At 50.7% G+C, this 57,671-nt stretch carries 45 protein-coding genes (1 of these 45 running past the window's edge); 22 read left to right on the forward strand and 23 right to left on the reverse strand.

Features of this window, described 5'->3' with window-relative positions:
- From JIN82_RS03670 to JIN82_RS03695, 6 genes are all read left to right on the forward strand, one after another.
- On the forward strand, window positions 1–589 hold a 589-nt coding region (locus JIN82_RS03670; RefSeq protein WP_234041753.1), incomplete at its 5' end, for a hypothetical protein.
- Window positions 590–665: 76 nt separating this feature from the next.
- Complete coding sequence (locus tag JIN82_RS03675; RefSeq protein ID WP_200310290.1) at window positions 666–1,202, forward strand: hypothetical protein; 537 nt, start codon at window positions 666–668, stop codon at window positions 1,200–1,202.
- 90 nt (window positions 1,203–1,292) lie between these two features.
- Window positions 1,293–2,138, forward strand: a complete 846-nt coding sequence (locus JIN82_RS03680; RefSeq protein WP_200310291.1) for a DUF695 domain-containing protein — start codon at window positions 1,293–1,295, stop codon at window positions 2,136–2,138.
- 583 nt (window positions 2,139–2,721) lie between these two features.
- Window positions 2,722–3,132: a hypothetical protein gene (locus JIN82_RS03685; protein WP_200310292.1), complete on the forward strand. Its 411-nt coding sequence runs from the start codon at window positions 2,722–2,724 to the stop codon at window positions 3,130–3,132.
- Between the two features lie 30 nt (window positions 3,133–3,162).
- Window positions 3,163–3,780, forward strand: coding sequence for a hypothetical protein (locus JIN82_RS03690; protein WP_200310293.1), 618 nt, complete (start codon window positions 3,163–3,165; stop codon window positions 3,778–3,780).
- Between the two features lie 794 nt (window positions 3,781–4,574).
- The gene (locus tag JIN82_RS03695; RefSeq protein WP_234041754.1) at window positions 4,575–5,108 is read left to right on the forward strand and encodes an SMI1/KNR4 family protein; all 534 of its coding nucleotides are present in this window, start codon (window positions 4,575–4,577) and stop codon (window positions 5,106–5,108) included.
- 1,061 nt (window positions 5,109–6,169) lie between these two features.
- On the opposite strand, the gene JIN82_RS03700 is transcribed toward JIN82_RS03695, so the two are convergent.
- On the reverse strand, window positions 6,170–6,334 hold the full coding sequence (locus tag JIN82_RS03700) for a hypothetical protein (protein ID WP_200310295.1): 165 nt from the start codon (window positions 6,332–6,334) through the stop codon (window positions 6,170–6,172).
- Here JIN82_RS03700 and JIN82_RS03705 point away from each other — a divergent pair.
- The 4 genes from JIN82_RS03705 to JIN82_RS03720 all read left to right on the forward strand — a co-directional run bounded on the left by JIN82_RS03705 (window position 6,333) and on the right by JIN82_RS03720 (window position 9,636).
- Window positions 6,333–6,674, forward strand: a complete 342-nt coding sequence (locus tag JIN82_RS03705) for a hypothetical protein (protein WP_200310296.1) — start codon at window positions 6,333–6,335, stop codon at window positions 6,672–6,674. The two genes, JIN82_RS03700 and JIN82_RS03705, sit on opposite strands and share 2 nt — an antisense overlap.
- A 276-nt stretch (window positions 6,675–6,950) precedes the next feature.
- On the forward strand, window positions 6,951–7,583 hold the full coding sequence (locus tag JIN82_RS03710) for a class I SAM-dependent methyltransferase (protein WP_200310297.1): 633 nt from the start codon (window positions 6,951–6,953) through the stop codon (window positions 7,581–7,583).
- Window positions 7,580–8,611 carry an NAD(P)/FAD-dependent oxidoreductase gene (locus tag JIN82_RS03715; RefSeq protein ID WP_200310298.1) on the forward strand — a complete coding sequence of 344 codons (1,032 nt, stop codon included), beginning with the start codon at window positions 7,580–7,582 and terminating at the stop codon, window positions 8,609–8,611. The genes JIN82_RS03710 and JIN82_RS03715 overlap by 4 nt, the downstream gene beginning before the upstream one ends.
- Window positions 8,608–9,636 carry a type III polyketide synthase gene (locus JIN82_RS03720; RefSeq protein ID WP_200310299.1) on the forward strand — a complete coding sequence of 343 codons (1,029 nt, stop codon included), beginning with the start codon at window positions 8,608–8,610 and terminating at the stop codon, window positions 9,634–9,636. The genes JIN82_RS03715 and JIN82_RS03720 overlap by 4 nt, the downstream gene beginning before the upstream one ends.
- A 145-nt stretch (window positions 9,637–9,781) precedes the next feature.
- Here the strand turns inward: JIN82_RS03720 and JIN82_RS03725 are convergent, their stop codons facing one another.
- From JIN82_RS03725 to pabB, 9 genes are all read right to left on the reverse strand, one after another.
- Complete coding sequence (locus tag JIN82_RS03725; protein ID WP_200310300.1) at window positions 9,782–10,480, reverse strand: cytochrome c biogenesis CcdA family protein; 699 nt, start codon at window positions 10,478–10,480, stop codon at window positions 9,782–9,784.
- A gap of 28 nt (window positions 10,481–10,508) precedes the next feature.
- Window positions 10,509–10,997, reverse strand: a complete 489-nt coding sequence (locus tag JIN82_RS03730) for a thioredoxin family protein (protein ID WP_200310301.1) — start codon at window positions 10,995–10,997, stop codon at window positions 10,509–10,511.
- A 104-nt stretch (window positions 10,998–11,101) separates the two neighbouring features.
- Window positions 11,102–11,332, reverse strand: coding sequence for a thioredoxin family protein (locus JIN82_RS03735; RefSeq protein ID WP_200310302.1), 231 nt, complete (start codon window positions 11,330–11,332; stop codon window positions 11,102–11,104).
- 24 nt (window positions 11,333–11,356) lie between these two features.
- A complete protein-coding gene (locus tag JIN82_RS03740; protein ID WP_200310303.1) occupies window positions 11,357–12,655 on the reverse strand; it encodes a permease in 1,299 nt (432 codons plus the stop codon).
- A gap of 56 nt (window positions 12,656–12,711) precedes the next feature.
- Window positions 12,712–13,032 (reverse strand): metalloregulator ArsR/SmtB family transcription factor, encoded by a 321-nt coding sequence (locus JIN82_RS03745; protein ID WP_200310304.1) that lies wholly within the window; start codon window positions 13,030–13,032, stop codon window positions 12,712–12,714.
- A gap of 121 nt (window positions 13,033–13,153) precedes the next feature.
- Window positions 13,154–13,822 carry a 16S rRNA pseudouridine(516) synthase gene (locus JIN82_RS03750; RefSeq protein ID WP_234041756.1) on the reverse strand — a complete coding sequence of 223 codons (669 nt, stop codon included), beginning with the start codon at window positions 13,820–13,822 and terminating at the stop codon, window positions 13,154–13,156.
- 56 nt (window positions 13,823–13,878) lie between these two features.
- Window positions 13,879–14,928 (reverse strand): c-type cytochrome domain-containing protein, encoded by a 1,050-nt coding sequence (locus tag JIN82_RS03755; RefSeq protein ID WP_200310306.1) that lies wholly within the window; start codon window positions 14,926–14,928, stop codon window positions 13,879–13,881.
- Between the two features lie 135 nt (window positions 14,929–15,063).
- Window positions 15,064–16,230 (reverse strand): pyridoxal phosphate-dependent aminotransferase, encoded by a 1,167-nt coding sequence (locus JIN82_RS03760; protein ID WP_200310307.1) that lies wholly within the window; start codon window positions 16,228–16,230, stop codon window positions 15,064–15,066.
- A gap of 162 nt (window positions 16,231–16,392) precedes the next feature.
- A complete protein-coding gene (gene pabB, locus JIN82_RS03765; RefSeq protein ID WP_200310308.1) occupies window positions 16,393–17,688 on the reverse strand; it encodes an aminodeoxychorismate synthase component I in 1,296 nt (431 codons plus the stop codon).
- Window positions 17,689–17,954: 266 nt separating this feature from the next.
- Here pabB and JIN82_RS03770 point away from each other — a divergent pair, with 266 nt between their 5' ends.
- Genes JIN82_RS03770 through JIN82_RS03795 form a run of 6 tightly spaced genes read left to right on the forward strand, consistent with a single transcriptional unit; the run spans window position 17,955 to window position 24,276 of the window.
- On the forward strand, window positions 17,955–19,190 hold the full coding sequence (locus JIN82_RS03770) for a hypothetical protein (RefSeq protein WP_200310309.1): 1,236 nt from the start codon (window positions 17,955–17,957) through the stop codon (window positions 19,188–19,190).
- Window positions 19,191–19,235: 45 nt separating this feature from the next.
- The gene (locus JIN82_RS03775; protein WP_200310310.1) at window positions 19,236–20,729 is read left to right on the forward strand and encodes an SUMF1/EgtB/PvdO family nonheme iron enzyme; all 1,494 of its coding nucleotides are present in this window, start codon (window positions 19,236–19,238) and stop codon (window positions 20,727–20,729) included.
- A gap of 10 nt (window positions 20,730–20,739) precedes the next feature.
- Entirely contained in the window at window positions 20,740–21,636 is an 897-nt protein-coding gene (locus tag JIN82_RS03780) for a hypothetical protein (protein ID WP_200310311.1), read from the forward strand.
- 38 nt (window positions 21,637–21,674) lie between these two features.
- Entirely contained in the window at window positions 21,675–22,286 is a 612-nt protein-coding gene (locus JIN82_RS03785) for an N-acetylmuramoyl-L-alanine amidase family protein (RefSeq protein WP_200310312.1), read from the forward strand.
- Window positions 22,287–22,331: 45 nt separating this feature from the next.
- The gene (locus JIN82_RS03790; protein WP_200310313.1) at window positions 22,332–22,847 is read left to right on the forward strand and encodes a ferritin; all 516 of its coding nucleotides are present in this window, start codon (window positions 22,332–22,334) and stop codon (window positions 22,845–22,847) included.
- Window positions 22,848–22,899: 52 nt separating this feature from the next.
- Window positions 22,900–24,276, forward strand: a complete 1,377-nt coding sequence (locus JIN82_RS03795) for an alpha/beta hydrolase (protein WP_200310314.1) — start codon at window positions 22,900–22,902, stop codon at window positions 24,274–24,276.
- Here the strand turns inward: JIN82_RS03795 and JIN82_RS03800 are convergent, their stop codons facing one another.
- The gene (locus tag JIN82_RS03800; protein WP_200310315.1) at window positions 24,277–24,606 is read right to left on the reverse strand and encodes a DUF3392 family protein; all 330 of its coding nucleotides are present in this window, start codon (window positions 24,604–24,606) and stop codon (window positions 24,277–24,279) included.
- 247 nt (window positions 24,607–24,853) lie between these two features.
- Between JIN82_RS03800 and secA the strand changes: the two genes are divergently transcribed.
- Both secA and JIN82_RS03810 read left to right on the forward strand, forming a co-directional pair.
- Complete coding sequence (gene secA, locus JIN82_RS03805; RefSeq protein WP_200310316.1) at window positions 24,854–28,009, forward strand: preprotein translocase subunit SecA; 3,156 nt, start codon at window positions 24,854–24,856, stop codon at window positions 28,007–28,009.
- 220 nt (window positions 28,010–28,229) lie between these two features.
- Window positions 28,230–31,472, forward strand: coding sequence for a glycoside hydrolase family 2 TIM barrel-domain containing protein (locus JIN82_RS03810; protein WP_200310317.1), 3,243 nt, complete (start codon window positions 28,230–28,232; stop codon window positions 31,470–31,472).
- A 144-nt stretch (window positions 31,473–31,616) separates the two neighbouring features.
- On the opposite strand, the gene JIN82_RS03815 is transcribed toward JIN82_RS03810, so the two are convergent.
- On the reverse strand, window positions 31,617–31,883 hold the full coding sequence (locus tag JIN82_RS03815; RefSeq protein ID WP_200310318.1) for a hypothetical protein: 267 nt from the start codon (window positions 31,881–31,883) through the stop codon (window positions 31,617–31,619).
- A gap of 174 nt (window positions 31,884–32,057) precedes the next feature.
- Here JIN82_RS03815 and JIN82_RS03820 point away from each other — a divergent pair, with 174 nt between their 5' ends.
- Together JIN82_RS03820 and JIN82_RS03825 are read left to right on the forward strand one after the other, a co-directional pair.
- Window positions 32,058–33,578: a sulfatase gene (locus JIN82_RS03820; RefSeq protein WP_200310319.1), complete on the forward strand. Its 1,521-nt coding sequence runs from the start codon at window positions 32,058–32,060 to the stop codon at window positions 33,576–33,578.
- A gap of 86 nt (window positions 33,579–33,664) precedes the next feature.
- Window positions 33,665–35,194 (forward strand): sulfatase-like hydrolase/transferase, encoded by a 1,530-nt coding sequence (locus tag JIN82_RS03825; protein WP_200310320.1) that lies wholly within the window; start codon window positions 33,665–33,667, stop codon window positions 35,192–35,194.
- Between the two features lie 8 nt (window positions 35,195–35,202).
- On the opposite strand, the gene JIN82_RS03830 is transcribed toward JIN82_RS03825, so the two are convergent.
- The 6 genes from JIN82_RS03830 to JIN82_RS03855 form a co-directional block, all read right to left on the reverse strand.
- The gene (locus JIN82_RS03830; RefSeq protein ID WP_200310321.1) at window positions 35,203–35,562 is read right to left on the reverse strand and encodes a cupin domain-containing protein; all 360 of its coding nucleotides are present in this window, start codon (window positions 35,560–35,562) and stop codon (window positions 35,203–35,205) included.
- A gap of 1,394 nt (window positions 35,563–36,956) precedes the next feature.
- Window positions 36,957–38,792 carry a phosphoenolpyruvate carboxykinase (GTP) gene (locus JIN82_RS03835; protein WP_200310322.1) on the reverse strand — a complete coding sequence of 612 codons (1,836 nt, stop codon included), beginning with the start codon at window positions 38,790–38,792 and terminating at the stop codon, window positions 36,957–36,959.
- A 228-nt stretch (window positions 38,793–39,020) separates the two neighbouring features.
- A complete protein-coding gene (gene uvrA / locus JIN82_RS17545; RefSeq protein ID WP_325099465.1) occupies window positions 39,021–44,588 on the reverse strand; it encodes an excinuclease ABC subunit UvrA in 5,568 nt (1,855 codons plus the stop codon).
- Window positions 44,589–44,638: 50 nt separating this feature from the next.
- Window positions 44,639–46,492 carry a serine/threonine protein kinase gene (locus tag JIN82_RS03845; protein ID WP_200310323.1) on the reverse strand — a complete coding sequence of 618 codons (1,854 nt, stop codon included), beginning with the start codon at window positions 46,490–46,492 and terminating at the stop codon, window positions 44,639–44,641.
- Between the two features lie 155 nt (window positions 46,493–46,647).
- A complete protein-coding gene (locus JIN82_RS03850) occupies window positions 46,648–47,418 on the reverse strand; it encodes a M23 family metallopeptidase (RefSeq protein WP_200310324.1) in 771 nt (256 codons plus the stop codon).
- Between the two features lie 37 nt (window positions 47,419–47,455).
- Entirely contained in the window at window positions 47,456–48,634 is a 1,179-nt protein-coding gene (locus tag JIN82_RS03855) for an OmpA family protein (protein ID WP_200310325.1), read from the reverse strand.
- Window positions 48,635–49,035: 401 nt separating this feature from the next.
- Here JIN82_RS03855 and JIN82_RS03860 point away from each other — a divergent pair, with 401 nt between their 5' ends.
- Entirely contained in the window at window positions 49,036–49,929 is an 894-nt protein-coding gene (locus JIN82_RS03860) for a hypothetical protein (protein ID WP_200310326.1), read from the forward strand.
- Window positions 49,930–50,095: 166 nt separating this feature from the next.
- Here JIN82_RS03860 and JIN82_RS03865 read toward each other — a convergent pair whose 3' ends face one another.
- Complete coding sequence (locus JIN82_RS03865; protein ID WP_200310327.1) at window positions 50,096–51,064, reverse strand: histone deacetylase family protein; 969 nt, start codon at window positions 51,062–51,064, stop codon at window positions 50,096–50,098.
- Window positions 51,065–51,073: 9 nt separating this feature from the next.
- Complete coding sequence (locus JIN82_RS03870; RefSeq protein WP_200310328.1) at window positions 51,074–52,930, reverse strand: GNAT family N-acetyltransferase; 1,857 nt, start codon at window positions 52,928–52,930, stop codon at window positions 51,074–51,076.
- Between the two features lie 104 nt (window positions 52,931–53,034).
- On the opposite strand from JIN82_RS03870, the gene JIN82_RS03875 reads away from it, so the two are divergent.
- Window positions 53,035–53,439 carry a hypothetical protein gene (locus tag JIN82_RS03875; RefSeq protein WP_200310329.1) on the forward strand — a complete coding sequence of 135 codons (405 nt, stop codon included), beginning with the start codon at window positions 53,035–53,037 and terminating at the stop codon, window positions 53,437–53,439.
- Between the two features lie 10 nt (window positions 53,440–53,449).
- Here the strand turns inward: JIN82_RS03875 and JIN82_RS03880 are convergent, their stop codons facing one another.
- The 3 genes from JIN82_RS03880 to JIN82_RS03890 all read right to left on the reverse strand — a co-directional run.
- Window positions 53,450–56,749 carry a VIT domain-containing protein gene (locus JIN82_RS03880; protein ID WP_200310330.1) on the reverse strand — a complete coding sequence of 1,100 codons (3,300 nt, stop codon included), beginning with the start codon at window positions 56,747–56,749 and terminating at the stop codon, window positions 53,450–53,452.
- Between the two features lie 8 nt (window positions 56,750–56,757).
- Window positions 56,758–57,516: a hypothetical protein gene (locus tag JIN82_RS03885; RefSeq protein WP_234041757.1), complete on the reverse strand. Its 759-nt coding sequence runs from the start codon at window positions 57,514–57,516 to the stop codon at window positions 56,758–56,760.
- Between the two features lie 126 nt (window positions 57,517–57,642).
- Window positions 57,643–57,671 carry the final stretch of a porin family protein gene (locus JIN82_RS03890; RefSeq protein WP_200310332.1) on the reverse strand. Its footprint extends 1,222 nt past the window's final position, so only the last 29 of its 1,251 coding nucleotides appear in the window; the start codon falls outside the window, past its right edge; its stop codon occupies window positions 57,643–57,645.

Raw genomic sequence — 57,671 nt, forward strand, 5'->3', positions numbered from 1 at the left:
TTCGCTATGTCTTCTACGTGGTTGTGTCATGGTCTCTATGATTCCTTGGTATCAATTAGGAGACCTGCTGGCTAGTATTTTGGGGAAGTTCACACTCAACCATAACCGCGCACTAACATCGTTAGATATGACACGCCTATTCTCACTCATTGCAATTCATCTATTTCTAGGCTCAGCACCTTTACATGCCGAGGACATCGACATGTCAGAGGTCTTTGCCGACAGGGAGCAGGCAACAGCAATTATTTCCTCTTTTATTGAATCAGCCAGAACTCAAGACTTCGGAATAGCGTCATCTGGGAGAAACAGCCGAACATTAATCAAATACGCAGATCATCTTGATTTCAGTAAGCTCGGCATTCCTCAGCTAAAGTACCTGACCCTGAAAAGTTTGCCCGATACTAGTGCCTATCCACATAAAGACCTAGTACTCACCATTCATAACATTTCTCGAGATAAGAACACATGGAGCATCAAAGCTACCTATTTCACCTTCCAGCAGAACTCCATAAGCTCCCCCAACGCCAACTTCACAATAAGGAAAGAAGATGGTAAGTTCTCTAGCAAACTCGATTTTGCTTTCGATTGATTTTTACAAACAAGCCAACGACTAACAAATCAACTTGCTAAATGTCCATCCTGCCTAATCAAGCATCCTCCACACAATGATTGAACCGTGGTACATAGCTGTTAAATCATTCTCTCCAGTTAGAGAAGAAGAATGGAAAAAGTATATTCAATGGTCAGGGCTAACTCAGCTAGAGGAAGTCATCGGGCTAGACAATGAACTCTGCCCACGTGTGGTTGATACACTTGAGCCTGATGACTGGAAACACAATGTTCAGCAGGATTACTGCACCGATTTCTTTCGAAACCTAAATTACCTGAAGTCGAGAATTGCGGAAGTTGAAAATTGCAACCTCCTTGCTGTCACTCACAACCCTCAATCCGAGTGTCGAGAAGTACCATTCCATCCTGATTTCCAGTTCAAAGGATACGAGCTGATAGATACTAAAACGGGCATCAGCGCACTAACTAATTGCAGAGGTTTCCCCCTCGCATTCATGAATGAAGAACTCTCGAAGGCGGGACTCATTTCTGAGTTAGCCAGAGCGCGAGAGATTCAGGCAGCTTTACGAGAACACTATGCCGAAGAGCCCCACTCACACTGTGATATCCGGGCAGTGTGGAAGATGGCATAAAGGCTGGAGCAAAGCTTGATCGTGACAGAGGAAATTAAGCGATAACTGATATTTGCCAGACCTGCTAGCGCTAGAATAACAAAGCAACAAATGCGAGCGATTATCATCATTCTATCAGCAATGCTTCTCGCTTGCTCAGAAGAAACAGAGGTGCTAAAAAATCCTAACATGGCAGCAACAACCTATCCTAACGAACAATGGAATTTCTTCCCCTGTGCTATGGGAGATGATCAAGCATATATCTACCTGAACACAGGTATTTCAGAATCTATCCATACACAGCCCTCCATGCTTGCGCGGCTGAGACTGAGTTACAAGGCTCCCAGAGAAGACGGCCTACCAACTAACGAAGAGTTTGAACCAGTAAGCGCCATCGAGGACCAAATCGAAGCCTTTGCAAAAGAGGCTCATGATTGTTATGTCGGCAGGGGCACAGTAGGCGGACACAGAATATTTTACGTCTACACCAATAGAGACGAGGAAAGCTGGTTGCAGTTCATTAGAATGCTGAAATCGGAATCTGGCTACCAAATACAGCTCGCCTATGAAAGGGATCCCGCCCACAAAGGCTATCATGAAGAACTCTATCCGACGGAAGATGATTGGCAGGTCATAAGAGACCTGCGTGTACTTGAGAACCTTGCCAGCCACGGCGATGATGGATCAGTTCCCCGCCAAGTAGACCATTGGATCTATTTTGAAAATCAATCGGCTTCATTAGATTTCCTTAGCTGGGCGAAGAATGCGCAGTATACAGAAGAACCTGGAAATTCTCACCAGGCAGAGGACGGAAGGTATTGCGTCAGGGTCTCTCACCACGGCAGTTTGATGATTGGAGATATCAGCAGCCACAGCATTTCGCTGAGCCACAAATCTAAAGAATATGGCGGTGAGTACGATGGCTGGGAAACTCAAGTCATCACACCTAACGAATAGAATTTATTTTAGCCAGCTATTCCTAAGCACCTAACTCAGTATTCCTATCGCCTAGATATTCCATTGACTGATTAGAGATTTCTATCACCCTTTAGTGGATTTACTAAACACTGAAAAATTTCTACTGCTAACTAAGGGCGTAGCCCGCCATCCTTTCCGATCATGAAAATTATCAAACTAGCTAAACATCCCGCCCGCCAGCTCAACAAAAATAATGGTCGTAGCCTCGGCTAATCGGATTTCTACAATGTTAAATCACTCAACCATTACTACGAACCAATACTGTTCGCTGAGAAAAATGAAACTCGCTACTATCATCTTTATCGCCATGACTTCATCGGTCTTGGCGAAGGAGTGGGCAGTGATTGACGGTGGATCACCATCGGAGAAGCATGAACTCGTTACAATACCGATCTTCGACACTGACCCACCCAACGGGACACCGTTCAGAGTTGCGCTCAGGGACACGGCTTCGAAGAAGATACTTGATTCGTTTCTATGGGAGGGCGATATGGGCGATCCTCAGGCTCACAAACAGAATCAAGCTTTCTGGGCACCCAATGGAAGATATGTCGCTGTCTACATGCGTGCTGGTAGGCTGTCGGCTACAACCGCTTACTTCATTGTAGAACGCGGGAAACTCACCCGACTTACTCCTCCCGATGCTTGGCAGAATGTACTCGGACGCTTCAAGACTACAAAAGCTGGCCCGAATGGTGGGATTTCCCCCGTCGCTTGGACAGACAAGAACCATTTGAAAGTCGCAGTCATCGGTTCGGCGGAAACAACGAGTGGAAGAATTCCGTTTCATTACCACGCCATATTCCGTTTCGAAGGCGGCGATGGAGTAGTCCCATGGATTCGCCTCGAGGGTGCCGTGCCAGCAAAAGACAACAGCGAACAAGACGGCGCTGAGCAACCCGCTCCCGCTCCGGAGTCGAAGTCGGAGGGCGGGAAGAAACCTAAACCAGAATCGAAGGGGCGCTCCCAGTAGCGGGCGCCAGGCCTTGAACGTTATCCTAAAATGAACAACACAACCTTAGTAGTAGGCTATGGCCCTGGAATCGGTGCGCACCTGTTCCGTGATCTTGACGAGTGCGACTCGAGGATTGGTGTATCTAGAAGTCACTCGGATGATCGACTCTGCACTCAATACATTTGTTGTGGAGTAGGTGATTTCGGCAAGCATGTGGGTTCCATCGGAGGGAAGGTTTCTCTGGTGGTGTATGTGCCGAGTGAATTCGGCGAGTCAAAGAAACTTACCATGGAGGAGTATGATTCATTCATGGATACAGGACCTAGAGGTATGCTGAGCGTTTTTCATAGTCTCATTGATGCAGGTTGCCTCTCGGAGAATGCTCTGTTTGTTAGCGTCGGTTCTACGGCCAGTGAATCTTCGCATAAACCATCGAACAACAACCCCGTTTATGCTGTAGCGAAGTCGACTCAGAAGTCTCTGGTCGCTCAATTGGCAGGTGCTCACAAGTCGTATCGGTTTGCTACGATTACGTTGGGTGCTATACAAGATGGTAATAAGGGCGTTGGTTACGACAATATCACCAGAACAATCAAGTTTCTAAAAGAGATGAATACAGGGGTTCGATACACAGAAATCGAGCTGAATTCGGAGCTAGACATTTAAAAGGGATAACAAGGCAGCGCACACCATCCACTACCCGCTCTGAGTCGAAGTCTGAATGATAAACCTGAAATCGAAGCTCTCTCTCTGGTAGTGGATGGGTGGCTTTTGACGTTCCCCCCATACCATCCACCAGCTCCCGCAGCACCGAGCGTGTGATACCTTTGTTACTGTCGCACCAGCAGATGTGGTTAAGCATTGCTGGCGTGGCATGTTTGAAGCGGAAGCTGCAGTCTTCTAGAATCGCGTATTCCTCCACCTCGGGGTGATTTTCTAGCAAATCTCCAGCTAGCTGCGATGACGCTGCATAGCCCTAATAGGATTTGAGCATGATCTAGCAGATTACGCAGATTACATTCTATGGAGTAGCTGGAAGGCGAGTGTAGCATTTTGAGTGCGCGTGCTTTAGCACCGCTCTGAGTTTCCAGCCAGCGTGTTTTAGCCAGCTAGTTCTTTAGCTACGAAGTGGACAGCTAGCGGAGTTCTTTGCCTCATCCAGAGCCATGGCCAAGCTGCGAAGTGAGCGCAATCTGTGGTTAACTATTTTGCTACTAACTATTACATTGACTGGTTAGATGTTTCTATCAATCTGTAGTAGATTCACTGACAACTAAAACTTTCCTACTGCTAACTATGGGCGCAGCCCGCTATCCTTTTCGATCATGAAATCTATCAACCTAGCAAAAAATCCCGCCCGCCAGCTCAACAAAGATAATGATCGTAGCCTCGGCTAATCGGATTTCTACAATGTTAAATCACTCAACCATTACTACGAACCAATACTGTTCGGTCCAAAAATGACAATCTTGGAAAAGTACGACGATCTGGACGAGGAAGCGCAAGAGGTTTATCCGTACAGGGACTTCCCATCATTAGACGAGGCTCAGCTCCAGGCCTTTGAGCAATCCAACGGTATTCTTCTCCCTCCTGAGTTGCGTGAGATTCTGCTCGAAGGCAACGGCGGCTACATCAAAGAGGAGTTCCTACGCTGCGACGATGAAGACCCTGACCTGCTCACAGGGATTCAAGAGGTCTTTGGTATTTCGAACGATCCCGACCACTGGATGTGCTCCATCGTTCCCCTACCTAAGTGGGTGACCTTCAAGCACGAGATTTACACTTCGTTTCCGACGGTATCCGAATTGGAATCTATCAATGGCCCGATCTCGAGATATTTCGTCATCTCTGGAGATGGGGTTGTATTCCATTTGTTGGACTACACTGCCTCTGAGAGCAGCAAGGCAGTCTGCTACCTTGATTTAGTCGGAGGTGATCAGAAGATCATAAGGCTCGGTGACGGGATCGCCAGCGTCATCCAAATCGAACGCTAAATATCATCACCGAACAAGTCGTGGGAGGTAAGCGCCTCTCGGGGCTGCTCCCTTTTCGACTGGCAGCTCCGAGGGGGTGGGGAGCATCTGGATTCTGAGGTTGCAGCAGGGCGCAACCTCCACTATGATGTTCTCCAATAATGAAACGCTCCATTCGTCTTGTATCTATTTTCGCAATTGTGTGCACCATAGCAATTTGCCTCGGAGTCAGCGCTAAAGATCGTGCAAGTGATTTTAGTCGTTCAAGACTAAACGATGGCATTTATGTCGGGGCGCCTGATGGCTTCAGATGGTGTCGGGACGGAATACATCTCGATCATTTCAAGCTGCTTGCAGGTCCTCCACTGGAGGTAGGTCCTCGGATCGAGTTTGAGAATTCATTGCAGACAGTAAAGTATAGGTCAGGCATAGATGGTGTCTCTCATGATTTTTATTTTGATCTAGATGGCTTTCTTGTTTCGCGGAGATGGTTTGAAGGTTTAGATGGGGGACAAGATCTCGCTGCACCAACTCCAACAACTCCAGCGGGGCTGAGAGCTCAGTATCCACGGATAGTTCCAATGACATGGAAGGGAGATGCTCCCAATGGCTTTCACATCGAAGTTCAGATACAATACCCCAATGGTGACTGGAATCATTCGTTTGACTACTATACCACCGCCCTCCGAGCTGTGCACCTTCACACAGGTGCGAACAATGGTAGATGGAGAGTCAGGGGGCTGAATAGTAAGGGGGCAGGTAAGTGGTCTAAGTTCACCACTTTCACATGCAGATAGTAGTGGCAGAACAAGACGCTGACTGAAGAAGGATGAATACTGGATTCAAAAGTTTACTCTCAATTGCCCTCCTTGTCGTTGCTGGCTGTTCAACGTTTGAAGTCGATTGGAGCCAGTACGATGGAATGGCGATCATCGAGGACTCCTTTGGGGGGACCAAGGGTTGTAGAGATTGATGGAGCTCCACCCAATAGGATGTCTCATCAGATTGTGACGGTTGTTCCATTGGCGTACGTTGAGCCGGGGCGTCACATTTTCAAAATACAAGTTGGTAACAATGGAGTTCTACTCGGTGAAGACTTTTACTTTGTTGAAGTTCATGCCGTTTTGGAGGAAGGAAGCTATCTTCTCGTAGAGAAAAATGGGACCTACACCTTCGAAAAGAAGGAAGAAAAGCGAGATGCCAACCAAGCGCAGCTCATAACTCCGGCGGGTCCCTCGACTCCACATGAGTGCTAGACGTTCACCCCATCACATCTACCAGCTGCCGCAGAACAGAGCGTGTGATGCCTTTGTTAGTGTCGCACCAGCAGATGTGGTTCTGCATCGCTGGCGTGGCATGTTTGAAGCGGAAGCTGCAGTCTTCCTGAATCACGTATTTCTCAACCTCAGTCCAGCGCAGCCATTCTTCCGGGTGAAAACTCACCGCTGTCTGGATGTCTATCCGTTCCGCGGCAGAGGCGAATCACCCCGTCGAAATCTAAAAAGATCACTTTCATCATGTTTACCTCTGATGAAATGCCTGCATCTCAGCTGGCAGGGCGATGTTGGTGTTCAGTCCTCGCTCTAGCTGGCAACCTAGCAGCCCACCGAACTGGCTGGAGTTGTTGGGCTAACTTTGTTGTGAAAGCCGATGGCCTTGAAGCGTGATAGATTCAAAACAAACCCTGCTACCTGCTACCTGCTACCTGCTACCTGCTACCTGCTACCTGCTACCTGCTACCTGCTACCTGCTACCTGCTACCTGCTACCTGCTACCTGCAGATCTCGTGGGCAAAACATAAAACGTGAGTTTTTGAGAATGGTGGCTTGCCAAATCTATCATCGTGGCTGATGGATAGATAGAATGCAATCTAGGGAGTTAGTCACAGAATGGCTGGATGTTTTGCCAGCAGATCATGTTGATGCGATACGCAGTCGGCGCGATTTGGAGATGATCAATTTCTTCATGGGCAACGAGAGGTGGATTCTTCGCCAGCTAGAGCTTTGGCCAGAGATTGATTGTGTGGTGGAGTTAGGCGCTGGCACTGGCCAGCTTATCTCGCGGCTGAGCGAGAAATTTCCAGAGAAATCATGCATTGCCATTGATCTGATAGAGCGTCCAGCTGGCGTAGCTGCGGGAGTCGAGTGGCGTCGCCAAGACGCGCTAGATTTCCAGCTAGCTAGCGGGCGCACCATGGTCATCGCTAACCTATTTTTGCACCATTTACCAACGGCCCAGCTGGCGAAGCTATTCACTAACATCAGTGCCGCTGATGCCCTGATCTGCGTGGAACCACTGCGAACGCGGCTCTCACTAACAATGGCATCGCTGATCTATCCGTGGGTCAATGCGGTGACACAACACGATATGATCGCCAGCATCCGCGCCGGGTTTATCGCTGGTGAGCTGGCTGAGTGCGCGCCAGCCAGCTGGCAGTGGGATGAATCACCACATCCATTTGGCGGACTGCGCAGCGTGGCAAAAATGCTTCCATGATGGCCCAGCAAATTCACATCATTGGCGGCGGGCTCGCGGGACTGAGTCTGGCGAACGGACTCGCAGCGCGCGGCATCGCCGTGCAAGTGTATGAAAAACGCCGCTACCCGCAGCATCGTGTTTGCGGCGAGTTTATCTGCGGGGTGAGTGAAGGAGTGCTGAACAAACTACACATCCAACCAGCGCTGGCCGACAGCATCATTCACCGCCAGCTGAGCTGGCACGTGGGTGATAGGCAGGTTCTATCAAGTGCTCTGCCGACGCCGGCGTATTCCATTTCCCGCTTCCAGCTAGATCACCGGCTGGCGGACCAATTGATCGCAGCTGGCGGGTCTATCAGCTACGGCAAAGTAGCTAGCCGAAGCGATGCAGGCTGGGTGAATGCGCAGGGGAAAAACTATCGACCAACAAATACTCACAAGAACGATGGCTGGATTGGCTTGAAAATCCACCTCTATCACCAGACTGATGGGCTGGAGATGCATTTGGCTAACAATGGCTACATCGGGCTGTGCTCGATTGACAGCAAACGGTCTAACGTCTGCGGGCTATTTCGCCTCAACCGCCAGCTGAAAGGAAAAGGGCTAGAGCTAATCATCAACTACCTGCGTGACGGCGGGCTGAACCAACTCGCCGATCAGCTGGCCAAGTGCGACTACGACAAACAAAGTTTTTCAGCCATTGCGGGATTTGAGTTTGGTGACCAGCCAGCTGAATCTGATCGCTTTTGCATTGGTGATGCCGCCAGCCTGATAGAACCATTTACCGGCAATGGCATGTCGATGGCGCTGGAATCTGCCGCGCTGGCGGTAGATCCTTTAGTCGAGTATGCTAATGGAAATGCCAGCTGGTTAGACACCTGCGCGAGCTACCGAAATGCTCACCACGACAAATTTCACAAAAGACAGCGGATGGCGAACTCACTGCACCCCTTGATGTTAAACAAACATGGCCAATGGCTGCTCAGCCAACTTTGCCGCACCCGCCTATTGCCTTTCAAATCTATCTTCCACCACCTGAGAACATGATACTCACTAGCCTAGCTACAGCCACCCCACCCTATCAATATAAGCAGCCAGAATGTCTAACTGCGATGCGCGAGGCCGATTTCTGGCCACAGCTCGCGCCGCGCTCTCAGACGATTCTCGAAAAGGTGCTCAGCAGCCGCCAGTCAGGCATAGATAGTCGGTCATTTTGTCTGCCCGACCTGCAGCAAGCGTGGAGCAAAAATGCTCAAGGGCTCAACGAATATTTCGAACAAGAAGCGCCAAAGCTGGCAGTGGCAGCAGCTAACAAAGCCATCGCAGACGCCCAGCTAGATATCGGAGAAATCGACGCGCTGATGGTGACCACCTGTACCGGCTACCTGTGCCCGGGGCTCAGCTCGCACATTGCCGAGCAGCTGGGTCTGAAACCCAATGCCTATCACCAAGATCTAACTGGCTACGGTTGTGGCGCGGCGATTCCGATGTTGCAAATGGCCGACGGCTACCTGCACGCGCAGCCAGCTGGAGCACGCGTGCTCACCATTTGTGTGGAAATCTGCTCAGCGGCCTTTTATGTGGAAGACGACTTTGGCGTGCTTATCAGCACCTGTTTGTTTGGTGATGGGGCGGCGGCGGCTATCTGGACAAAACAACAAGCGGGTGGGTTGAATTTTTCTAACTTCCAATCTATCCACCATCCAGCTGGACGCGAGCTGATCCGCTTCACCAATGCCAATGGCCAACTGCGCAACCAGTTGGACCGCAAAGTTCCAGGCTTGGTTGGCGAGACTGCCGCGCAGATCTACCAACAGCGCAGTTTTGATCCTGACCACCACATCACACACGGTGGCGGGCGCGATGTGATCGAGGCGCTGGAAGCCGTATTACCTGTCGACCAGCTAGAGCCAGCGCGTGAGGTGATGCGCCATCACGGCAATCTATCTAGCCCGTCAGTTTTATTTGCGCTGAAGTACCAGCTGGATAGAAACCCGCAGAGCGACCGCCTGTGGCTGTGTACTTTTGGCGCAGGATTTTCCATGCACAGCTGCGAGGCTGTGCGTTGTTAGCGCGAACGACGAAAAATCTATCAACCCAGCTGGTTTAGCAGGCTGGCCGATGATCATGTTTTTGTCCGCGCTCTGGCTGGCTAGCAGCTCATCGAACTGGCTGGAGGTATTAGGATGATCTTTGTGGCTGGGCAGAACCGCTAGACTACGGGGCGGTATAAATGAGATAAAGACCGCCTAGCAGAACAAGCACACCGCATATTTTCTTCAAGATGAGCGCACCTTTTGAGCGTTCATTCCAGTTCATGTAGCGTTGCACCAGACCGGTAGAGGTGCCGGCTATGACGATCACGCCACAGTGCCCCACTCCGTAAATCAATATCAATGCTCCGGCATAAATGGGCTGTTCTGGGCCGAGCTTAAATGTGACGCCAAGCATGGGAGCCATGAAAGCAAATGAGCAAGGGCCGAGCGCAATGCCAAAGATCAACCCGAGTATGAAGGCGGCTAACAGACCCTTGCGTTTCATGCCCACACTTCCCGGACCATTTCCCGGCATAGGGATCACGCCTAGCAGATGCAGACCCACCACAAAAAAGATGACAGCCACAAAATAGTTAGCGTAGCTGCCGAGGTCGCCCATCATTCGTCCAGCGGCGGCAGTGATCACTCCAATCGCTGCGATGGTAATTAGAATACCGATAGAAAATAACAACGAGATACAGAATGCCCGCCGTGGACTGGTACACCCTTGTTCATCGATAAATCCAACAATCAGCGGGATACTAGCTAGATGGCACGGACTAAGTACAATGCTCAAGATTCCCCACACCAGTGCCGCCGACAGAGCAATCATCGGCGTGCCTTCCACAGCCTTAGTCAATACGGTGAAAAGTTCTTCCATAATAAGATCCTCCTGAGCTTAAGCCGTTCTATTTTCTAGCAGTCTCTGGGAATTCAAAACCCAGCTCTTGCCACTTTGTTAGCATGTCTTCACGAGCAAAAAAACCCTCATGGCGGAAGAGCTCATTCCCGTCGGCATCGAAAAAGATTTGTGTTGGAATAATGCGGATGTTGTACGGCTTGGCAGCGTCTGGGTTTTCCCACACATCGATAAATTCAACATTCAGGCTGCCGGCGAAAGTCTGCTTCATCTCATCAAGAATCGGAGCCATCATTTTACAGGGAATGCATTTCCCAGCTCCCAGATCCAGCAATCTCGGCAATGCATTGGCGGCTGCAGGAATTGCTTGAGCCGCGCCTTCTGGCGACATCTTTCCCTCAGGGTTCGCCAACGAGCACATACCGCTCTGGCATCCCGCAGCAGCATCTTCAGCCTGACGTCGTTTGCTGTTCTTGACTGCCACCACGGCGACGACCGCCATCAGCAATAGGACTACTGTAATGATCTTATTTTTCATCTGAGTTCCTGATTAAATATGCTCAAAACATCTTACGCTGTTAGCTATGATTGACCATCGCCATTGCAAAGCTAACAACTTACCGCGGTAATAATTTTTACCTGCTATTGCAGAATGCTTTTCACGGCTTCTACTGAGGGCACCTTGCCCACCACTTTGACTTCACCATCCACTGCTAGAGCGGGCGTCATCATCACACCAAAAGCCATGATCTGATTGATATCTTTGATTTTCTCTAGTTCATAGTCTAGTCCGAGCTCGGTTGCGGCGGCTTCGGCTACTTCAGCTAATGTGTTACACTTATGGCATCCTGTGCCTAGAATTTGAATTTTCATCGTTCTAATCTCTTCTGTTATTTATCAAAAAAATGTACCAAAAATCATACCGCTGCATGTAGCCATCACAATGACGAGAGCAATAAAGACGGCGGTTTTTTTTGTTCCAAGCACACTGCGGATCACTAGCATGTTAGGCAGACTCAAAGCAGGTCCAGCTAGGAGCAATGCCAGCGCCGGCCCTTTACCCATGCCATTACCTATCAGCCCTTGCAAAATTGGCACCTCGGTAAGTGTGGCGAAATACATGAATGCGCCAGCAAACGAAGCGACAAAGTTAGCTGATAAAGAATTCCCTCCAACAGCCTTAGAAACCCACTCAGCTGGAATGAGCCCTTCATGGCCAACCCGCCCCAACAGCGCGCCTGCGATGAGAACGCCCAACAACAGCAATGGCATGATCTGTTTGGCAAAACCCCATGAGGAGCTAAACCACTCCGCGTTTTCCCCTTTATCCGTACTCGTAAACCATGAAAGGCCAATCACTGCAGCGGCGAAGGCGAGCATAGGCTGCTCGGGAAAAGCCAGAGCTAGACCTGCCGTTAGGGTCGCAGTTAATCCAACTTTCCACCACTTGATATCAAACCACAAAACAAGCATCACAGCTAACGCTAACGAAAATCCTGAGGTCAGCAGCCATTTTGAGTTGTAGATGGAAGCCCATAAACCAGCTGATTGTTCAGCTTTTCCCCAATTAGCAAAAACCAAGATGCCCACCATGGAGGCAAAGTAGAGAGCGTTTTTCCACAGCGGTCGCGTCACTTCCTCGTCGGGCAGAAGCATCTGTGCGGCAGCCTTGTTCTTTTCCTCTTGCAGAAATATCACATGCATCAATACGCCGATCACGATGCTAAAAATAATAGCGCCAACAGCGCGAGCGATGCCTAACTCTAAACCCAACACCCTAGCGGTTAAAGCGACAGCTAACACATTAATAGCTGGGCCAGCATAAAGAAATGCCGTGGCAGGTCCAAGCCCAGCTCCCATGCGGTAAATGCCAGCAAACAAAGGTAATACCGTGCATGAGCAAACGGCTAGGATCGTTCCTGAAACTGAAGCCACCCCGTAGGCCAGAATCTTATTGGCTCTAGCACCAAGGTATTTCATCACTGACGCTTGGCTCACAAAAACAGCAATTGCACCGGCGATGAAAAACGCCGGAATCAAACATAAAAGCACATGCTCTTGCGCGTACCATTTAGCTAGATGAAGCGCTTCTAATACCGCTCCATCAAAGCGCTCATTCCCAACAGGCAGGTAGAAAAATACTAGAAATAGCCCAGCGATTAAGGCCAATTTTTTCCATTCAGATTTCCAGTTCATCTCTAGCAATGGTGGGTTAAATTAATACTTCAGAATAAAAATATCCTCACGGAAGCCTACTTCAGCAATGTAGACTGAGCTTTTATCTGCGTCTCAATGACAGCTTCCACACAGCTCATAAACTTGAGCACACAGGGGACTTTTAGGTGGTAATAAACCTGTTTGCCGCGCTTTTCATCAGCCACAATGCCCGCTTGTTTGAGAACGGATAGGTGCTTTGATATGGTAGAAAAATCAGCATCAACCTGATCGACAAACTCACAAACGCAGCGTTCACCGTCAGCTAACTGCTCAGCCATCCATAAGCGAGTCGGATGCGCCAAGGCTTTTAGCACCTTGGCTTTGGCCTCATATAATAACTTTTCTCTTTCTTTCATCACCTTATACATTTGAACATATGGCAATATGACCAAATGTAAAACAATTTCTAAACGACTCATCTTATGGCCTGCCTAATCTACATTTGGCTAGCTATCACAAGTGCTGATTCAACTGAACTCAAACCCAGTCGATCTCGCGGGCTGATAGATGGCGCCACTGGCCGGCTTGTAGCTGTGGGTCTAGCTGGATTTCGCCCATCGACAGCCGGTGCAGGCTGGTGATTCTATTTTCCACGGCGTGGAACATGCGCTTAATCTGGTGGTATTTCCCCTCGTGAATGGTGACGCGCGCGCTGTGGTCTGATAGAATTTCTAACTCAGCTGGCGCAATCATTACATCTTCGTAGGCGAAGTACATGCCCTGCTGGAAAACTTCGATAAGGTCATCAGTGAGCGGATGCTCAACAGTGACTTGATAGACTTTATCTATCTGGTGGTCTGGCTCAGTGAGCCGGCGCGACCACTGACCGTCGTTAGTGAGAATTAACAGACCGGTGCTGGCGCGGTCTAGCCGACCAGCTAGATGCAGAGGATCCGCTGGATCATCATCAACTAGCTGCATGACCGTAGGGTGCTCGGGGTCGGTAGTGGCACTGAGGTAGCCAGCTGGTTTGTTAAGCATGAGGTAGCGAGCGGTGCGGTCCATGAGAATGGCGCCGTCTAACTCCACTTTACCAAAGCGGCCAACTTCATGAAGTCTATCTGTGATGACGAGGTCATCGCAGCGCACCAGCCCACGCTCGATGAGCGCGCGCACTTCCCGCCGTCCGTGACGGGTTTGCTTCATTAGATATTTATCAAGTCTCATGCCAGCTGGATCAGATTAACAGCTTAGCCGACAAGCTATTCATTTGGCGAGCTCGCCTCTTCTGCGCTTTCCACTTCTAGCTCGTCTTCAGCCAACTTTTCTTCAGCCAGCTGGGCCTTGGTGATTTGCTGAACGTGCTGGATGATTTCTGCGCTCGCTTGCATGTCGCCGAGTTTGGTATTTTGCGGTGCGCCTTCAGCCACCCACCATTCCATGACGGCTTGTTCGCTTTCCGTTAGCTGAGGTTTATTGCTAGGCGCCATGCGGTAGTCGTCATCTAATGGCAGACGAGTGAGGACAATCATGAGGCTTTCGTCTAGATTACCCGGCACCAGGCATGGCCCTTCTTCGCCGCCTTCTAGCATGAAGTCATAGGTATCCATGCGCAGGCTACCTCGTTGTTTTTTATCATTGTGGCAGGAGTAACACTTGGCTTCAAAATAAGGAATGATCACCTGCTCGTAGACTAGCAGATCGGCTACTCCAGCTGGCTGATCATCAGCAGCGCGGCCAAATGAGCGCTTTTCTTTTTCTACCCATGGCGCTGAATCTAATGGATCGCCGTGGGTGATGATGCCGCCGTAGTGGCCAGACGCGCTCATGAGAAAAGTGGAAATGGCTAACATCACGAAGTAGCCCAGCTGGGAACCATTTTTCAGATCACTGCGGATTTTGATGTAGATCGTCCAGACGAGGAAGACGGTGAAAACCACGCTGCTCCAGAAATGGGCGTCGAGGCTTTCGGTATCAAATTCTCCAGCTAGAAAGAGCAAGTAACCAAATACCAGAGCGGCGACGGTGGAGACAAAAGTAGCTAGAAGTGGCACCACAGAGGTGCGTGTTTTGTGCGCTTTGGCATTGAGCTCCAGCACGATGACCATGAGCAACATGCCGATAGGCAAATGCAGCACGACCGGGTGAAATTTCCCCAGAAAGATGAGCCAGGCAGAGGCCTCAGCGACGGGCTGCTTGAAAAAGACAGGCAAGGCGATCAACGCCAGCGTGATGATGGCGCAGATAACAGCGACGTAGGGTTTGGCGACCCAGGCGGATTTGCTAGTTGTCGATTGATTGGCGGATTCCATGTCTAAAATCTGTTTTAACGTTACCTCACTATCTGGGATGATCTTTCCTCAGCTGGATGATTTTCAGTATAAAAAAATTCCCCAGCCACGGTGAGCAGCTGGGGAATGACAATTTTTATGAGCTATAACAAGCTATTAATGAGCGCGGCAGAACTCTTCGAAGCGAGTGATGGCTTCGTTGAGAACGTCGAGCGTGGTGCAGTAGCTGATGCGGATGCTGTGGTCGTTACCAAAGGCGATGCCTGGAACCACGGCTACACGGTAGCGAGTGAGCAGCTTGTCGCAGAGGTTTTCTGACTTCAGTCCGAGGCCAGTAGTATCCACGAGGAAGTAGAATGCACCTTTTGGCTCAGTCACCTTGACGTTCGGGATGGCCTTGAGACGAGCGTATAGGAATTGACGACGCACGTCGTATTCGCCCACGAGATCGTCGACGAAGTTTTTCCCTTGCTCGAGAGCGGCCAGCGCACCGTACTGGGCAAATGTAGTCGCATTAGAAGATGTGTGACCTTGGATCTTAGACATCACAGAGGCGAGTGCCTTAGGAGCCGCTGCGTATCCGAGTCTCCAGCCAGTCATGGCGTAGGCTTTAGAGAAGCCGTTTACCGTGATGGTGAGGTTGTAGATTTCTTTAGAAACAGAAGCGACGCTGACGTGCTCGTTTTCACCGTAGACCAGCTTGGCGTAGATCTCGTCAGCAAGGATGATGATGTCTTCGTAGCTGGCTACTTCGCCGATGGCTGCGATTTCCTCTTTGCTGTAAAGTGAGCCAGTTGGGTTACCCGGAGTATTGATGATGATCATCTTAGTACGCGGGCTCATGGCGTCTTCAAACTGCTCAGCAGTGATTTTCCAGTCGTTTTCGGCTGTAGTTTCTACCATCACTGGCACACCACCGGCGAGACGTACCATTTCTGGATAGCTCACCCAGTATGGCGCTGGGATGATGACTTCGTCACCTTCTTCGACAACCGCAAGGATGGCATTAAAACATGCCTGCTTAGCACCGCTCGTGACAACTACCTGAGTGGCGTCGTACTGAACTTTGAAATCAGCAGCCAGATGGTCAGCAATCGCCTGACGCAGTTCTGGGATACCTGCAGCTGGTGTGTACTTGGTTTTGCCTTCGTTAAGAGCCTCAATTGCTGCTTCTTTTACAAAAACAGGAGAATCTTGATCTGGCTCGCCGCCGGCCAGTCCATAGACTTCTTCACCCCTTGATTTCATTGCCTTTGCCTGGTTGGTAATGGATAGAGTCAATGAGGGAGAAACTTTGTTTACGCGAGTTGAAATGCAGTCCATAAGAAGAAAATTGTAGTGTTTCGCGCCCAAGAGGCGACGTTTCTGCTTACTCAAAACGCTCCCCTCAAGAGCTGAGACTTATTTAGCCCATAAATGAAATGGTGCAAGATTAATAGAATTCTAGCAGCAGGCAAATTTGCCCATTGGACCAGCTATTGGCCATCACTGCGATGGCTTATTTTGCCACGACTCCACCGCCATGCGCATGCCGCGCGCCTTGTGCAGAGTTTCTTCGAATTCGTTCACCGAGATCGAGTCAGCCACAATGCCAGCGCCCACGTGGTAATGAATTTCCCCATGTTCGCGCACCAAGGAACGAATCACGATATTAAACTGGCTGACACCATTAGCGCCGAGAAATCCCACCGTGCCCGTATACAATCCACGCGCCACCGGCTCCAGCTCGTCGATGATCTCCATCGCACGTTTTTTTGGCGCCCCAGTAATACTGCCGCCAGGGTAACACGCGCGCAGCGCCTCCAGGTGAGAAATGCCCTCGCGCAGCTCGCCGCTCACGCTAGAAACCAGATGGTACACTTGCTCGAGCCGCTCGACATAAAGCATGCGATCAACTTGCACGCTGCCAAATTCACAAACTTGCCCCAGATCGTTGCGCTCTAGGTCCGTGATCATCACCAGCTCCGCGCGCTCTTTTTCGCATTCAGCCAGCTCGCGTGCCATCGCCGCATCCTGCTCGGCATCGTCGCAGCGTGGGCGTGTTCCTTTGATCGGACGCGTCTCAATGCGCCGACCGTGCATTTTCAAAAATAACTCCGGCGATGAAGATAAAACCTCGCGGCCAGCTAGCTGCATCCACAGCGCATAAGGAGCTGGCGAGCTCTCACGCAGTGATTGGTACAGAGGCAGCAGCGAGCCACCACTAACATGAGCGGAAAATTTCTGCGCGAGATTCACCTGATAGATATCTCCCGCTGCGATGTATTCTTTAATTCTATCCACCTTGGCGATGTAGTCAGCCCGCTGCATCTGTGGTTGAAATTCACCCATTTCAAAACCATTCGAGTCGCTAGCTGGAGTGAGCATTTCACTCGCCAGCTGGCCAATCTGCCACCATTGATCAGCTAGGTGATCGTAGGCCAAAACCTGATTGTACAAACCAAAACAATACTCGCCAGAGTAGTCGACACTGCCAAATAAGCCACCTAGCGGAAATGGAAAAGTCGCCGGCCCAAGCTGCAGATTGGCAAATGCCAGCTCAGTGAGCTCCATCACCTCCTGCAGCTGAGAAAAATCATCCGCATCATACAAACAACCAGACAAAATAGACACTGGCTGAGCAGCAATGATAGAATACCGCCCATCATTGTCAGCGGGAAAGTTGCCAGCTGAATCGTAAAAAACCACCCCGTCAAGATGCTGCAATCCAGCCACCACCTCAGCGGGTGAGAATTCTAGCTGAACCAGTTCTGGCGCGACCAATGGAAAGGTGGATATCATGCACGCGCATCAAGCAAAATTTCGCCGCCATGTGCAAGCGAGGATCACGATAATTTCGCAATTATCCCAGCCGCGGGAAATTGCTACACCTCAGCAGCTGCCGCGGAGCACACACAGGGGAAAAAAATCCACCCTCTGCCAACCATTACCCCGCATGAAAATGCCCGTCATCAGAGGCAAATTTCGCCCCAGATAAACACGGGTATGAAAGAACCGTCTTGCCGTGTTGACACACGCTTACGAACTTCCTAAGTTCCACACCTGATATGACTGATGCTCAAAGAATCCCAGAAGTAAAGGCGCTGCGGCCTACCTTCGCAATCGCCTGTTGGGTTCTGGCCTTGCTTGCATTTTGCCAGCTGATTGCGCTTGGCACCGCCATCGCCTTGAACTCAATCCCTCTCAAACCAACTGATTCCCAACCAGTCACCATTCCTCCTGCAACCCAGCTGGCGGCCACATCAAATCCTGCACACACTCGCAGTATCGAGGAAATCCTCGCCGCCATGGACGACGACATGCAAGTGCCACCACTGCGCGACTTTAACCCAGCTGGCGGCAGCCCAGACCTAACACTTAACCCTAGCAGCCAAACTAGCAAATCATCATCGTCCAAGGGCACCGGCATCGCCAGCGTGCCAAAACACGAAATCACTAGAAAAAATCTTAAACCTCACAACATCGCCAACCCTGAAGTCGCCCAGCTCGTAGAGCAGGCACAAAACCTCCACCTCGACGGCGACCTCATCAATGCTCTCGTCAAACTCGAAGAAGCAAAGGGCATCGACCCTGCTGAAGCCGCCGTACTCTATCAGCTTGGCCTGATTCACGAGGACATGGGCATGGAAGGCGTAGCTGCAGACTACTACAGCCTAGTACAACAAATGGGCATCGCCGCTGGCGAATACTTCCCGCTGGCCGCTAACAAACTCACCAAAGGCATCGACATGCCACAAGTAGCCTCATCGTTCGACTTATCTATCGGCCCCGTGGCCTCACGCAAATCCAACAACGATAGAACCATCACAGTCACCATCCCTCTGCTAGCTAGACCAAATCACGACATCAACCTTGAGTTAATCGAAGTCCGCGTTCATTTCTTTGATAGAGTGAGTGGCCGCGACATCCAACGCTCCATCGTGCCAAACAGCGAGATTGAAAAAATCTGGCTGCGCGAACCAGTCAACTGGCAGGATTCCAGCCGCGAAGAATTGCTAGAAGTCATCTACCATGTGCCTGAGACAAACTCCATCGACGCTCACCTGCTAGGTGGTCGCCGCGAGTACTACGGCCAAGTCATCGAGCTCGTTTACGACGGCACCGTCATTGACCAACAAGCATTTCCGCGCCGCCTTAACAGCTTCCAAGGCAGCGATACCCAAAATAACGACATGCCGCTGTGGCTGCCTGATTTCCCACAACAAGGGCTACTTCCAAGCAAAGACGATACCAACGCCTACGACAATCTTCCCCTATTGCCACCACTACCTGATTACGAATAATTGGAGCCTGCCCATACACTCCAGCTAGCCAAGACGATATACCAAATGCAAGCACCCAATAACGGACAATCTATAGGGGATTACCGATTCGACGCCGCCCTTGCCGAGTCTAACCTGTGCCAAACATGGAAAGCCTTCCAGCTCTCCGTGCAACGGTATGTTGGCGTAGACTACCTCAAGCCAGAGCTGCTAGCGGACGCTAACGCCCGACCGTATTTTATCGCCATCGTGCGAGCTCAAGCCAAGGTCGACCACCCACTCGTATCGTCTATCATCGAAGTCGTAGAGCACGATGACCATCACTTCTACGCCTACGAATGGCTCACTGATGAGACACTGCAAGATTTCATAGACCGCTCAGAGCCGCTCACTCCCAAACAAGTTATTCACATCGTTAGGCAGATTGCTAGCGTCGCCATGTATCTGAAAAAACATCAGATTGCCAGCGAGCCACTACAGCCGTGGCACATCCACTTGGACAGCCGCTGCCACTGCCGCCTGCGCAACCTCGCCACCGTAGGTGAAGTTGAGCCAGAGCAAACCACCGCCGATAAACAATCTCTCGCGAAAGCACTGATTTCTCTGCTAGGTGAAAACCAGCCAGGATCTACGCGCACAGCATCACTGCTGGGATTCATGATAGATCGCGTCGACAATCCACTCAGCTGGCAAAAAATCGACGACCTCGCCAGAGAAGTTGAATCCTACCTGAGCAAAAGCCAAAGCCATGAGATGCGCCACCACCAGACAAACGCGCTGGCTAAATGGGCACCCATCGCCGGTCTAGCAGCAATCCTAGCTGGCGGCACCATCTGGGCTATCAGCAACCGCCCAGATGAGCAAAAACCATCCAAGGCCCGTGAGTTTACCACCATGATTCACGTCCCAACTGGTGCCTATCCGCTGCGCGATGGCGGCAAAATGCGCCTGCAAGAATTTTGGGTATCAGCTCACGAAGTCACCATTTCTGAATACGCCAAGTTTCTAGCAACCATTGATATGCTAGAAGAAGGTATGAATAACCCATACGCTCACGACGACCAGCCAGCTGAAAAAACCAGCCATCTACCAGACCACTGGGACGAGATGTATGCAGCCGCTAAGTCAGGTGGCGAATGGGACGGCAGAATAATGAGCCTCAACTCACCAGTGACCTACGTCGATTGGTGGGACGCCTACGCCTACGCGGACTGGGCTCGCCAACGTCTTCCATCACAAGAAGAATGGATGACAGCAGCCTCGCTCAAAGCCTTTGATCCCAATACTTTAGCCGCCTCTGACTGGGGCGAAGTTGACCACTCATCTACTGATAAAACTCCAGCTGGACTATACGGCCTAGCTGGAAATGTCAGAGAGTGGACAAGAAAAAGCGCCATCAACCCTAGCAACCCACTCGCCAGCAAACAATTCCTCAGCTGCGGTGGATCATTCCTCAAACCACAACGCGGTGCTCTAACGCGCACCTGGCACACTGATAGAAATACTCGCCAAGCCGATCTCGGATTCCGTACGGTAGCTGATACACCACCAACAAAATAAACCATTTCCCATGACTAAATCCAAATCCATCCTCGCGCTAATCACCCTGCTGGTGAGCATGCTAAGCCTACACGCTCAGGTCGAAGTTAGACTTATCATGAATAAACCTCAGTACGTCATTCATGAGCCTATCACTGCCACCTTGCAGCTCAGTAACCGCACCGGCAGAGACATTACCCTGCAGAGCACACCAGACCAAAGCTGGCTCACATTTAATGTCACAAGCCATTCGCGCCGCGATCTCATTGCCGGCCGCAAAGTCATGTTCCAAGCGGTAAACATCCCAGCGGGAAAAACCGTCAAGCGTAACGTAAATATCAGCCAGAGCTACCTGATCCAACAATACGGCAACTATCATGCCACCGCTATGGTAAGAGCTCAGGGCATTGGCGTTGAATCATACATCTCCAACAGAGTGCCGTTCACCGTCACCAATGCTCCGCAAATTTTCTCACAAGTAGTGGGCATCCCAGGCCAGAGGAACTCATCTATCGAGTACCAAGTTTTGCGCTTTAATACTGGTCGCCAAGCTAACAAAGATAGCCACGAGGAATTATACATCAGCATTAAAGACGTCAAGACAGGTCAAAACCGCGTCACCTATTCACTCGGCGGCGCTCAGCTATTCCGCAACCCAGACATCAAGCTGGATGGTGACAACAACCTTCACCTGCTCTATCTAATCAGCCCATCTACCTACAAACACCTAACAATCAACACCAACGGACAGATCATCGATCAATCATTCACCAAACGCGGTGCCGTTGGCGACCCATACCTCGAGACCTTAGAAGGTGGGGCAGTTCTCACCCGAGGTGGTGTAGCCTATGATCCAAAGGCTGAGGCAGAAAAACGCAATGCCATTAAAAAAGCTTCTGATCGCCCAGACATTATTTACAATAACTAAGTCGACTGCTAACAACCACCCGCTCACCTGACTTTACCATGATTCCTCAACCTCTGCGCCGGCTAGCTGCCATTGCCATTGCAGCACTCACCCTAAGCCTAACTCACAGCGCCTCGGCGTTTAGTACGGTAGTTATCGACCCAGGCCACGGCGGCCACGATTTGGGCGGCCACTCAGGTAAAGTCTACGAAAAGCACCTCGCGTTAGACACCGCACTACGCCTCGAACATTACCTGAAATCACGCGGAATTCGCACGGTAATGACTCGCCGCAGCGATACCTTTATCTCTCTACCAGGTCGAGTTTCTAAAGCGAACCGCTACAGCAACTCCATCTTTGTTAGCATCCACTACAACTACACCTGGAAGCGCGACCCACACGGCATCGAGACTCATTATTATTCTAGCCGCAGCAAACGACTGGCGACCTACGTTCAGGCTGGCATGATGAACAAGATCAATACCATCAACCGCGGCGTCAAACATTCACGCTTCTACGTCATCCGCAATACCCGCAGCCCAGCAGTACTGGTTGAGTGCGGCTTTGTCACCCACAGCCGTGAGCGCAAGCGCATGAAAAAAGGCTGGTTCAGACATTCTGTTGCTGAAGGCATTGGCGAAGGAATCATCCGCTACAAAAAATCCCTCTAGCTGGCTCCCGCTGGCAAACAAACCCACAAACAAGACCCTAATACAATGATAGACGACAAATTAGCCGCCGCGATCAACTCCCAGATCAATCAAGAATTCTCAGCAGCCTGGTCATACTTGGCCATGTCTTTATGGTTAGACGAACAAAACCTCGATGGTTTTTCCAGCTGGATGCGTCTACAACACCAAGAAGAGCAAGCTCACGGAACAAAACTCCTCAACTACTTGCTAGACCGAGGTGGCATCATCAAACTAGATGCAATTCCTCAGCCAACTAACGAATTCGCCTCACCGCTAGATGTTTTTGAAAAATCACTGCTGATGGAGCGCGACAATACAAACTCTATCAACGAGCTCTACGAGCTGGCAACCCAGCTCAATGATCACGCTACTAAGAGCCACCTGCAGTGGTTCCTCGACGAACAAGTCGAAGAAGAGAAAAGCTTCGAAGACGTCATCGCCTTGCTGAAAAAAGTTGGCGACGACATCACTGGCCTGCTCTACCTTGACGATAAAATGGCTGCCCGTTCAGCTGAAGATCACGACGACGATTCTGCTTAATCGGCACCTATCGTAACTCTGGCTTTTCCAGCCAACTATCTGCTCACCCAAGATGAATTCTCCACACTCAAGCTGTGGCCAAGCAAAGAACAAACCTTTGCTCCACCGCTTCAATAAATCATGGATCCGTGCTGGCGCCATGATCCTGCTAACACTTTCCGTTAGCTCGTGTGGTCGAGGAGACCTAACGACCTTAAATTTAATGCCGGCGCCAGCGGCATTCACCGAAACAGGTCTGCAGATAAAAGAATCAACGAAGGAGAAAATCTTGCATGAAAACTCTATCTTATACGCAACAGATAGAGAGCCAGCTGATAAAAACAGCAAACAAAGTTACTACAAAAATTCACGCGGTAATGTTCTTCGCCTAGGGGAAGCTGAGGTCGGCTTACAGGATACTTTGCTCACACTGAATGACCTCTATGATGTTTCATTGCTCAAAGATCGCAGTGAAAAATATCCTATCGGCGTGGATTCAGTCGACGAGTTTGGTGTGCTCAAGGAATCGGTCACTCCCCTGCACACAAGACCAAAATCATTTGATGTTGATGCAGACATAGCTGGTAGAACTTTCGCTAACAAAGTTAATAACAAGCTCCACCGTTCCGACCACAAGGACATCTATTTATACGTCCACGGTTACAAAGTGACCTTTGAGAACCCAATTCTCATCGCCGCTGAACTCTGGCATTTCACTGGCTATGAAGGTGTTTTTGTCGCCTACTCGTGGCCCGCAACGCCCAAGGCGCTCGCCTATATTGGTGACTCAGAAACGGCTTCGTATTCAGCACATAACTTCCGTATATTCCTTAACTATCTAGCAAGTTCAACTGATGCGCGACGCATCCACATCATCAGCTACAGCGCAGGTACGCGCATGGTGGTAGATGCGCTAGGCGATATGGCCCTGCAAACTCAACACCTATCAGCTAGCCAAAGAAAAAGTCAGCTAAAGTTAGGCAATGTTGTTTTGATGGCCAGCGATGTTGATAGAGGCATTTTTGCGGGTAAAATTGCTGATGGTGCGGACCAAATTGTTGACCATCTAATCGTCTATCAAAATAGCCGAGATAAAGCGCTTAGCATCCCAGAAATGCTCAACGGCAGACGTCGCCTAGGCCAGGCGCTGCCAGATGACAACATCTCTGACGAAGTTCACCGCTACATCCGAAACAGTAAATCTCTACAGTTCGTTGATGTTAGCAAAGCTGCGTTTTCTACCAAAGCCAATGGCCACGGCTATCTTCGCGCCTCACCATGGGTGAGCAGTGACATCCTCATCGCCACGTCAACTAACATGAGCCCAGCTGAACGAGGACTCGTGCGCTCTGATGACGATACAACTTGGTCATTTCCTAGCGACTACATCAGCCGCCTCAAAGGTGCCCTGCTAAAAATCAATCCTGATCTGGAGGACACGTCTGAGTAATTAGATATGGTTTCTTCTATCGGCTAATATGCCGACGATGAAAAAGGCGATGAGAACGATGGCACATAAGTTTAAATCATTCATTCCCTTGAGGTAAGCAGCTAGTATCCCCGCGCATTTGATAGCCAGCCAGCCGTACCCAAAGGCACAGACCAAAACAAAAACTAATACACGCAGCACAAACATCCAGCTGGAGATCATGCCTTTTACAAATTTTGTTAGCTCCTTACCATAGATAACTAACAATGACGCAATCCACGCGAAGGTCACCTCACGAAGGTGATCTCTAATCCAAAAAGCAGCGTCGTTTAACAAGGACTGTAAATCCATAAGCTGGACGCTAGCTAGAATGCCCAGCGCTGTCGAGTCAGCATCTCGCGGCTGGCGGAGACAGCTCAACAGCCGCCAACCTGCGCAAGCGTTTGACCGCAAGGAATTACTCCGTGAAGTCTTCATTTTGGACCTTAATCGCCCCTAACTGGACTATTAATGGCCAAAATCCATCCGTTGGCTTGCATAAGTTGCTACAGATGTGTATGCAAATCGCGCGTTAATCATTAACAACGCGTAATACATCATGCTCAAGTGGATTCTCCAAAAAATCGTCGGCAGTAAGAACCAGCGCGAAGTGAAGCGCCTTGCCCCTGTCGTCGCCAAAATTAACGAACTCGAAGAGGCTTATCAGAAAGAATCTGAGGAGGCACTTCAAGCCAGAGTTCAAGGCTGGCAAAAGCACCTACATCGCTATCTTCCACTCGGTGCCCCCACTGTTCGTCAGCTTGAGCAAATGGATAGCGAGCAGCTCGAGGCCGTCGCCGAACTCATGAACGAGCGCCTTGACTCATTGCGCTCAGAATATTCATCACTGCCAAAATGTGATGCTTCGGTAGAATCTATCGAAGCTGGTAAAAAAGCATTTACCGAGATCGAAGACGATTTTCCACGCGCACGCGCCAAGTACCTCGACGAAATTCTACCAGAAGCCTACGCGGCGGTGAAAAATGGAGCACGCCGTTTGTGTGGTTCAGAGATCAATGTCACCGACACAACCATGACGTGGGAAATGGTTCACTTCGACGTCCAGCTGATCGGCGGTATTGCACTGCACCGCGGCATGATTGCAGAAATGCAGACCGGTGAGGGTAAAACTCTGGTCGCTACTCTACCCGTTTTCCTTAACGCACTAACTGGTCTCGGCGTTCACGTCGTCACCGTTAACGATTACCTCGCACGCCGTGACTCCGACTGGATGGGAGCTGTGTTCCGCTACCTCGGTCTCTCAGTTGGTTGTATTCAGGGGCAGATGCCACCGCACCTGCGCCGCGAGCAGTACGAATGCGATATCACTTACGGAACCAATGCCGAGTTTGGCTTTGATTACCTTCGTGATAACGGCATGGCTTCTTCAAAAGAAGAACAAGTGCAGCGCAGCCACTACTTTGCGATTATTGATGAGGTGGACTCCATCCTCATTGATGAAGCGCGTACACCGCTCATCATTTCAGGTCCATCTACCGTTTCTAACTCCGACCAATACCCGCTCTACAAACCACTCGTCGAGCAGCTGGTCAAAAAACAAAACGTGCTCTGCAACGAGCTCGCTGGAGAAGCGAAAAAAGCGCTCAAAGCTGAAGACTTTGAAACCGCTGGACGCGCACTTTTCAAAATCAAGCTGGGCAACCCACGCAACCGTCAGCTGATGCGCTTCATGGAAGAGCCTGACGCTCGCCGCCTGATCGAAAAGACCGAGCTTTCCATGTACCAAGATTCGCAGAAACGCGACCTCTTTGCCATCAAGGAAGAGCTCTACTACACCATCGATGAAAAAGCACACGATGCTGATCTCATGGAAATGGGCCGCAACCTGCTAGACCCAGAAGATCCAGAGGCATTTGTTCTCCCAGACCTTGGCACCGCCTACGCTGAGCTCGACGCCGACGAAGGCCTCAGCAAAGAAGAACGACTCGCTAACAAGCAGAGCTTGCAAGAGCGCCTCGACAATCAAGGTACCAAGATTCACGCCATTTCTCAGCTCCTCAAGGCCTACTGCCTGTATGAGAAAGATGTGGAATACGTTATCAGCGAAAACAAAGTGGTTATCGTTGACGAAAACACAGGTCGTGAAATGCCAGGTCGCCGTTGGTCAGATGGCCTCCACCAAGCAGTTGAAGCCAAAGAAGGAGTAGAAGTTGAACGCGAAACTCAAACCTACGCCACCATTACCATTCAGAACTACTTCCGCCTCTATCAGAAGCTAGCCGGCATGACGGGTACTGCGGAAACTGAAGCGGCTGAATTCCACGACATCTACAGACTCGACGTTCTACCAATTCCGACTAACCGTCCGAACCAGCGCATCGACGAAAACGATCAGGTCTTCAAAACTCGCCGTGAGAAATACAATGCGGTGGTGCAGAAAATTCAAGAAGCCCACGACAAAGGCCAGCCAGTACTCGCTGGTACAGCCTCTGTTGAATCTTCCGAAACTCTATCACGCATGCTGCAGCGCGCTAAGATTCCTCACAAGGTTCTCAACGCCAAACAACACATGCAGGAGGCTGAGATCGTTAGAAACGCTGGTCAAAAAGGAGCGGTTACCGTTTCTACTAACATGGCTGGTCGTGGTACCGATATTAAACTCGGTGAAGGTGTACCTGAAGCTGGCGGACTCTTCGTTCTCGCCACTGAGCGTCACCCATCACGTCGTATCGACCGCCAGCTACGCGGCCGTTGTTCTCGTCAGGGTGACCCAGGTCGCAGCCAGTTCTACATCTCATTTGAGGATGATCTGATGCGCAACTTCGCAGCCGCTGACCGCATGACTGCCATGATGGATCGATTTGGCATGGAAGACGGCGAAGCGCTCGAGCACAAGTGGCTCAACAAATCTGTAGAGACAGCTCAGAAGCGCGTAGAACAACGTGACTACATGATGCGTAAGCGCGTGCTCGACTACGATGACGTGATGAACCAACAACGTGAAGTCGTCTACGGCTACCGCAACGAAGTTCTCGAGTCAGAAAATCCACGCGACCTAATTAACGAAGTCATCGACAAAGCGATCAGCGCACGAGTCTATCACTTCATGGAAGAGCGTGACGAAGGATCTCCAGATCTGGCTGAAATGCTCAACTGGGTGAACTCAACATTCCCACTCCAGCTAGATATCGATAGCTGTGGATTTGCTGACCGCGATAGCGAAGGCAATGCCAAGTTCATCATCGAGGAAGTCACCAAAGCCTACGAGCTGAAAAACGAAGGTGCAGATGCAGGCATGCTCGACTATAGCGAGCGCCAGATCATCATGACTGCCATCGACAAACTCTGGCAGGAACACCTCTACAACATGGATGCGCTGCGCGAAGGTGTTCACCTGCGTGCTCAGGGGCAAAAAGATCCACTCGTCGAATACAAAAATGAGGCCTACGTCTTGTTCGAAGACCTCATGAACAATATCGACAATGAGACGCTCAGCAACCTGTTCCGCTCTAGCGCTAACATGTCTCACTTCGAGCAAATGCTGGCAAATATGCCTCAGGAAATGAACAACCCTGAAGACATTATCAACGAGATCAACATGGCCCTCACCGGTAGCTCAGGCAACATCAACCCTGCTGCCGGCAGTAGCTCAGAGAAACCAATTAAAATCTCATTGCCTAAAAGCAAGCAGAAGAAAGCCATCAGCCTGCCAAAAAAGCAGCGCGCTCCTGAAGCCGAAGGCGATAAGGAATAATCTATACTAACTAGATCGCCTATTCATTTACAAAAAGCTGCCCAAGCGGGCAGCTTTTTTTTTGTGCCCTGAGCTAGCAAAAAAGGCAGCCACCCCGCAGCCCCTAGGTGGTACTATATTCTATTTTTTTGATAGTATCCTCACCTGCGCATAATTTTTTCTTATTTGACGCGTATTGATATGTCATCCCCCCCCCTGTAAACACGGCAAAAGATAATTCATGACGACTCAACTAACAAATTGGAAACAAACCTGCGCCTTAGCGGCCACAGCCATCCTGGCTGGAACATCCGCTAATGCTGGCTCCGCTCCCGACTGGGAAAACGAGCTGATGATTGGTAAAAACAAAGAAGATGCCCACGCCTTCTTCTACTCATACCCTAGCTATGAGTTAGCTAGTCAGCCGTGGAAAATCGACGGTCAACATGGACCATGGACTCAAAGCCTCGATGGCAAATGGAAATTCCACTGGGTCAATCATCCAGATAAGCGTCCCGTTGATTTCTACAAAACAAGCTATGACGTTAGCAAATGGGACACCATCGACGTACCATCTAACGTAGAGCTGAAAGGTTACGGTACACCTCTCTATGTGAACACCACCTACCCATTCAAGCCAAACCCACCATTCGTCATGGAGCCGCATTCAGCAGATGCGCTCACCGCACGCGAACCAAACCCGGTGAGTTCATACCGCCGTGATTTCACCATTCCATCTGATTGGAAAGACAAAGAAGTCGCCGTTAATTTCTATGGCGCAGCTTCAGCATTCTACATCTGGGTGAATGGCGAAAAAGTTGGTTATTCACAAGGAGGCCGCACAACAGCTGAGTTCAAACTGAATCCTTACCTCAAAGATGGGAACAACACCATCGCCGTAGAACTCTATCGCCACAGTGACGGTTCCTACCTCGAGTGTCAGGATTTCTGGCGCCTGTCCGGTATCTTCAGAAGCGTTGAGCTCATTGCTAAACCAAAACTTCACATCCGCGACTTCTCAGTAGTCACTACCTTTGACTCTAACTGGAAAGATGCAGACCTATCCGTCGACGTTGAACTGCGTAACGACAACTCAGAAAAAGCATCTAGCCAGCTGAAGTTTAGTCTGGTTGATAGTGAAGGCAAAGAACTTCACCAGTGGACATCTGATACGGTCACGGTAAACAGCGGCGAAAGCGCTAACATCGAGTGGAAGCAAAAAGTTAGCGAGCCGAAGAAGTGGTTTGCTGAAACTCCTGAGCTCTACACACTCTACATGCAGCAGCTGGTAGACGGCAAAGTTACCGAAGCCGTTCCTTACCGCATTGGCTTCAGAGAAGCTAAAATGAACGACAAAGGGCTCTTCACTATCAATGGTGAAACTATCCTTGTGAAAGGTGTTAACCGCCATGAGCACGACCCTGAAATCGGCCACGTTGTCACCATGGAAATGATGCTCAAAGACATCATGCTCATGAAGCGTCACAACATCAACGCTGTACGTACTGCTCACTACGCCAACGATCCACGTTGGTACCAACTCTGTGACGAGTACGGTCTCTACGTCTGCAACGAGGCTAACAATGAAAGCCACGGCATGAAGTACGGCGCCAAATCACTCGCCAAACATGAAAGCTGGATGAATGCACACGTTGACCGTGTCGAGCGTATGGTTCTGCGCGACAGAAACCACGCGTCTATCATCCAATGGTCACCTGGTAACGAAGGTGGCAACGGTATCAACTACCGTGCTGCAGTAGCTAAAATCCGTGAGTTAGATAAATCCAACAGACTCGTCGCTTACGAACGCGCAGGCTTTGACGACTACGTTGATTTCTGGGCTCCAATGTATGCACCACCTGAACGCCTAGCCGCTTATGCAACAGGCAAAGCCGTAGACGCAGCTAGCAGCAAGTATGGACCTGAGTTCAAGATCCCAGCAGCCGATCCAAAAACTCGCCGCCCAGCAATTCTCTGTGAATACGCTCACTCAATGGGCAACAGTGTGGGTGGCCTCGACGAGTACTGGGCGACCATCCGAGCGCACGAGCTCCTTCAAGGTGGTTACATCTGGGACTGGGTAGACCAAGCTCTGTACAAAAAGGATGAAAAAACTGGCAATATCATTCAGGCCTACGGTGGTGATTTCAATGACTCACCAAACGACAAAGCCTTCTGTATTAACGGCATCATCACAGCTGACCGTAGACCTAACCCACAGCTCTTCGAAGTTCAGAAGTGTTACCAGTCCATTTGGGCAAAACCAACAGCCACGGCTGGCAGCTACGAATTCATCAACGAATTCAACAATCTTGACATCAACGAGTTAGACACCTTCACCATCGTTCTTAAGGACGGCGAGGAAGTACATCGTCAACAAGTTCCAGCACTCAAAGCTAACAAAGAAGGCAAATACATCTACACACCTGACCTCAGCGCTATCAAGCTAGAGAAAGGCCACGAGTACGTGCTCCGTTTTGACAGCCTGCTAGCTGAAGATACCAGCTGGGAGAAAAAAGGATACCGCATCGCTTCTAATGAAACTGTCCTTCAGCCATACAGCCAGGGTGTTCAGCCAGTAGCAAAAGCAGGTTCTATCAAAGTAGATGACAGCAAAACCAGCGTAGTCGTTACAGCTGGCCCAGCTCAGATCACTGTTGATAAAAAGACTGGTTTCATCAGCTCATACAAAGTGAAGCAACAGGAACTTCTCAAAGCTCCATTGAAGCCTAACTTCCACCGTGCCAATACCCTCAATGGTCACAAAAAAGGACGTGCGCATTCTACAGCCATTCTGAAAATGAATGAAAATCCAAAACTTGCCTCACTCAGTGTCGCAACACAAACCGATCAAAGTGTTAAAATTGATCTGCAACTGGATTACCCACTCCCTACCCCAGATAAGAAAGGCCCAGCTAGCTTCAGCAACAAACTAAGCTATGAAGTCCTCGCTGACGGTCAACTTATCATCAAACAAGAGACAACAATTCCGTCTAAAGGCCTGCCAAAAACTGGCTTCGGTACTGTCTTCTGTTATGGCGTGAAAGCTGGTTTTGCACCAGAGCTCAGCCAGGTGAACTACTACGGCAGAGGACCACACGAAAACTATGCGGATAGAAACCTCGGCGCTGACCTCGGAATCTACAGCTCCACTGTAGACGCACTGCCACACAACTATGTGGTACCGGAAGAAAGCGGCAACCGCACAGATCTTCGTTGGCTTGAAATTACTTCCGCTGACGCAAAAGTTGGTCTGCGTGCTACCAGCTCAACACCGTTCCAGTTCATGGCGACACCATTCAACATGGCTGACCTCATCGACGTAGCCCACGAAGCTAACCTCGTTCCAGCTGGCGTAAATACTGTCTGTTTTGACGCCTACCGCGGTGGTGTTGGTAACCGCTGGGGTGGTTCTAGCAAAGTGAAAGTTCCAGTTGGTGAACCTGTTCAGCAGGAGATCGTATTCACTCCTATCAGCAAGTAATACACGCTGAATCAATTCAACCTTCATGCCCGTGGGCCGATCGACCTCTAATGGTCATCAGCTCGCGGGCATTTTTCGTTAGTCACAATGCAACATTTTTACTCAGCCCGTAGTAGCTGAAGCTAAAATGCCCCGTCGTAGCAGCTAGCGTCCCTTCATCACCATCAACATGTCGTAGATGGCTAATAAGATCACCAGCAAGGTGTAAAAAACGCAGCCAAACCACCAAATCACAAAGAGCCAGACATGCTTGCCGAGGAAACCAGCTAGCGGCCACGCGCCCAAAACTACGATGATCAATAGAAATATGAGCAGCTGAAACAAGATCTTACGTCGCAACTCGCGCGTATGAAGAATCGTCTTTGATAGGCCCATACATACCTGAACCCAGCTTGCTCTCTTTTTTGCCATCACCCACACGCTAAGCCAGATCGAACGCCGCTCCAAGCGCGAATTTAGCCCGCTCACAAACACCTTTGCGCCAGCCAGATGTAGGCAAAGAAGAAATAATCCGCGGCCTAACGACGTATTCATTTCACAGACAACCGCCAGCACACGCAGCGAGCTATTTCACCCCGCACGCCAATGACACTTATTTTCCGCCAGGCCATCACCAAACTCAATGCACTCGCCTGCCTAACTACCGGCGCGCTTTGCCTGAGCACAGGCGCCCAGCCTGAGGAAAAACCAAACATCATATTTTTCCTCATTGATGACATGGGGCTGATGGATACCAGCGTGCCTTTCATCACCGACGAAGCTGGCCAGCCAAAAATCTATCCACTCAACCAATACTACCACACACCAGCTATGGAAATGCTGGCGTCGCGCGGTCATCGATTTGAAACCTTCTACGCTAACAGCGTGTGCTCACCGTCACGAATTTCTATCATGACTGGGCAGAGCTCCGCTAGACACAGAAGCACCCAGTGGATCAATCAAGATGAAAGAAATGCGGGGCCAGACGGCTGGCGCTGGGATGGCATTGCAGCCGACCAAGTCACGCTGCCAAAAGTTCTCCGCCAAAATGGCTACCGCACCATTCACATTGGCAAAGGCCATTATGGTCCGCTCAACAGCCCGGCGGCGGACCCCAAATTTATTGGCTTTGATATCAACATTGGCGGCTGCTCTATCGGCAGCCCAGCCAGCTACTCTGGAAAAGATAACTATAGAAGCGGCATCTATCATGTTCCACATTTAGAAGCCTATCATGGCACTGATACTCATCTCACCGACGCTCTAACCATAGAAGCCTGTAAGCAGATTGATAAGTCTATAGCCGACGGCAAACCATTCTTCCTGCAGCTCGCCCACTACGCGCTGCACGCGCCATTCCAGCCAGATCCACGCTTCGCAGATAAATACAGCGACGAAGCTGACCCACTCATGCCCGCCTACGCCAGTCTGGTAGAGGGCATGGACAAATCGCTAGGCGACCTCATCAGCCACCTCGAAGACAAGGGTCTCGGTGAAAATACGATTCTCTTTTTCCTCGGCGATAACGGATCTGACGCGCCTTATCACGGGCGCAAAAGTAATGTTAGTCAGAAAATCGGCAGCTCTGCGCCGCTACGTGGTAAAAAAGGCACCCATTACGATGGCGGCATGCGCGTGCCATTCATTGCCAGCTGGGTCACACCTACAGCCAGCTCTGCCTTGCAGAAAAAATGGCCGTTAGCGCAAAATCAAATCACTAGCAAAGAGCATGGATTTGCCTCTATCGAAGATCTATTCCCAACAACGCTAGAGCTTGCTGGCTGCGACGCGCCTGCTGGTCATCCATTAGACGGCTCCAGCATGCTCGGTGTGCTGGCAACAGCAAACAGCGCTAGCATGCGCAATGAGTTTCTCATGCATTTCCCTCACGCTCACCGCAGTTCCTACTTTACGGTATTTCGCCAAGGGCCATGGAAAATCATCTATCATTACAACAAACCAGCTGATCAAGCTTACGAACTATTCAACTTGCTAGATGACCCAACAGAAGCTCACAACTTAGCCCGTAGCCAGCCAGAAAGACTCAAACACATGGCTGCATCTATGCAGCTAGCGCTGAACCAAGCTGGTGCTCAATACATGAAAGATAAGCCCATTTTACCTTAGGCCAAATCAACTGATAGATAGCCATCCCATTACCTTTCGGCCAAGTTATATTAATAGCCCGCTACAAAATCACACCATACGTGCCAATGTCATTCTCACTACGCCCAAAATTTCGCCACCTCTCCAGCTGCCTATTGCTAGCGTTCTCAGCATCCAGCCAGCTCACCACCGCCGCCGAGAGCGAGCAAGCAACACAACCTAACGTCATCATTTTTCTCATCGATGACATGGGGCTGATGGATACCAGCGTGCCTTTCATAACAGACAAACAAGGCCAGCCAGAGGTTCAGAAACTCAACGAGTACTACCATACGCCAGCCATGGAAATGTTGGCATCCCGTGGCCATCGTTTTGAAACATTCTACGCTAACAGCGTGTGCTCACCATCAAGGATTTCTATCATGACTGGGCAAAGTTCTGCTCGCCATCACAGCAGCCAGTGGATCAATCCACGCAAACGCAATGAAGGGCCAGCTGACTGGCAATGGGATGGCATCACCGCAGAAAAAATTACCCTGCCAAAAGTGCTCAAACCAGCTGGCTACAATACCTATCACGTGGGTAAAGCCCACTTTGGTAATCAAAAAAGTCCAGCTAGTGACCCAACATTCATCGGCTTCGACGTCAATATTGGCGGCAACTCGATCGGGCGACCAGATAGCTATTACGGCGAAAAAAACTACGGCAAAGGGCTCTATCAGGTCCCAAATCTCGAAGCATACCACGGCACCAACACCCACCTATCAGACGCGCTAACAATTGAAGCGTGTAAGCTCATCGACTCCTCAGTAGATGAGAAGAAACCATTTTTCCTCCATTTCGCTCACTATGCGCTGCACGCACCATTTCAGCCAGATCCACGCTACGTAGACAAATACGCTAATGACTTAGGATCAGAAATGCCAGCTTACGCAAGCCTAGTGGAAGGTATGGACAAGTCGCTGGGCGATCTAATCACCCACCTCGAAAAAATTGGCCAAGCGGAAAACACACTTATCTTTTTCCTAGGAGACAATGGCTCAGACGCCCCTGTGGATGGCAGAAAAGGTGACGTGGTTTACGACATCGGCAGCTCTGCACCGCTGCGTGGTAGAAAAGGAACTTATTACGAGGGCGGCATGCGCGTGCCATTCATCGCCGCTTGGGCAAAACCAAATCTAGAGCATCCAATACAGAAAAACTGGCCGATTGCACAAAATGCGATCACTCACAAATCAGCTGGATTTGCCAGCATTGAGGACCTATTTCCAACTATCACCACACTAGCGGGAGCAAGTTCACCAGCAGATCACAAACTCGACGGCAATAATATCCTGCCAGCTCTAGCTGAAGCTAACACAGCTAGCCCGCGCACCAGCTTCCTCATGCATTTCCCGCATGAGCACCGTAGCTCCGAGTTTACCGTGTACCGCAAAGGAGCATGGAAGCTTGTCTATCACTACAACAAACCTGCTGCTGAAGCCTATGAACTCTTCAACTTGCTAGAAGACACCAGCGAAGATAACAACCTCGCTAACAGCCAGCCAGAAAAACTCAAGTCCATGGCCGTCGGCATGCTGAATGCGCTGGATGACGCCGACGCTCAGTTTACTAAGGACAAGCCAAAACTACCTTAGCCTCAGCGCTACACAAAATAGGTATCGTCGTGTTGATAAGGCGGCGCACAGCAACAGAGGAAGGAGAGGTCCTCTTGCGCGGAAATCTGGTGCCATTCTCCAGCTGGAATAAGAATGGCATCACCCGCCCCTACCAATTTCTCTTCGCCATTGATTTCCATTTTCCCCGCGCCGCTGACAATGAAATAAAATTCTTCACTCAGCTTGTGGTAATGGCGGTCCGTAGCGCAGCCAGCTGGCAGAAAAGCTTCTGCTAGACTTTGTTTTTGCACTGGCGCATTGGTTTTATCCAAAATGCTTCTGATGGTTGATCCGTCTTTGGTGGTAAACGGATCTTGGTCAGCTAGATTATTCACGGTCATAGGCATGGCCAAACCATCACCCAAGTCTAGCCAGCTAGCAAGCGCACCCTTTGGAAGAGTGAATTTTGAAGAGAGAAGAGTGAGTTCCAGTACGATGAAACCCTGCCTTTGGAAGAGTGAATTTTGAAGAGAGAAGAGTGAATTCCAGTACGATGAAACCAAGCTAGCCCAGCCAGCTCCGCAGTTCTGCCGCAGGCTTTGGGAGTGCGGAGATCCTTCTCCGCTTTTTTGTGCTCGCCGGAATACGACGATATCTAGCTCCCTTGCAGGGCGCGTTCAATACTCTCATTTATCCCAGGGCTGAAGCCCTGGGCTTTGTTCTGTAGCGCCTTCAGCGCCATGGGCTGGCCGGAGATTTTTGAAAAAAGTAATGCACCCTGCGGAAGAGTGAATTTTGAAGAGTGAAGAGTGAGTTCCAGTACGATGGGTACGGGTCAGGACATCAGTTCAGCAGTTCCGCAGTTCTGCCGCAGGCTTTGGGAGTGCGGAGATCCTTCTCCGCTTTTTTGTGCTAGCTGAACGGCGGGAAGAGTGAATTTTGAAGAGTGAAGAGTGAATTCCAGTACGATGGGTACGGGTCAGGACATCAGTTCAGCAGTTCAGCAGTTCAGCAGTTCAGCAGTTCAGCAGTTCAGCAGTTCAGCAGTTCAGCAGTTCAGCAGTTCTGCAGTTCTGCCGCAGGCTTTGGGAGTGCGGAGATCCTTCTCCGCTTTTTTGTGCTCGCTGGAATACGACGATATCTAGCTCCCTTTCAGGGCGCGTTCACGACTCTCATTTATCCCAGGGCTGAAGCCCTGGGCTTTGTTCTGTAGCGCCTTCAGCGCCATGGGCTGGCCGGAGATTTTTGAAAAAAAGTAACGCACCCTGCGGAAGAGTGAATTTTGAAGAGTGAAGAGTGAGTTCCAGTACGATGGGTACGGGTCAGGACATCAGTTCAGCAGTTCCGCAGTTCTGCCGCAGGCTTTGGGAGTGCGGAGATCCTTCTCCGCTTTTTTGTGCTCGCCGGAATGCGACGATATCTAGCTCCCTTTCAGGGCGCGATCACGACTCTCATTTATCCCAGGGCTGAAGCCCTGGGCTTTGTTCTGTAGCGCCTTCAGCGCCATGGGCTGGCCGGAGATTTTTGAAAAAAAGTAACGCACCCTGCGGAAGAGTGAATTTTGAAGAGAGAAGAGTGAGTTCCAATACGATGAAACTTTAAACTATGTCCTGAACCCGTAACCTTTTTCGCGGTGCGTCATCTATCAGAAAGTCACTGAAAACTGAAAACTGAAAACTAGCGCAGCCACTGTTCCCTGATCACTGCTCACTACAGACTTAAAAAAACAAAAAACCGCCTCGCTGCGTGAGCAACGAGGCGGTTGATTGCTTATGAATTACTCTGAGAGAGTATTTCGAAATTACTGAGCGTTAACGCGGTCGAGGAGCTCTTGGCGCTTCTCGAGGATCACTTTAGGAAGCTTGTCGCCAACTTTAGTGAGGAACTCGTCTTGAGTGTTGAGCTCAGTGAGCCACTCGTCTTTCTTAAGTTCCATAGCTGCGTTGAAGTCAGCTTCAGTGAAGTCAAGACCAGCAGTGTTGAAGTCTTCAAACTTAGGCACGTTACCTACGAATGTTTCTACACCGTCAACTTGACCTTCAGCACGCTTGAGGATCCACTCGAGAACGCGTGTGTTCTCGCCGAAGCCAGGCCAGAGGAACTTGCCGTCGTCAGACTTACGGAACCAGTTTACGTTGAAGATAGCTGGAAGGTTCTTAACTTTAGCACCAACGTCGAGCCAGTTTTGCAGGTAGTCACCTACGTGGTAGCCGATGAATGGAAGCATTGCCATTGGGTCACGGCGAACGTTACCAGCTTTTACGTCGAGAGCAGCAGCTGTTACTTCTGAGCCCATTACAGAACCGATGAATACACCGTCTTCCCAAGACTTAGCTTGGTATACGAGTGGCATTGTTGATGGACGACGTCCACCGAATACGATTGCTGAGATAGGTACACCGTCTGGGTTTGTCCAGTCAGCGTCGATTGAAGGACACTGGCTTGCACGTGCTGTGAAGCGTGAGTTAGGGTGTGAAGAGAGACGTCCACAATCTGGAGTCCAGTCTTCGCCCTTCCAGTCGATGAGGTGCTCAGGAGCTTCGTCAGTCATACCTTCCCACCATACGTCGCCGTCGTCAGTGAGGGCTACGTTAGTGAAGATTGAGTTCTCGAGCATTGACTCCATCGCATTTGGGTTAGAGTCGTAAGAAGTACCTGGAGCAACACCGAACCAACCGCTTTCTGGGTTGATTGCGTGGAGTGAACCGTCTTCGTGTGGCCACAGCCAAGCGATGTCATCACCGATTGTTGTAACTTTCCAACCTTCTTCTTGAAGCTCTTTTGGTGGAACGAGCATGGCGAGGTTTGTTTTACCACATGCACTTGGGAAGGCAGCAGCAACGTACTTCTTCTCACCTGCAGGGCTTTCAACGCCGAGTACGAGCATGTGCTCAGCCATCCAACCGTTCTTACGACCGATTGAAGAAGCGATACGAAGAGCAAGGCACTTCTTACCGAGGAGAGCGTTACCACCGTAACCAGAACCGAATGAGATGATCTCTTGAGTTTCTGGGAAGTGAGTGATGTACTTGTCGTCGTTACAAGGCCAGCTGCTGTCTTCTTGACCTTCTTCGAGAGGAGCACCAACAGTGTGGAGGCAGCGTACGAAGTCACCGTGTCCGTCACGGTTGAAGTTTACTTTGCCGTCTTGCTCTTCTTCGAGACGCTTAAGAACGTGAGCGCCTGTGTCGCACATGATGTGCATGTTAACAACCACGTATGGGCTGTCTGTGATTTCGATACCGATCTTGGCGAATGGGCTGTCAAGAGGTCCCATGCAGAATGGGATAACGTACATTGTACGGCCTTTCATGCAGCCTTCAAATTTTGGCATGAGGAGAGCTTTCATCTCCTTAGGATCCATCCAGTGGTTAGTTGGACCTGCGTCTGCTTCGTTTTCTGAGCAGATGAATGTGCGGTCTTCAACGCGAGCAACATCAGATGGTGCTGAGCGTGCCAGGAAGCTGTTTGGGCGCTTCTCAGGATTAAGTTTTGTGAAAATACCAGCGTCTACGAGGAGCTGTGTAAGTTCGTCCCACTCTGCTGTTGAACCGTCAGCCCAGCGAACGTCGCTTGGTTGACACAGAGTTTTCATTTCTTCGACCCACTTTGCTAATGATTTATGTGTAGTGCTCATGGCGGTGAAACTATAAACCCCATTTTTGCTATTGTGCAATTAATCTAGCCGTATTCAGAAGATTTGCACATGTTTTAGCACCCCCAGATCTATCAGAAATAAGGGGTGGTAAAATATGCGTCATTCGGGGCAATCCTCACACAGTTAGACAAACTAACACCGACACTACAAACGCCTCAGAGCCAGCTAACAAAGGGGCTGATAGCCGATACTAGCCCCCCAACAAAATTATTCCCCTCTGAGGAATGGCGCAGTTCGTGATTGTTTGGATTTGGAAACTTTTTGCGGAGTTCCTTGGGCGACTACCTTGCCACCTAACGCGCCCGCTTCAGGCCCCATATCGATCATGTAATCAGCCGCCTGCATGATGGACACATTGTGCTCGATAACGACCACCGTGTGGCCCTCGTCGACGAGCCGCTGGAGCACATCGATGAGGCGTAGCACATCTTGCACGTGCAGGCCGATGCTAGGCTCCTCGATGAGGTATAAGTTCCCTTTGCCAACTAGCGCTTGTTTCGTGAGCTTGACGCGTCCTTTCGCCAGCTGGCTGACGAGCTTGATGCGCTGGGCTTCCCCGCCGCTGAGTGTTGGGCTTGGCTGACCGAGCTTGAGGTAGCCGAGGCCAGTATCACAGAGCAGCTGGAGCACGCGGTGGAGTTTGTTGTGTTTTTGGAAAAACTCCGCGGCTTCGGCAATGCTCATCTGCAAGACCTCGCCGATGGAGCGCCCTTGGTAGCGGACTTCCAGCGTGGCGCTATTGTAGCGCATTTGATCGCAGACCTCGCAGGGAATCCAAGTGGTAGGTAGGAAATCCATCTCCAGCTTGACACGACCATTGCCTTTACATTCTGGGCACTGGCCGTCGCCATTGTTGAATGAGAAGCGGCCAGCGGCAAATCCACGCACGCGGGCATCTGGCAGCTGGGCGTAGAGTGCGCGGATGTCGTCGAGGATTTTCACATAAGTAGCTGGGCACGACCGTGAGGTTTTGCCAATTGGCGACTGGTCGACTTCAAAGCTGGTTTTGATATGCTCAAAGCCCTCGAGCTTGCTCCAATACTTCTCGCCAGTGTATTTTTGCGCGCCCTTAGCATTGAGCAAGCTGGCTGGACGCAGCACACCACGCATGAATGATGATTTACCACATCCTGACACACCACTGATCACCGTAAGGCGGCCAAGCGGGATGCGCAGGTCAATATCTTGCAAGTTATTATAATGCGCACCAAAAACTTTCAGCCACGCGTCTTTGGTTTTCACCGTCGGAATCGAGCGCTTGGTAAATTTGCCAGCAGCTTCTTCCACCAGCCCTGGCACATCGTGAGTCTTCACCAGCTGGCCACCATTGATGCCGGCACCGGGGCCGAGCTCGATGACATGGCTGGCGCGGGCAATCGTCTCCTCATCGTGCTCCACCACCAACAAGGAATTCCCCTTAGCGCGCAGTGATTCCAGCGTATCGAGCAACTTGACATTATCGCGTGGGTGCAGGCCAATCGTTGGCTCATCCAGCACGTAGAGCACGCCGCGCAGGTTCGATCCCAGCTGGGCAGCTAGACGAATCCGCTGCGCTTCTCCGCCAGACAGCGTGACCGCTGAACGCCCCAGCTGTAGGTACCCTAGACCGACTTGATCGAGGAAATGCAGTCGCTGGGTGATTTCTGGTAAAATATCGCGCGCAATCAACTTCTCGCGCTGGCCAAATTTCCACTGCGAGACCAGCTCGCCAGCATCCACCACTGTGAGCTTAGACAGCTCTGGCAGGCTAACACCGTGCACCATCACCCAGCGGGCGTCTTCACGCAGGCGTGCGCCCTCACAGGCTGGACAAGTCACCAGCTCGTCGGAGTCGGCCTTGTCCATGCGTTTTTCTTCATCCACTTCGGCATCCAGCACCGAGTCAAATTTAGCCACGTCCAGTTTGTTATTTTTCTGCGACGCTGGGATTTCCCCGTAGCCACGACAGCTCGGGCACCAGCCACGCGGTGAGTTGTAGGAAAAATGCGCTGGGTCGAGTGGCTCAAACGACCGGCCCGTGGCCTCACTGAGCATCGCCGTAGAATGGCTACTCATGGCATCGCGGCCCAGCTGGATGGGTGCCAGCTGGCCAGCATCTATCACCGCGCTGCGGCAGCTGCCTTTGCCTAGCTCAAGCGCGCGGTCAACCGCTTCGCCTAGCTCGGTGACCGACATCTGGCTGGTACGCGCCACCACCACATCGATGTCGTGCGCTTTGTAGCGCGCTAGCGGCTGGAAATCCTCGGTGCGGATCAGCTCGCCATCGACCAGCATTTCCTCGTAGCCGAGCTTGGCGCAGCGTTCGGCGTATTCAGTGTGAAATCCTTTCCGGCCACGCAGCAGCGGAGCGGTGAGCACCAGCTCGCCTTGCTTCATCAGCTGGCGCAGAGTATCGCGGATAGCCGATGCCGTCTGGCTGACTACTGGCTGGCCGCTTTCTGGGCAATGTTGCACGCCGAGCTTGGAGTACATCAGGCGCAGGAAGTGGTAAATCTCAGTCACTGTGGCGACGGTAGATTTCCTCCCGCCTTGGGAAATTCTCTGTTCAATAGCGACGGTTGGCGGCAGGCCAGTGATTCTGTCGACATCTGGTTTTTCCATCTGGGTGGCAAACTGGCGTGCGTATGGCGACATCGAGTCGAGGAATCGGCGCTGGCCTTCGGCAAATACCAAATCAAAGGCGAGCGTCGACTTGCCAGAGCCACTCAGGCCGGTGACCACCACCAGCTCGTCGTGAGGAATGGTGACGTCGATATTTTTCAGGTTGTGCTCGCGCGCTCCGTGAATCTCAATGGCGCCCATTTTTCCAGCTGCGGCATTTTTGCGCGCTCGCTTGGCTTTGAATTGCTCGCGCTTATCAGCCAGCATTTCCGCCAGCCACTTGCCAGTTTCCGTCTCGCCAGCGGCTACCTCTTCAGGGGTGCCTGTGGCGACCACACGACCACCATCAGCGCCAGCACCTGGGCCGATGTCGATGATGTAGTCGGCGGATTTGATCACATCCATCTGGTGCTCGATGACCAAGAGCGAGTGACCGGCATCAACCAGCTTCTGCAGCACTTCCAGCAGACGCTGCACATCTTCAAAATGCAGACCCGTAGTCGGCTCGTCCAAGATGAACAAGGTGGACTCAGATTTTTGCGACTGCGCTAGCTGGACAGCCAGCTTGAGTCGCTGAGATTCACCGCCAGAGAGCGTATTCAGCGCTTGCCCCAGACGTAGGTAACCGAGACCAACGTCCGCCATGGTGGCTAGACCTTCACAAATTTTGCGATACTGCGTCACCATCTTGCGCGCGCAGCCAGCTGGTGGTTTAGCAAAAATCGTCAATGCCTCAGCTACCGTGAGCTCCAGCACCTCGGCAATGTCGTAGCGGATTTGCGCCTCACCGAGCGGCACACGGAAATCCATCGCCGCCTTGCTGTAGCGGCGACCAGCGCACTCTGGGCAGGTCACGTACAAGTCGCTGAGAAATTGCATCTCAATTTTTTCAAATCCATTGCCCATGCACCGCTGGCAGCGCCCATCGCCGGAGTTGAATGAGAAAAACCCAGGCGTCACCCCTTGGGCCACGGCATCTACCGAGTCGGCAAAAATCTGTCGAATCGGCGCAAAAACGCCCATGAACACAGCTGGCGTGGACCGTGGTGTTTTTGATAAAGCCGACTGGTCAATCAGTTCGATTCCCTTGAGGCTTTCCCAGCCTTTGAGGTCGCGCACAAACCCTTGCCGCTCGGACACTGGCTGGTTGAGTTTATCCGCCACCGCCTGGTGCAGCAGCTCGTGAACGAGTGTCGATTTGCCCGAACCAGAAACCCCAGTGATACAGCAAAATACTCCCAGCGGAAAATCAACATCCACGCCGACAAAATGATGGCAGCTGGCGCCCAGCAAGGACATCATGCCAGCTGGCTGACGGCGCGATTCAGGCGTGGCAATTTGTTTTTTGCCGCTAAGAAAATCCATCGTCAGCGATTTGACATTTTTCTTCAACGGACCGGCGTAGCAGATCTCGCCACCGCCCTCACCCGCGGCTGGCCCCATGTCAATGAGGTGGTCGGCGGATTTCATGATTGCCTCTTCGTGCTCGACGACAACGATAGTATTGCCTTTGTCGCGCAGCCCTTGGATCACGTCAATGAGCGCGGCGATGTCGCGTGGGTGCAGCCCCACACTCGGCTCGTCCAACACAAATAAGGTATTCGATAGCGACGCGCCCAGACAGGTGGTCAAATTCACCCGCTCAATTTCGCCACCAGAAAGCGTGCGCGACGGGCGGTCGAGCGTCAGGTAGCTCAAGCCAGTCTGCACTAGGTAGTGGAGCCGCGAGGTGAACTCGTCGAGCGCATGTTTGAGTGAGCGATCAGCCAGCTGGCTGGGAGAAATCTCTAGCTCGGCGAGCCAGCTTTGCAGCTGCTTGATCGGCATCGCCCACAGCTCGGGGAGTGATTTTCCAGCTACCGAATAAACCAATGCTTCTGGCTGCAGACGCCCACCGTCACACACACCGCAGGTGGTGTAGGATTTGTACTGCGAGAGGAAAATGCGCACGTGCATTTTGTAGGTTTTGGTTTCCAGCCAGTCGAAGAACCCTTTGACGCCATACCAGCCGCCGCGACGTTTGGTTTTGCGTTTGGCTTTGCCATCTTCGTCGCCATACATCAGCCAGTTTTTGTCGTCTTGGCTGAGTTCGGCATAAGGTGTTTTGGTATCGACGCCAGCTGATTTGCACGCGGCGATGAGGTCGCGCTGGCACTCAGCGCCACGCGCGGTTTGAAATGGTTTCACACAACCTTTGGCGATCGACAAGCTCGGGTCGGGCACTGATTTTTCTAAATCGATGCCAATCACACGGCCAAACCCACGGCAAGTAGGACACGCGCCCAGCGGGTGGTTGAAGGAAAATAAACCCGGGCTCGGTGGACGTAGTTTTTCGCCCGTTCTGGCATTCAGCCATTGGTTGGAAAATGTGCGCAATAGCTCGTCGCCAGCTACCAGAGCGCATTCACCTTTGCCCAGCTTGAACGCGGCTTCCAGCGCCTCGCGCAATCGTGCTCGGCTGCGCGCGCCCACTTTGACGCGGTCTTGCACCACGTAGACATTTTCAGGCAGCTCTAGTCCGTCAGCTGGCGGCTCATCGCAGCGCAGTACTTGGCCATTGATCCACACACGCAGGTACGCCTGCTGCTCGAGGAAGGTGAAAAATTCCGCTGGCTGGGTGCCAGCTGGAACAGGCACAGCAAAAACCACCATGAGGTTTTCAGCTGGCTGATTTTCCTCTGCCCAGCTGACGATTTCATCCACCGTGTCCGGTTTGATTTCCTCGCCAGTCTCAGGGTCGAATGCGCGCGCCATGCGGGCAAATACGATCTTCAGGTAATCATTAACCTCAGTGAGCGTGCCCACGGTCGAGCGCGTCGTGCGGATGTTGTTTTTCTGCTCAACAGCAATCGCTGGCGGAATGCCATCCACGCTGCCAACGCGTGGTTTATCCATGCGGTCAAAAAACTGCCGCACGTAAGGAGAAAAGGTCTCAACATAACGCCGCTGGCCCTCGGCGTAGAGAGTGTGAAATGCCAGTGATGATTTACCCGAGCCAGATGGTCCCGTGACCACGGTGATCTCGCCAAGCGGGATGTCGCAGTCAATCCCCTTGAGGTTATGCTGCTCGGCATTGCGAATGCGGATCACCTCACCATCAGCGGATGATTTTCCAGCTGGCTGGGATGACTTGCTCTTGGATCGGGACTGGGATGACTGGGATGATGCTGACACGCAGCGAAGCTAGCGCGTGTCAGCATTTCCGCAAAGCCGGAAGCAATAAATTACTTAGAATTTTTGATATACTTGATGAACGAATCAATGCTGTCGCCACACTTGGCTTTTTCCGCCATCACTGCCTTAGCACGCTCGTTTTCTCCTCCAGCACGCAGCTTTTGGGCCATTTCATCGAGGTTTTTATAATAATGAGTTCTCAGCTTACCCGCCTTGACTTTGAAATCCGCATCAATGCTCTGCTGACGCATCAGGCAATCCTGCACTTGCTCACGAATCTGAGGCACCATTTGATTCAATGGCACATCTTTCTTCAGCCTGAAGTTGGTCACATTTTCGCTGATCGCCTCAACCGACGGCTGAAGACTTTTCTGACGTCCGTGTGGCAATCCTTTGATGTAGGCGCCAATGCCGAAGTTCATCTTTTTGATGTTATTTTCGTACTCAGATTTGAATTCACTGCGGTAACGTTTGAGAACTTCTCTGCCTTTTTTGCGCAGCTCAATCACCTCAGGCTCCTCTGGGATTTCCTGCTTCGTGGTCTGAGCCAAGGCTGCTTGTGCACGTTCTTCGCGGCGCTGCTCTTTCTTGAGCTCTTGCTCTCTCATCTCCTGAGCTAAAATATCGCGCTGTTCTTGGGCGGCAATGGCGGCTTTGTAGCGCTCTTCACGAGCTTTTGCAGCCGCTTCATTCTTGGCTTTTCTTGCTGCTTCAGCTTCTTGCATCTCCCTGAGACGAGCATCTTTTTTCGCCTGGTCTTTCTGCTCGATGGCAATGCGCTCGGCTTCGGCATTTGCCTTCTTACGATCCAGTGCGCCCATGGCGTAATAGATCGCAATCAAGAGAATCACGATAATCGCGATATTGCGCATGACAGTCGACGAATTCGAAGACTGCGACATCGCCATTTGAGCACCTGTCGCGTGGCCAGTGGCGCCAGTGATTGGGCCAGTAGCCCCGGTCAGCGGACCTGTGGCCCCAGTAATCACACCTGTTCCCGCTGCTGTTCGCAGTGGAGCTGGGCGAGCACCAGATTTTGGAGCCGCTGTGATAAGTGGGTTAAATGGCTCATCCTCTTCACGCTCGATGTCGCGCATGAGATCTTCAACGGCCTTGGCCATATCAGCTGCGCTTTCGTAGCGATCTTCTGGCAGTGGCGCCATCGCTCGGCTGACAATCGCGTCGTAACGTGGGTCACAATCAACAATCTCAGATGGTGACTCGTATGGGTCTTCCGGCATGCCGCCAGTGAGCAGTTCATACATCATCACACCCACAGAATAGATATCACTGCGGTGGTCAACTGCCTCAGGGTGATGCACAACCTCTGGCGCGGTGTAGCCAGGTGTGCCAAAAACTTCTTCGCCTTCGCCGTCAGCGACAGGACGAGCTAGACCAAAATCACCAATCTTTGGTGTGGCTGTGGGGTCGAGCAGAATGTTCGACGGTTTGATATCACGGTGCAGAATGCCATTGGCGTGCGCATTGGATAAGCCGCGACATGTCAGAGCTACCAATCGGCCAGTCTCTTCTGGGTCAATCGCCATGCCGTGAGATGAATGGTAGAGCGACTTACCTTTCACAAACTCCATGATAATATAGAGGTATCCATTGACTTCACCGAAGTCGTAAATCTGGATCAAGTTCGCATGGTTGAGTTTGGCCATGCTCTTCGCTTCAGTCTCAAATTGACTGCGGAATGTAGCATCGTCACCAAACTCGCGAGGCAAAACTTTGATCGCCACGTGACGGTCCAAAGAAATTTGTCTAGCCAGATAGACAACTCCCATTCCGCCCACTGCGATCAAGGAGATCATCTCATATGCTGGCAGCATTTCGCCAACTTCTTCTATATCAGGCGCTGACAACCCTGTGTGTTCGATTTCTTGAGATTCTTCGCTCATTTTTGATGATGTTGGATACAGATACTTGCCACTTTTTCTCTCTAATCAATGACAAATACACATAATAAACGTACATCACATGATGCTGATAACTCGTAGCTAAGCATTTACAATTTCACCCAAATTTTCCCATCACTAGGGAAAATAATCACAATCTATTGACTATAAATGAGTTTACCCACAGCTAACTTTATAACAGCTGAGGTGTTAATAAATTTTTTCAGCTCATCTTCAGCTGCAATTCGGTCATCATGATACTGACAGTATCCAGGACCTATCCATACACCCGCCGAGTTACGCAATTCATAATGCAGATGTGCCAAATATCGACCATCAGCGGTGCCCACGGTACCAATTTGAGTTCCACCAGCGACTAATGCGCCCGAATTCACCGTGAATGATTCCAGATGAGCGTACATGGTAGAAACGGTATCTCCCTCGCCATTCACGTGAGATAAAATAATCACCTTGCCCCAGCCAGGTGACGGGACTCCGCGATAAACCACACGACCATTGGCCGCCGCATAAACAGGGTCGCCCAGATCGGTATTCATACCGCCAATGCCATTCAAATCCTCACCACTATGGTGGCCACCGCGGCGATCGTTCATTTCCCAGAACCGCTGCGCATTGTAAACCAAACCACCTTGCTCGGTGCCCAGCGGGTAATCCATGCGCTGGAAACGTGGTGTCTCAGCGCGCTCAAAAACTGGCACCTCGAGGAAACGTGGATCAAATGATGAGGCCACAAAATCATCGCCCTGCAGCACTGGAAAACCCAGCGGCGCCTGCGCCTGCTGCCAGCTGCGCATCGACTTCACTGGCGGAATCTTTGCTGCCCGGCTGCGTAAAAACCCACGCCCCATCATGACAAACAAAACCACAATCAGCCCCCAGATAATAAAATTTAATGCGTGTCTAGCCATGGTCTTGTTGTTGCGTAATCTTGCACGAGCTTAGCGGCTACCCTTCGAAATCCAATAAAATCTCAGCACGGCGATTAGCGCGGCGGCCAATTGGATCATCGCTCCCGTCATCTTTAGTATTAGGGGCTCGCGGCGCCATTCTGCCCAATGACTTTGTCTTAATCTGCGCCTCAGGCACACCCAGCTCAACAAAATACGCTTTCACCGCCAGCGCCCGTTGTTGGGATAAATTCAGGTTATACGCGTCCGATCCCAGCGCATCAGTATGGCCAGAAATCACCAGCGTTTTCACTCTGTCCTGCTTGAGAATATCTCCCACCACAGACAGCTGACGTTTGGATCTAGGTGTGAGCTCTTTTTCCTCGTAATCAAAATAGACCAGAACCGAGTCGCCACCCTTCGGGTTCACCACCAATGGCGTGTAATAGCTGTCGCCACCCGCATATTGCTGCGAATAATTCTCCAGCAGTTTGTCTAAATTCACCTCAACTACTTTCCAAGTATCGCTGGCATCCGCACGCTCCAGGCTGAGCGCAAACATCGCAGACGTGCCCGCCTTATCACGCAAATGAACCAAATATCCAGCTCGTGTCTCACGCTCAAACATCTTGCGCACAGGCATGCGATCACGCAGGCCATACTCGCCCTCTTCAAATAAGATGCACATGCCCACCAGCTTGGCGTAGGAAACTTTCGACAGGTCGATAAACCCACGAGCCCTCTCTACATCCAGCTCAGACACCGCTTTGACAAAACTTCCAGCCACCGCTTCAGAGCCAGTCTTCGCAGCTAGCTCTGGCTGACCGTCCGCTTCCGCTGGCTGCTGGCCACTAGCCGGTGCCGCTGGCAAGACTTCATACTTTTCACCCACTTTGGCAAACTGCAGAGTCTCACCATTTTCCAGCTCCAGCTCCCAAACTTCCTCCATACCGTCCTGAGGAGCTACGCGCTTGAGCCGAGATTTCAGCTTAGCCGCCTTAGCTAATGCCGCCACCTTCTGCTGTTGATCACTGGTCAACCCACTATCGCCCAGCGCTTGCAGTACCGCACTGATATCACCGCGTTCATCTGCCAAGGCCATCACCCGGTCCAGCTCGTCCAAAATATCTTGATCAATAGTATCCGAGCCATCGAGCTCAGCACCTGATGAAAAATCAGGCTCCGCAGCCACCTCTGGCTCATTATTGGCCAGCTCGTCACCTCCCTTTTGGTTCATTAGGAAAAAGACCAAAGCCACTAGGCTGATGATCACTAAACCCACAACAAATAATCCTCCCGGGCCCCTTGAAGCTTTGCTTGCTTGCATGCCCAAAAGATAACCATTCCCGCTGAGAATTCGACTGATTTTTTCACCCACATAGCAAGAAGTTGCAGCATTGCCAAAAAACGCTCAACTCGATCAATTTTTCCAGCCAACAAAACCATCAACCATCTCACAAACGATCACAAATAGAGTCATTTAGCTCACAAATTAACACCTCACAGCAAAGATCGCATTAACTGCTCGGAAAACGCCAAAAAACAACACTCAAACGACTGAAAACCATCAACTTACAACCCTTTACAACAAGCCTTTAACATCTTACCAGCTAGCTGAAATCAGCCAACCATATCCCAATGCAACGCTTCTCAGCCACCATCACACTCTGTCTGCTTCTCGCTTTTTCACATTCATCACTAGCGGGTGAAAAAAGTATCGTTGATGATCTTAACATCATCCCGCCAATGCCGACCAAAGAAGACAAACGTCACTGGAAAGGGCTCTGGCCAGCACTTACCGACGACGCCGTCAGCCGCGGGTACGACCTGCCACTGCCATTTGGTATTTCTGCCAGCTACCTCAGCCTAGAGCGTAGCGTGGAAGTAAAAAGCGTCAAAGCTGGCTTCAACGGCAACCTCAATAACGTCACGCGCCGAGTTTCCGTAGATACACAAAATGAGGTCCAATCTGGCATTCTCAAGCTAGACACCTTCATCCTACCATTCCTCAACGTCTACGCCTTTGGTGGTAAAATCGACAACCAATCCGCTGTCGACCTCTCCGTCACCTACCCATGGTTTGGCGGCGACCGCACCTACGAAACCAGACTCTTCCCAGACCTCCAAGCTGATCTCTGGGGCGCAGGCATCAGCCTATCAGGTGGCTACAAAAACTTCTTCACCACCTTAGACGTCACCTATTCGTCTACCGACTTTGGCGGAGCCTTCAGCGAGCGTATCGAAGCCTTCATCTACTCATCACGCATCGGCTACCGCGGATCTATCGGAAAATACACCACCTCCATTTTTGCCGGTGCAGCCTACTGGGATACCGAAAGCGTCATCAAAGGCAGCATCCCTATCGGCGGCAACAACCTCGACTTCGAAGTGCTTCAAGGACCATCTAACCCATGGAACGCCATGGTTGGGGCAGCTATTGATTTCAGCGACCGCTGGCAGTGTCACGGGCAGTTCGACTTCAACTTCGACGACATGACAATGTTAGTCATCGGCACTACATTCAGATTCTAATAACACCTGAACCCACTAATCGTCGTAACGACGAACTGGATTTTCATCTAGGCCAAGGCAATAGGTGAACGCGTAGCCAGCTACTCGATCACCAATACATGCCCGCCTAGTTGAAAAAAACAGGATCCCCCAATAATATCCTCAGCTAGCTAACTGAGAGAACCGTCTAACGACGAATCACATCACTTAAGGCACGGACATGTGCGCGCACCGCACTAGCCGTACCAGCTGGATCATAGCCACCTTCCAGCACAGACACTAACTTGCCATCGCAATAGCGACGCGCCCAGCCGCGCACCACCTTCGTCAGCTCGGCAAAATCATCATCAGTTAGCTTCAGGTCGCCAATAGGATCACCCACGCGCGCGTCAAAGCCAGCTGATAGTAAAATAAACTGCGGCTTGAACCACTCTAACTTCGAGCCAATCTCCCGCTGCCAAAAATCTATCATTGCCCGCCCATCACTTCCAGCTGGCAGTTGTTGGTTGAGCGTATAGCCCACGCCATCGCCGTCACCACTCTCGTTTTCATAACCAGTATGTGGAAAAATCCCCTTCTCGTGGCTAGAGGCAAAAAATACCTTCTTGCTCTCGTAGAAAATATCCTGAGTGCCATTGCCGTGGTGAACGTCCCAGTCTAAAATAGCCACCCGCTCAAGACCATAGTGATCTAGCAAATACTGCGCAGCGATCGCCACATTGTTGAAAATACAAAACCCCATGCCCCTGCCTGAAGAAGCATGATGGCCAGGAGGGCGCACCGCACAAAAAGCATTCTTCAGCTCGCCAGATTGCACTCTATCAACAGCCTCTAGCGTCGAGCCAACAGCATGCATCGCCACATCATAGGAGTCAGGACAAATCGCCGTATCGCCCGTGCGTAATACATCCGCTAGATTATCAACATCCATCCTAACGAAGTCGTGGTAGTACGCGTCGTGGCACAACAAAACCTCAGCCACTGTAGCCCGCCTTAGCGGTATCTCACTAGTCTCCCCCTGCAGATCAGCTAGGGCTGCTAGAATGGCACGGTAGCGCTCCTCACTCTCTGGGTGACCTGCTCCTGTATAGTGGTCTAGATAGAGAGTATCAGCGTGTACCCCTGTGGAAAGATTACTGGTGTCGACTACCTGCATCCAGTTAGCCTAATCAGATTTTTCTCTATGTGCAACAAGATCATCGACATCCAGCCAATAATCGTCGCTATCTTCACCAAACTCGCTTTCTTTATTCGCTCCAGCACGCACAAATAGATCACCCATTGGCTTATTGCGCTTCAGCACCGATGCCCAGAACCTTTTGATGCCGCGCTTTTGCGCAATCACCGCCATCTCGCGTAACAAATATCTAGCAAGGCCAACTCGGCGTAGATCTTCGTGAACCACAAAAGCCACTTCCGCAGTCTCACCATTGCTGTCTCGATAGAATCTAGCAACCGCACGGATTTCCAGCCGGTGATCATATTCCTCAAACAGCGCCAGAGCCAAATCAACATTCTGATCAACCGCCACCATCCGGTAGGCTGCCTCACTACTCATGCGCTCTTTAGCATGGCCGTAGCGCAGTCTAACGGTCTCCTCATCGTGTGAATAGAAAAACTCCTGCAGCGCTCGAGTATCACTCGGCAGCAGTGGCCGCAGCTGGTAATTTTTCCCATTCACAATCACCCGCCGCACCTGCAGGCCCTTACTAATCTCCCCCGGACTCGTCGGACTAACATTGAAAATCTTAGGAATCCACCCCCAGCTATGAGCCTGCTCCATCAATGACTCACGAAAATCTGGATGGGCAATTTCTACCATGCTCAGCACGCGCTCGCGAATGCTGCGGCCACGCATTCTAGCAATGCCAAACTCAGTCACCACATAGTGAATATCACCACGACCAGTCACCACCCCGCTACCCGGCTCCAGCCCAGCCACAATGCGCGACCTTTTGCCACTATCAGCGGTGCTTGTTAATACAATGATTGGCCGCCCATGAGAGCTATGCGCGGCGCCACGGATAAAGTCCTGCTGGCTGCCAATCCCTCCAACAAACTCGTGACCACGAGAGTCTCTAATCGCTTGCCCAGTAAGATCCACTTCGTGCGCTTCATAGATAGCTACCATGCGTTCATTCTGTGCAATACGCCATGGATCACCTAACCAGTCAGAGGTGCGCATTTCTAGCAAGTCATTCTTATTGGCAAATTCGTAAAGCTTGCGGCTACCTATCACCTGATTGGTCACACACACACCATCGTGTATCCCCTTCATGCTATTATCTACCGCTCCGCACTTCACCAAATCCATCATGCCGTCGGTAAAGATACCTGTGTAAATGCCCAGATGTTTGTGGTTCCTCAACTCACCTAACACAGCTTGTGAACCCGCGCTCAATCCCGCTTGGATCGTTGCCCCGTCGTCCACCAAGTGCGCCGCATATTCAGCAGCCTTAGCCTGCGCATCACATTCTAGCGGGAAAAATAACTCAGGTAGATCAGCCTCCGCTTCTAGGTAATAATCGATCCGTTCGATAGAAATTTTCGAATCCCCACCCGTAACCGGCATCTTCGGGTTGATCTGCGCCACCACTCGCCTAGCCGACTTCACCGCCGCTTTTACCACATCCACGCTAACACCTAATGAAACGTAACCGTCAGCATCTGGCGGTGAACACTGAATCAAGGCCACATCTATCGGCACCAGCCGCTCAGAAAATAAACGCGGAATGTCAGAAAACGGACAGGGTGTGTAATCCGCTCGCCCTGCACGCAGAGCTGCCCCCATCTCAGCCGTTAGAAAAAAAGTATGTGCGCGCATCGCCCCAGCGTACTTCACATCCACCCAAGGAATTTGACCCAAGGTGTAGGTATGGCTGATCACTACATCTTTGTAAAATTGCGCCTGTGTTAGCATAGAATCTATCAAGGCATGAGGCACCGCCGCACCAGAGCCAAAGAATACACGATTCCCCGGTAGAACAATATCTTTCCACATCTCTGGCTGTAGGCATTTCATCACTAAGCATCATGCCAAATCTTCCCCGAAGAGCAAGCTCACCAAGTGTAATGCATGCATTATTTTGACATTGGCATCGCCCTGCCAGCTACTATGCTCAGCTCATGGCAAAAGGATACGACATACACCAACAGCGCAAAATGACGCTTTCCAAGTTTGGCAAAGACCTCGTGCGGCGAGCCAAATCAAAATGCGAACTCTCACAGGCAGACCACGAATCACTCGTCATCTACGAAGTAGAGCCAGTGCCAGCTGAACCAGACATCAGCCATTGTTTAATGGTTTCCAACGAGGTCGTCGAGCAACTTACTAACATCAAACAGCTAGACGCCGATAAATGGCGCCACCTCAACGAACTCATCTGGAGCGAAATTCCAGCTGTGCAAGTCATGGCCTACCGCATTCTCAGCCACATCAGCAAGAACCACGTCTGGGCCCAACAAATCCTCGACGAAGCCTTTCTCGATGAGGAAATCATCGAATGGGGTGATAAGGCTCCGCTTAGTTAGTTTTTTCTAATCATTCGGTGAATTGGTGAACGATTGGCGTCAAGTTTACCCCGTCCTTGCCACCGTCGTGCGTCACCACCAGATAGCTGGAAGTTTCATTCTCACGCCCCCAGTTTCTGTAAACACGCACAAATATCATCTGCGCTGAAGAAGAGCCTATCTGGATTTCTAGCAGGCCTGGCAACATGCGCTTCTGCGCTAATTCCACACCACCCGTGAAGCGAGTTAGACGGGTTCCGTGATCGCTTGTCCATTCTCGATCTCCGCTCTTCAATCCCAGCTCCACAGCTTCTGGCGCATCCTTAATCGTCACTGAAATGGGCGAACGCATATCGCTATGCAATAAGACAACACGCACATCTAACTCCTCGTTCTTGTAAACGGTTTTATATCTTTCAGGAAAGGCAATATCCCCGCCATGTAGAGCCATCATCAATGCTTGCCCTCGCATCGCTCTATTCAACCATTGATCGCTAATGACCTCTTTCAGCTGAGAATTCAACTTCGCTGGCTCAATGCGCTGCATTGCCTGCTTCACTACAGCCATGGCAAAAGATAAGCGGTCTACCTTTGGATAGACTCGCTTAGCTAGATCAAGCACTCGCACCGCCTCATCCAACTGGTCAATCTGAACTAACACATAGGCGTAAGCCAAATATCCTGATGGTTCATACCGGCCACGCTCCAGCAAGTTAGACGCCACCTGTCTAGCCAGATCTTCATGCCCAGCGTCAGCTAATAGCTTAGCAGCGCGCATGTAAAAGGCCTCATGGCGAATACGCCCCGCCTTAAGCTTGTGATAGCTAGCAGCGGCATCTTTTGTAGACTTCAAATCTTGCGCGAAGCTTTCCATCCACGCCTGGTCTAGCGGCTCACCAGCTAGAACATTTACTTTCGCGGACTGCTCATGCTTAGCACCACCTAGGGACTCACCGCCCCCAACAGGATTCATCCGCTGAGCTTGCTGCATATTCAGCCGCATTGAGTTTTTACTCACTGCAGGCTTCGACGAGGGATCAGATCCTCCCGCGCAAAAACAATCCCAACCATCACCATAGGGATCCTCGCCTACCAACACCACCATGTCTCCAGGTTTCATCGGCTCATCGACATACTCTTTACTAAATAAATTGTATAGGGAACCGCGACCATTTCGGTAGACCGCTACACGCTCTAAATCACTCGGGTTATATGTCCCGCCAGCTTTGATTAGAAATTGCTTCAAGCTAGCATCGTCCTCAGATCGATAAACATCTGGAGACAAAACACGCCCCCTAACGGACACAGCTAGAACTTGATTCTTTTCTCGCTGCACCGGCCAGTTTTCAGACGCTAGCCAACGTTCCAGCCAGCTAGCGCGTTTCGCTTTCCATTTATCGAAATCTTGCAGGCTACGCACGTCAGCTGAGGCCTCAATCAACTTCTTGCCGTCATCACGTAGCGTCACAAAATCAGCCCTAACACTCACATCCAGCTCATCTGGCTGGAAAACTTCATCTTGCGCCTTCAGCCAATAATCCAGCTGGGCATAAGTTGGCAATAGACTACTTTCTATCGAAGGATAAGAACTCTGATACCACGCCTGTCTAGCTGCCCACCAATCGCGCAGGTGAGAATCGGGCATTACTGAAAAAGGATCTCTCTCTTCTTTGGCTCTCATTTGCTGCCGCCACTTGAGATGCATCTGACGATCTGGTGGCGGAATCTCAAAACGCACGTAATCAGACAATTTCTCCAGCACAATCATCGATGTGTAATCGCTAACAAGACCGTGCTTTTTGCTATGTCTAATGATCTGCTCAGCATTCCCTTCCTTCTCTAATTGAGCTAGCTTCTCCTGCGCCCATATTTTCTCTATCAAATGAGATGCCAGCGAGCTGACATGCTTCACATTATCTCCAAGCTGCAGCGTCTTCGCGCCAGCGTGAGCGTTTTCAAATACAGCAGAGTAAGACCCATTCCTTGAACCAGGAACTAACATATCAACTACTTCTCCCGCGACGACAGGCTTATACCCATTGTAGATATTTCTATCATCGTCCTTGATCTTCGTGAGTTTGTACGGGGCCATCGTCAACGCAGCCAGATGATCACTTTGTTCACCTTCTGACAAATCAACCACTTCATAGCCAGCCTGGTCACTAGCAGCTGAGTCATCAAACGTTTCTACTCTACCAGCTAGATCGAGATAAAACCACGCAGCTCGCTGATGCAGTTTATAAGACACCTCGCTGGCCTTGAGGCTATTTCCATCTGTAATGCACAATACTACTCCTGACGATTTGATAGCTTGCCACTCTTTACTACCATAGCCAACCAGTGACCAATCGACCATGCCGTCGTAGTAGATTTCGTCCACGTGCTTTTTCAGCTGAGCTAAGCCATTGCCCTTGAGGACAAACTTCCCAACAACTTCCAGCTCATTGCGCAGAGTAACTAACTGTACCGACTCCGCATCCACTTCAGCTAGATACTGATAGATTAGTTCAACTACCTTTTCTTTTTTATATGCCAGCATCGACTCCGAAACATCCCAGAGCAAAGTCACTTGCTTAGGTTTGGGTCTAGCTACAGGCAATAAATCCTCCGGCACTCGAAACATGATTGAGCTGAAAGTGCGGTTTCCACTTTGTTTTGTTATTCGCGGCAGCTCACCTAAACCAATCTCACATTTTACCAAGCCAGCTGGCTGGAAATTCTCTTGCGTCGCTTTTAAATAATCCAGCTCTGCTACAAATTCTAATTTATCAGCCTTAATGCAGCTCTCATCCAGACCAATTCCTCGCAGAATAAAGCTGAATTTCCCTAACTTACCCGGCTGACCAATCGCCTGCTGGTAGATAAATTTCCCGTCTTCTTGTGGCAGCCGCTCGACGTAGCCAATACGCATGCGCTTCAGCCCATTAGCTGGAATAGGAAATACTCGAGTTCTATAGACATTGTTAGCTTCGCGCTCGACCAAGCCGGGGTCCACCATTTGTGCTTTGATCGTCTCATAAGCGTGCCGAGCTCGCTCTTTCTCCACCACTACGCCATCGCGCATTTCTCCATTCACATCTAGAGCATATGAAGAAATGGTCGCCCCAGCTGGCAGCGGCATGACAAACTCGCCCTCTTGCATGCTTGATGTATCGTTAGCAAATACCACCTCAATGGTAGTCTCCGCCATGCTATCAACCACCTGAACCTGATAGTCTAGCGATTCAATGCGAAGCGGCACGCGACCGGTGCCATCTTTCACCCACATTTGTGGGGCTGCCACAGCACTCACCAGCATGAGTAACTGCAGGATAAATCCTAAGCGTCTCATGACACTAACTATTTTACGAATTTAATGTCAGAGCGAACCAGTACCATCAACTTGCGGCTATGGTCAGTAGTACCATCTGCGCGCTTCGGTGATAGAGTAGCCACGACTTGAGCTTTGCCATCTATCATGGTCAATGCAGTGGTCACTTTTAGAGTATAGAACAAGGGCATCTGAATATCTGTCTCTAACTCATCATTTTTTATTTTTGCGTAATATTTTTCACCAACGTGAAACACAATCTCAGGGGCCATACGCAAATCGATGGTTCGGTTATCAGGTCCGATAGTTGGTTCAATCTCGAAATTATTCCCCACATTGCGCGTCTCAAAGGCAGTTGCCGTCGGCGGTGCATAGGAAGCCAAAGTGGCTACACCCTCATCATCCTCGTTGCCTTCAGACAGCGCCCAGAAGGGTTCATACTCAGTTGGGTATATCACTTCTAAAATTGATTCAGCTGACGCTTTCTCACCACTTCTTGCGACTAAATGCATGCTATCAAACAAACTAACATCCTCTGTTTTGCGTAGCTCCTTCAGCTTGGCTAACATTTTGAGATCATCTTTTCTCAGAGACTCATCATCCATCAGTGTCTCGTACACACTTGTCGACATTTCATAATAATCACAAGTTACAGTTACATACTTAGGCACATCTGAATCCATCACTAAACCCAGCGGATCAAAGACCTCTTCATCCTGCGCATCTACGTAAAAGGGTGAAACCAATACTAAAGAGGCCGTCAGAGAGACTAAGAAATTTTTACACATAAAACTAAAATGCACACTCTAACAGAACCAACAAGAATAAAGTATAACAAAATGGCGCACAAGGGAGTCCCTCGTGCGCCAGAAATAAAAATACGGCAGCTAGAATTGCCAGCTAGCTAGAAATGATTAGAACTCTTTAGCTAACAACAATCCGA

The sequence above is a fragment of the Persicirhabdus sediminis genome, from assembly GCF_016595495.1.
Lineage (GTDB): Bacteria > Verrucomicrobiota > Verrucomicrobiia > Verrucomicrobiales > Akkermansiaceae > Persicirhabdus > Persicirhabdus sediminis.

Bases quoted from the DNA above. Each gene is read 5' to 3' on its own strand.
- JIN82_RS03675 (WP_200310290.1), top strand. From the start codon at position 666: ATGATTGAACCGTGGTACATAGCTGTTAAATCATTCTCTCCAGTTAGA.
- JIN82_RS03680 (WP_200310291.1), top strand. From the start codon at position 1,293: ATGCGAGCGATTATCATCATTCTATCAGCAATGCTTCTCGCTTGCTCA.
- JIN82_RS03685 (WP_200310292.1), top strand. From the start codon at position 2,722: ATGCGTGCTGGTAGGCTGTCGGCTACAACCGCTTACTTCATTGTAGAA.
- JIN82_RS03690 (WP_200310293.1), top strand. From the start codon at position 3,163: ATGAACAACACAACCTTAGTAGTAGGCTATGGCCCTGGAATCGGTGCG.
- JIN82_RS03695 (WP_234041754.1), top strand. From the start codon at position 4,575: ATGACAATCTTGGAAAAGTACGACGATCTGGACGAGGAAGCGCAAGAG.
- JIN82_RS03705 (WP_200310296.1), top strand. From the start codon at position 6,333: ATGAGTGCTAGACGTTCACCCCATCACATCTACCAGCTGCCGCAGAAC.
- JIN82_RS03700 (WP_200310295.1), bottom strand. From the start codon at position 6,334: ATGTGGAGTCGAGGGACCCGCCGGAGTTATGAGCTGCGCTTGGTTGGC.
- JIN82_RS03710 (WP_200310297.1), top strand. From the start codon at position 6,951: ATGCAATCTAGGGAGTTAGTCACAGAATGGCTGGATGTTTTGCCAGCA.
- JIN82_RS03715 (WP_200310298.1), top strand. From the start codon at position 7,580: ATGATGGCCCAGCAAATTCACATCATTGGCGGCGGGCTCGCGGGACTG.
- JIN82_RS03720 (WP_200310299.1), top strand. From the start codon at position 8,608: ATGATACTCACTAGCCTAGCTACAGCCACCCCACCCTATCAATATAAG.
- JIN82_RS03725 (WP_200310300.1), bottom strand. From the start codon at position 10,480: ATGGAAGAACTTTTCACCGTATTGACTAAGGCTGTGGAAGGCACGCCG.
- JIN82_RS03730 (WP_200310301.1), bottom strand. From the start codon at position 10,997: ATGAAAAATAAGATCATTACAGTAGTCCTATTGCTGATGGCGGTCGTC.
- JIN82_RS03735 (WP_200310302.1), bottom strand. From the start codon at position 11,332: ATGAAAATTCAAATTCTAGGCACAGGATGCCATAAGTGTAACACATTA.
- JIN82_RS03740 (WP_200310303.1), bottom strand. From the start codon at position 12,655: ATGAACTGGAAATCTGAATGGAAAAAATTGGCCTTAATCGCTGGGCTA.
- JIN82_RS03745 (WP_200310304.1), bottom strand. From the start codon at position 13,032: ATGAAAGAAAGAGAAAAGTTATTATATGAGGCCAAAGCCAAGGTGCTA.
- JIN82_RS03750 (WP_234041756.1), bottom strand. From the start codon at position 13,822: ATGAAGCAAACCCGTCACGGACGGCGGGAAGTGCGCGCGCTCATCGAG.
- JIN82_RS03755 (WP_200310306.1), bottom strand. From the start codon at position 14,928: ATGGAATCCGCCAATCAATCGACAACTAGCAAATCCGCCTGGGTCGCC.
- JIN82_RS03760 (WP_200310307.1), bottom strand. From the start codon at position 16,230: ATGGACTGCATTTCAACTCGCGTAAACAAAGTTTCTCCCTCATTGACT.
- pabB (WP_200310308.1), bottom strand. From the start codon at position 17,688: ATGATATCCACCTTTCCATTGGTCGCGCCAGAACTGGTTCAGCTAGAA.
- JIN82_RS03770 (WP_200310309.1), top strand. From the start codon at position 17,955: ATGACTGATGCTCAAAGAATCCCAGAAGTAAAGGCGCTGCGGCCTACC.
- JIN82_RS03775 (WP_200310310.1), top strand. From the start codon at position 19,236: ATGCAAGCACCCAATAACGGACAATCTATAGGGGATTACCGATTCGAC.
- JIN82_RS03780 (WP_200310311.1), top strand. From the start codon at position 20,740: ATGACTAAATCCAAATCCATCCTCGCGCTAATCACCCTGCTGGTGAGC.
- JIN82_RS03785 (WP_200310312.1), top strand. From the start codon at position 21,675: ATGATTCCTCAACCTCTGCGCCGGCTAGCTGCCATTGCCATTGCAGCA.
- JIN82_RS03790 (WP_200310313.1), top strand. From the start codon at position 22,332: ATGATAGACGACAAATTAGCCGCCGCGATCAACTCCCAGATCAATCAA.
- JIN82_RS03795 (WP_200310314.1), top strand. From the start codon at position 22,900: ATGAATTCTCCACACTCAAGCTGTGGCCAAGCAAAGAACAAACCTTTG.
- JIN82_RS03800 (WP_200310315.1), bottom strand. From the start codon at position 24,606: ATGGATTTACAGTCCTTGTTAAACGACGCTGCTTTTTGGATTAGAGAT.
- secA (WP_200310316.1), top strand. From the start codon at position 24,854: ATGCTCAAGTGGATTCTCCAAAAAATCGTCGGCAGTAAGAACCAGCGC.
- JIN82_RS03810 (WP_200310317.1), top strand. From the start codon at position 28,230: ATGACGACTCAACTAACAAATTGGAAACAAACCTGCGCCTTAGCGGCC.
- JIN82_RS03815 (WP_200310318.1), bottom strand. From the start codon at position 31,883: ATGGCAAAAAAGAGAGCAAGCTGGGTTCAGGTATGTATGGGCCTATCA.
- JIN82_RS03820 (WP_200310319.1), top strand. From the start codon at position 32,058: ATGACACTTATTTTCCGCCAGGCCATCACCAAACTCAATGCACTCGCC.
- JIN82_RS03825 (WP_200310320.1), top strand. From the start codon at position 33,665: ATGTCATTCTCACTACGCCCAAAATTTCGCCACCTCTCCAGCTGCCTA.
- JIN82_RS03830 (WP_200310321.1), bottom strand. From the start codon at position 35,562: ATGCCTATGACCGTGAATAATCTAGCTGACCAAGATCCGTTTACCACC.
- JIN82_RS03835 (WP_200310322.1), bottom strand. From the start codon at position 38,792: ATGAGCACTACACATAAATCATTAGCAAAGTGGGTCGAAGAAATGAAA.
- JIN82_RS03845 (WP_200310323.1), bottom strand. From the start codon at position 46,492: ATGAGCGAAGAATCTCAAGAAATCGAACACACAGGGTTGTCAGCGCCT.
- JIN82_RS03850 (WP_200310324.1), bottom strand. From the start codon at position 47,418: ATGGCTAGACACGCATTAAATTTTATTATCTGGGGGCTGATTGTGGTT.
- JIN82_RS03855 (WP_200310325.1), bottom strand. From the start codon at position 48,634: ATGAACCAAAAGGGAGGTGACGAGCTGGCCAATAATGAGCCAGAGGTG.
- JIN82_RS03860 (WP_200310326.1), top strand. From the start codon at position 49,036: ATGCAACGCTTCTCAGCCACCATCACACTCTGTCTGCTTCTCGCTTTT.
- JIN82_RS03865 (WP_200310327.1), bottom strand. From the start codon at position 51,064: ATGCAGGTAGTCGACACCAGTAATCTTTCCACAGGGGTACACGCTGAT.
- JIN82_RS03870 (WP_200310328.1), bottom strand. From the start codon at position 52,930: ATGAAATGCCTACAGCCAGAGATGTGGAAAGATATTGTTCTACCGGGG.
- JIN82_RS03875 (WP_200310329.1), top strand. From the start codon at position 53,035: ATGGCAAAAGGATACGACATACACCAACAGCGCAAAATGACGCTTTCC.
- JIN82_RS03880 (WP_200310330.1), bottom strand. From the start codon at position 56,749: ATGAGACGCTTAGGATTTATCCTGCAGTTACTCATGCTGGTGAGTGCT.
- JIN82_RS03885 (WP_234041757.1), bottom strand. From the start codon at position 57,516: ATGTGTAAAAATTTCTTAGTCTCTCTGACGGCCTCTTTAGTATTGGTT.